This is a genomic window from Sphingomonas quercus (assembly GCF_018863195.1).
Lineage (GTDB): Bacteria > Pseudomonadota > Alphaproteobacteria > Sphingomonadales > Sphingomonadaceae > Solisphingomonas > Solisphingomonas quercus.
The window spans coordinates 445278-501199 of record NZ_JAHKRT010000001.1; the positions used below are offsets into that span (position 1 = coordinate 445278).

At 68.4% G+C, this 55922-nt stretch carries 51 protein-coding genes, 1 tRNA gene and 1 other RNA gene (1 of these 53 only partly in view); 27 read left to right on the top strand and 26 right to left on the bottom strand.

Features of this window, described 5'->3' with window-relative positions; all coding sequences use genetic code 11:
* A protein-coding gene (cysQ, locus tag KOF26_RS02230) for a 3'(2'),5'-bisphosphate nucleotidase CysQ (protein ID WP_216319251.1) crosses the window boundary here: on the bottom strand, positions 1-438 show its 5' portion. The gene continues 396 nt to the left of window position 1, outside the view; the window shows 438 of its 834 coding nt (coding positions 1-438); the start codon lies at positions 436-438; its stop codon lies off the left edge, out of view.
* A gap of 111 nt (positions 439-549) precedes the next feature.
* Between cysQ and KOF26_RS02235 the strand changes: the two genes are divergently transcribed.
* Together KOF26_RS02235 and KOF26_RS02240 are read left to right on the top strand one after the other, a co-directional pair.
* On the top strand, positions 550-1209 hold the full coding sequence (locus KOF26_RS02235; RefSeq protein ID WP_216319254.1) for a peptidylprolyl isomerase: 660 nt from the start codon (positions 550-552) through the stop codon (positions 1207-1209).
* Positions 1210-1265: 56 nt separating this feature from the next.
* Positions 1266-1805 carry a hypothetical protein gene (locus KOF26_RS02240; RefSeq protein WP_216319256.1) on the top strand — a complete coding sequence of 180 codons (540 nt, stop codon included), beginning with the start codon at positions 1266-1268 and terminating at the stop codon, positions 1803-1805.
* On the opposite strand, the gene KOF26_RS02245 is transcribed toward KOF26_RS02240, so the two are convergent.
* The 3 genes from KOF26_RS02245 to KOF26_RS02255 are packed head-to-tail and all read right to left on the bottom strand — an operon-like array spanning position 1709 to position 7443.
* The gene (locus KOF26_RS02245) at positions 1709-3151 is read right to left on the bottom strand and encodes an efflux transporter outer membrane subunit (protein ID WP_216319260.1); all 1443 of its coding nucleotides are present in this window, start codon (positions 3149-3151) and stop codon (positions 1709-1711) included. The two genes, KOF26_RS02240 and KOF26_RS02245, sit on opposite strands and share 97 nt — an antisense overlap.
* Entirely contained in the window at positions 3105-4256 is a 1152-nt protein-coding gene (locus tag KOF26_RS02250; protein WP_216319263.1) for an efflux RND transporter periplasmic adaptor subunit, read from the bottom strand. The genes KOF26_RS02245 and KOF26_RS02250 overlap by 47 nt, the downstream gene beginning before the upstream one ends.
* Complete coding sequence (locus KOF26_RS02255) at positions 4249-7443, bottom strand: efflux RND transporter permease subunit (protein ID WP_216319265.1); 3195 nt, start codon at positions 7441-7443, stop codon at positions 4249-4251. Before KOF26_RS02255 ends, KOF26_RS02250 begins: the two co-directional genes overlap by 8 nt.
* 165 nt (positions 7444-7608) lie before the next feature.
* On the opposite strand from KOF26_RS02255, the gene KOF26_RS02260 reads away from it, so the two are divergent.
* From KOF26_RS02260 to KOF26_RS02270, 3 genes are all read left to right on the top strand, one after another.
* A complete protein-coding gene (locus KOF26_RS02260) occupies positions 7609-8496 on the top strand; it encodes a LysR family transcriptional regulator (RefSeq protein WP_216319267.1) in 888 nt (295 codons plus the stop codon).
* A 156-nt stretch (positions 8497-8652) separates the two neighbouring features.
* The gene (locus KOF26_RS02265) at positions 8653-9684 is read left to right on the top strand and encodes an aldo/keto reductase (protein ID WP_216319269.1); all 1032 of its coding nucleotides are present in this window, start codon (positions 8653-8655) and stop codon (positions 9682-9684) included.
* Positions 9684-10562, top strand: coding sequence for a kinase (locus KOF26_RS02270; protein ID WP_253200957.1), 879 nt, complete (start codon positions 9684-9686; stop codon positions 10560-10562). The genes KOF26_RS02265 and KOF26_RS02270 overlap by 1 nt, the downstream gene beginning before the upstream one ends.
* A 25-nt stretch (positions 10563-10587) precedes the next feature.
* Here KOF26_RS02270 and KOF26_RS02275 read toward each other — a convergent pair whose 3' ends face one another.
* Positions 10588-11664: a YncE family protein gene (locus KOF26_RS02275; protein ID WP_216319271.1), complete on the bottom strand. Its 1077-nt coding sequence runs from the start codon at positions 11662-11664 to the stop codon at positions 10588-10590.
* 141 nt (positions 11665-11805) lie between these two features.
* Here KOF26_RS02275 and KOF26_RS02280 point away from each other — a divergent pair, with 141 nt between their 5' ends.
* Together KOF26_RS02280 and KOF26_RS02285 are read left to right on the top strand one after the other, a co-directional pair.
* Complete coding sequence (locus KOF26_RS02280) at positions 11806-12591, top strand: ThuA domain-containing protein (RefSeq protein WP_216319273.1); 786 nt, start codon at positions 11806-11808, stop codon at positions 12589-12591.
* Between the two features lie 217 nt (positions 12592-12808).
* The gene (locus tag KOF26_RS02285; RefSeq protein ID WP_216319275.1) at positions 12809-14233 is read left to right on the top strand and encodes an MFS transporter; all 1425 of its coding nucleotides are present in this window, start codon (positions 12809-12811) and stop codon (positions 14231-14233) included.
* A gap of 3 nt (positions 14234-14236) precedes the next feature.
* Here the strand turns inward: KOF26_RS02285 and pqqE are convergent, their stop codons facing one another.
* Genes pqqE through pqqA form a run of 5 tightly spaced genes read right to left on the bottom strand, consistent with a single transcriptional unit; the run spans position 14237 to position 17348 of the window.
* Positions 14237-15346, bottom strand: a complete 1110-nt coding sequence (pqqE, locus tag KOF26_RS02290) for a pyrroloquinoline quinone biosynthesis protein PqqE (protein WP_253200959.1) — start codon at positions 15344-15346, stop codon at positions 14237-14239.
* A complete protein-coding gene (gene pqqD / locus KOF26_RS17265; RefSeq protein WP_363181628.1) occupies positions 15340-15612 on the bottom strand; it encodes a pyrroloquinoline quinone biosynthesis peptide chaperone PqqD in 273 nt (90 codons plus the stop codon). Before pqqD ends, pqqE begins: the two co-directional genes overlap by 7 nt.
* Positions 15609-16340, bottom strand: a complete 732-nt coding sequence (pqqC, locus tag KOF26_RS02300) for a pyrroloquinoline-quinone synthase PqqC (protein WP_253201056.1) — start codon at positions 16338-16340, stop codon at positions 15609-15611. The genes pqqD and pqqC overlap by 4 nt, the downstream gene beginning before the upstream one ends.
* 2 nt (positions 16341-16342) lie before the next feature.
* Entirely contained in the window at positions 16343-17248 is a 906-nt protein-coding gene (gene pqqB, locus KOF26_RS02305; protein WP_216319283.1) for a pyrroloquinoline quinone biosynthesis protein PqqB, read from the bottom strand.
* A 16-nt stretch (positions 17249-17264) separates the two neighbouring features.
* Complete coding sequence (gene pqqA / locus KOF26_RS17370) at positions 17265-17348, bottom strand: pyrroloquinoline quinone precursor peptide PqqA (RefSeq protein WP_216319944.1); 84 nt, start codon at positions 17346-17348, stop codon at positions 17265-17267.
* 207 nt (positions 17349-17555) lie between these two features.
* On the opposite strand from pqqA, the gene KOF26_RS02315 reads away from it, so the two are divergent.
* Together KOF26_RS02315 and KOF26_RS02320 are read left to right on the top strand one after the other, a co-directional pair.
* The gene (locus KOF26_RS02315) at positions 17556-18659 is read left to right on the top strand and encodes an NHL repeat-containing protein (RefSeq protein WP_216319286.1); all 1104 of its coding nucleotides are present in this window, start codon (positions 17556-17558) and stop codon (positions 18657-18659) included.
* 28 nt (positions 18660-18687) lie between these two features.
* The gene (locus KOF26_RS02320; protein ID WP_216319288.1) at positions 18688-20367 is read left to right on the top strand and encodes an L-lactate permease; all 1680 of its coding nucleotides are present in this window, start codon (positions 18688-18690) and stop codon (positions 20365-20367) included.
* 133 nt (positions 20368-20500) lie between these two features.
* On the opposite strand, the gene KOF26_RS02325 is transcribed toward KOF26_RS02320, so the two are convergent.
* On the bottom strand, positions 20501-22615 hold the full coding sequence (locus KOF26_RS02325) for a malate synthase G (RefSeq protein WP_216319291.1): 2115 nt from the start codon (positions 22613-22615) through the stop codon (positions 20501-20503).
* Positions 22616-22729: 114 nt separating this feature from the next.
* On the opposite strand from KOF26_RS02325, the gene KOF26_RS02330 reads away from it, so the two are divergent.
* The 12 genes from KOF26_RS02330 to rpoC all read left to right on the top strand — a co-directional run bounded on the left by KOF26_RS02330 (position 22730) and on the right by rpoC (position 38916).
* Positions 22730-22805, top strand: a tRNA-Trp gene (locus KOF26_RS02330).
* A 134-nt stretch (positions 22806-22939) separates the two neighbouring features.
* Entirely contained in the window at positions 22940-23137 is a 198-nt protein-coding gene (secE, locus tag KOF26_RS02335) for a preprotein translocase subunit SecE (protein WP_216319294.1), read from the top strand.
* A gap of 10 nt (positions 23138-23147) precedes the next feature.
* Positions 23148-23687: a transcription termination/antitermination protein NusG gene (gene nusG / locus KOF26_RS02340; RefSeq protein ID WP_216319297.1), complete on the top strand. Its 540-nt coding sequence runs from the start codon at positions 23148-23150 to the stop codon at positions 23685-23687.
* An 80-nt stretch (positions 23688-23767) separates the two neighbouring features.
* The gene (rplK, locus tag KOF26_RS02345; RefSeq protein WP_216319300.1) at positions 23768-24199 is read left to right on the top strand and encodes a 50S ribosomal protein L11; all 432 of its coding nucleotides are present in this window, start codon (positions 23768-23770) and stop codon (positions 24197-24199) included.
* 4 nt (positions 24200-24203) lie between these two features.
* A complete protein-coding gene (gene rplA / locus KOF26_RS02350; protein ID WP_216319303.1) occupies positions 24204-24908 on the top strand; it encodes a 50S ribosomal protein L1 in 705 nt (234 codons plus the stop codon).
* 122 nt (positions 24909-25030) lie between these two features.
* Positions 25031-25879, top strand: a complete 849-nt coding sequence (locus tag KOF26_RS02355; RefSeq protein WP_216319306.1) for a class I SAM-dependent methyltransferase — start codon at positions 25031-25033, stop codon at positions 25877-25879.
* Positions 25876-27405: a hypothetical protein gene (locus tag KOF26_RS02360; protein ID WP_216319309.1), complete on the top strand. Its 1530-nt coding sequence runs from the start codon at positions 25876-25878 to the stop codon at positions 27403-27405. The genes KOF26_RS02355 and KOF26_RS02360 overlap by 4 nt, the downstream gene beginning before the upstream one ends.
* A 250-nt stretch (positions 27406-27655) precedes the next feature.
* Positions 27656-28177: a 50S ribosomal protein L10 gene (gene rplJ, locus KOF26_RS02365; protein ID WP_216319312.1), complete on the top strand. Its 522-nt coding sequence runs from the start codon at positions 27656-27658 to the stop codon at positions 28175-28177.
* A gap of 44 nt (positions 28178-28221) precedes the next feature.
* On the top strand, positions 28222-28602 hold the full coding sequence (gene rplL / locus KOF26_RS02370) for a 50S ribosomal protein L7/L12 (RefSeq protein ID WP_216319315.1): 381 nt from the start codon (positions 28222-28224) through the stop codon (positions 28600-28602).
* A 173-nt stretch (positions 28603-28775) separates the two neighbouring features.
* Positions 28776-30098 carry a methyl-accepting chemotaxis protein gene (locus KOF26_RS02375; protein WP_216319318.1) on the top strand — a complete coding sequence of 441 codons (1323 nt, stop codon included), beginning with the start codon at positions 28776-28778 and terminating at the stop codon, positions 30096-30098.
* A 306-nt stretch (positions 30099-30404) separates the two neighbouring features.
* Positions 30405-34568 carry a DNA-directed RNA polymerase subunit beta gene (gene rpoB, locus KOF26_RS02380; protein ID WP_216319321.1) on the top strand — a complete coding sequence of 1388 codons (4164 nt, stop codon included), beginning with the start codon at positions 30405-30407 and terminating at the stop codon, positions 34566-34568.
* A 70-nt stretch (positions 34569-34638) separates the two neighbouring features.
* Positions 34639-38916 carry a DNA-directed RNA polymerase subunit beta' gene (gene rpoC / locus KOF26_RS02385; protein WP_216319324.1) on the top strand — a complete coding sequence of 1426 codons (4278 nt, stop codon included), beginning with the start codon at positions 34639-34641 and terminating at the stop codon, positions 38914-38916.
* 174 nt (positions 38917-39090) lie between these two features.
* On the opposite strand, the gene KOF26_RS02390 is transcribed toward rpoC, so the two are convergent.
* A complete protein-coding gene (locus KOF26_RS02390; protein ID WP_216319327.1) occupies positions 39091-39411 on the bottom strand; it encodes a hypothetical protein in 321 nt (106 codons plus the stop codon).
* Positions 39412-39507: 96 nt separating this feature from the next.
* On the opposite strand from KOF26_RS02390, the gene KOF26_RS02395 reads away from it, so the two are divergent.
* Positions 39508-40698, top strand: a complete 1191-nt coding sequence (locus KOF26_RS02395) for a glycosyltransferase family 4 protein (RefSeq protein ID WP_216319331.1) — start codon at positions 39508-39510, stop codon at positions 40696-40698.
* Between the two features lie 98 nt (positions 40699-40796).
* Here KOF26_RS02395 and KOF26_RS02400 read toward each other — a convergent pair whose 3' ends face one another.
* Both KOF26_RS02400 and KOF26_RS02405 read right to left on the bottom strand, forming a co-directional pair.
* Positions 40797-41099 carry a DUF2218 domain-containing protein gene (locus KOF26_RS02400; RefSeq protein ID WP_216319334.1) on the bottom strand — a complete coding sequence of 101 codons (303 nt, stop codon included), beginning with the start codon at positions 41097-41099 and terminating at the stop codon, positions 40797-40799.
* The gene (locus tag KOF26_RS02405) at positions 41096-41695 is read right to left on the bottom strand and encodes a PadR family transcriptional regulator (RefSeq protein WP_216319337.1); all 600 of its coding nucleotides are present in this window, start codon (positions 41693-41695) and stop codon (positions 41096-41098) included. The genes KOF26_RS02400 and KOF26_RS02405 overlap by 4 nt, the downstream gene beginning before the upstream one ends.
* A gap of 111 nt (positions 41696-41806) precedes the next feature.
* Here KOF26_RS02405 and KOF26_RS02410 point away from each other — a divergent pair, with 111 nt between their 5' ends.
* Positions 41807-43120, top strand: a complete 1314-nt coding sequence (locus KOF26_RS02410; RefSeq protein WP_216319339.1) for a replication-associated recombination protein A — start codon at positions 41807-41809, stop codon at positions 43118-43120.
* On the top strand, positions 43117-43458 hold the full coding sequence (locus tag KOF26_RS02415; protein WP_216319342.1) for a hypothetical protein: 342 nt from the start codon (positions 43117-43119) through the stop codon (positions 43456-43458). The genes KOF26_RS02410 and KOF26_RS02415 overlap by 4 nt, the downstream gene beginning before the upstream one ends.
* A gap of 25 nt (positions 43459-43483) precedes the next feature.
* Here KOF26_RS02415 and KOF26_RS02420 read toward each other — a convergent pair whose 3' ends face one another.
* The 4 genes from KOF26_RS02420 to KOF26_RS02435 are packed head-to-tail and all read right to left on the bottom strand — an operon-like array spanning position 43484 to position 47875.
* On the bottom strand, positions 43484-44068 hold the full coding sequence (locus KOF26_RS02420; RefSeq protein ID WP_216319345.1) for a class I SAM-dependent methyltransferase: 585 nt from the start codon (positions 44066-44068) through the stop codon (positions 43484-43486).
* A gap of 35 nt (positions 44069-44103) precedes the next feature.
* On the bottom strand, positions 44104-45570 hold the full coding sequence (glpK, locus tag KOF26_RS02425) for a glycerol kinase GlpK (protein WP_216319347.1): 1467 nt from the start codon (positions 45568-45570) through the stop codon (positions 44104-44106).
* Complete coding sequence (locus KOF26_RS02430; protein ID WP_216319350.1) at positions 45571-47046, bottom strand: glycerol-3-phosphate dehydrogenase; 1476 nt, start codon at positions 47044-47046, stop codon at positions 45571-45573.
* A gap of 28 nt (positions 47047-47074) precedes the next feature.
* A complete protein-coding gene (locus KOF26_RS02435; protein ID WP_253200961.1) occupies positions 47075-47875 on the bottom strand; it encodes a transporter in 801 nt (266 codons plus the stop codon).
* 79 nt (positions 47876-47954) lie between these two features.
* Between KOF26_RS02435 and mtgA the strand changes: the two genes are divergently transcribed.
* Positions 47955-48680: a monofunctional biosynthetic peptidoglycan transglycosylase gene (gene mtgA, locus KOF26_RS02440; protein ID WP_216319352.1), complete on the top strand. Its 726-nt coding sequence runs from the start codon at positions 47955-47957 to the stop codon at positions 48678-48680.
* A gap of 101 nt (positions 48681-48781) precedes the next feature.
* Positions 48782-48988, top strand: a complete 207-nt coding sequence (locus KOF26_RS02445) for a hypothetical protein (RefSeq protein ID WP_253200963.1) — start codon at positions 48782-48784, stop codon at positions 48986-48988.
* Positions 48989-49111: 123 nt separating this feature from the next.
* Here KOF26_RS02445 and KOF26_RS02450 read toward each other — a convergent pair whose 3' ends face one another.
* The 6 genes from KOF26_RS02450 to KOF26_RS02475 form a co-directional block, all read right to left on the bottom strand.
* Positions 49112-49432, bottom strand: coding sequence for a YbaB/EbfC family nucleoid-associated protein (locus KOF26_RS02450; RefSeq protein WP_216319955.1), 321 nt, complete (start codon positions 49430-49432; stop codon positions 49112-49114).
* 2 nt (positions 49433-49434) lie between these two features.
* Positions 49435-51015 carry a DNA polymerase III subunit gamma/tau gene (locus KOF26_RS02455; protein WP_216319367.1) on the bottom strand — a complete coding sequence of 527 codons (1581 nt, stop codon included), beginning with the start codon at positions 51013-51015 and terminating at the stop codon, positions 49435-49437.
* A 27-nt stretch (positions 51016-51042) separates the two neighbouring features.
* Positions 51043-51140: signal recognition particle sRNA small type (ffs, locus tag KOF26_RS02460), an RNA gene on the bottom strand.
* Between the two features lie 29 nt (positions 51141-51169).
* Complete coding sequence (locus KOF26_RS02465) at positions 51170-51505, bottom strand: 2Fe-2S iron-sulfur cluster-binding protein (protein WP_216319371.1); 336 nt, start codon at positions 51503-51505, stop codon at positions 51170-51172.
* Positions 51502-52578, bottom strand: a complete 1077-nt coding sequence (locus tag KOF26_RS02470) for a cysteine desulfurase family protein (protein WP_216319374.1) — start codon at positions 52576-52578, stop codon at positions 51502-51504. Before KOF26_RS02470 ends, KOF26_RS02465 begins: the two co-directional genes overlap by 4 nt.
* On the bottom strand, positions 52575-53609 hold the full coding sequence (locus KOF26_RS02475; RefSeq protein WP_216319957.1) for a cysteine desulfurase family protein: 1035 nt from the start codon (positions 53607-53609) through the stop codon (positions 52575-52577). Before KOF26_RS02475 ends, KOF26_RS02470 begins: the two co-directional genes overlap by 4 nt.
* 105 nt (positions 53610-53714) lie before the next feature.
* Between KOF26_RS02475 and KOF26_RS02480 the strand changes: the two genes are divergently transcribed.
* Positions 53715-54356, top strand: coding sequence for an alpha/beta hydrolase (locus KOF26_RS02480; RefSeq protein WP_216319960.1), 642 nt, complete (start codon positions 53715-53717; stop codon positions 54354-54356).
* Positions 54357-54404: 48 nt separating this feature from the next.
* Here KOF26_RS02480 and KOF26_RS02485 read toward each other — a convergent pair whose 3' ends face one another.
* Together KOF26_RS02485 and KOF26_RS02490 are read right to left on the bottom strand one after the other, a co-directional pair.
* A complete protein-coding gene (locus tag KOF26_RS02485; protein WP_216319377.1) occupies positions 54405-55568 on the bottom strand; it encodes an aldose 1-epimerase in 1164 nt (387 codons plus the stop codon).
* A gap of 121 nt (positions 55569-55689) precedes the next feature.
* Entirely contained in the window at positions 55690-55848 is a 159-nt protein-coding gene (locus tag KOF26_RS02490; protein ID WP_216319380.1) for a hypothetical protein, read from the bottom strand.
* Positions 55849-55922 lie beyond the last annotated feature (74 nt).

The window sequence follows — 55922 nt, forward strand, 5'->3', positions numbered from 1 at the left end:
CAGCGCCGCCGAGCGCGCCAGCCGGCTCGCCACGTCCGCCCAGTAGATGCGGCCGCGCGCCGGCGCATAGACCACGCCGATGACCGGCGCGCCCTTCTCGATCAGCGCGATGTTGACGGTGAAGTCGTCGCCGCCGCGTACATATTCCTTCGTCCCGTCCAGCGGGTCGACGAGGAAGAAACTGGCGCAGGGCTCGGGTACGAAACCGGCCGCCGCCGCCTCTTCCGCGACCACCGGCACGCCCGGCGCGGCCGTGGCGAGATGGCGCAGGATCACCGCCTCGGCCTCACGATCGGCGGCGGTGACCGGGGACAGATCGGCCTTGTGCTCGGCGGTGATGCCGGCGTCGCGATGCCGCATCACCACCGCGCCGGCCTCGGCGGCGGCGGCGATCAGCGCATCGATCAGGGCGGTGGAGGTCATCACGGTTCCGGTCATATTGGGCCGCATCTACACATCTGGAGGGGCGGCAGGGACATGAAAAACTTGGGGGTGGCGAAGCCGAGGCTTCACGATAGCTTGGCTGGAGAATTCAATCGGACGGCCATCATGATTCGACGCATCCTCGCCATTGCTGCCTCGCTCTGCCTCGCCACAACCGCCATCGCGCAGGAGCCGGCGCCCGCCCCGGCGCCGGCGCCCGCCGCCGCTCCCAGGCCGGCGACTGTGAAGGTGACGCTGCAGACCAGCGAGGGCCCGATCCTGCTCGAGCTGGAGAGCGAGCGGGCGCCGAAGACGACCGCCAACTTCCTGCGCTATGTCGACCAGAAGCGCCTCGATGGGACCAGCTTCTACCGCGCCGTGCGCACCACGCCCGACCCGCTGCCGGAGGGGATGAAGGAAAGCGGGCTGGTGCAGGGCGGCGTGCGCTTCGACCCCAAGCGCGTGCTGCCGTCCATCCCGCACGAGCCGACCACCCAGACCGGCCTCTCCCATGTCGACGGCACCATCTCGATGGCACGCAACGCGCCGGGCTCGGCCAATGGCGATTTCTTCATTGTCGTCGGCGACACGCCCTCCATGGACGCCGATCCCAGGCTGCCCGGAGACAATCTCGGCTTTGCCGCATTCGGCCATGTCGCCGAGGGCATGGACGTCATCCGCAAGATCCTGCTCGCGCCGACCTCGCCGACCGAGGGCGAAGGCGTGATGAAGGGCCAGATGCTGAGCCCGGTGGTGAAGATCATCACCGCGCGGCGCACGCAATAAGGCGCGCCCTTATCGAGGCGAAAAAGCGGTCGCCGGGGGGGAGGCATGGTGATGAAATGGCAAGGGATGAAAGGGATGAAGTCGCCGTCACCTTCGGCGTGACGCCGCTCATCAGGCTCAAACGCTACACGACGGTCGTTCATGTCCGCAAAAGCCGACTGGCCTTCGCGATAACCCTGCCGCTCCACGTCACCGGCTACGCGCTGCCCCTCATTGCTTTCGGGCGGATGCGCGGCTTCCCCTTTCCGGGGCTGGCCAATCACACCGGCGTCGTCCTGCTCGGGTCGTTCTGCACGGTGGCGATAATGTTCGGGCTCTTCATCATCGGCAGGCGCGAGGTCATCCCGACCGCCGACCTCGACCGCGCGGGCGTGAGGTCCCTGCCGACCTACACCTATACACTGCTGTTCTGGGCGCTGGTGATGCTCGCCGCGGCGTTCTGGCCGGCAGGCATTAGCGGCCCGCCCGGCCAGCCCGCCAATGCCGCCGCCGCCGAGGCTCAATTCGCGCCATACCCCCCGCCCAGCGCCCGGATCAGCGCCACCGCCGCGCGCATCCGGCTGGTCTGCACGGTGAGCAGGTCCTGCGCGGACTGAAGGGCAGCGGTCTGCGCCGTCACCACGTCGAGATAATCGGATGCGCCGTCGCGGTAGCGGGTGATGGCAAGGTCGCGAGTGCGCTCCGCGGCGAGCACCGCGTCGCGCTGGTCGCTGGACTGGGCGGCGAGGTAGCGGCTGGCCGCGAGGCCGTCCTCCACGTCGCGAAAGGCGGTGAGCACGGCCTGGCGATATTGTGCGGCCGCCTCGTCATATTCGCCGCGGCTGATACCGAGGCGCGCGCGCCGCGCGCCCCCGTCGAACACCGCCAGCGCCGCCTGCAGCGGGCCGAGCGCCCAATAGGTCGCCGGCGTCGAAAACAGGGCGCCGGATACCGCCTCGAACCCGCCCGATCCGCCCAGCGTCACATTGGGGAAGAAGGCAGCGCGCGCCGCGCCGATGCGGGCATTGGCGGCGAACACCCGGCGCTCGGCGGCGGCGACGTCCGGCCGGCGCTGCAACAGCTCGGACGGCGCACCGGCAGGCACCGGCGGCGGATCGAGCCGCTGGTCGACCGGCGCCAGCGCGAACACCGACGGGTTGGCGCCGATCAAGGCGGCGATCTCATGCTCGACCGCGGCACGGCTGGCAGCGACGGCGGAGAGCTGGGAGCGGGCATCGGCCAGCACCGTGTCGGCGCGGCTGACATCGAGTCCGGACGCAACCCCGCCCTCGTGCCGCGCCCGGGTCAGCTCCTGCGCGCGGCCGAACGCCTCGACCGTCTGGTTGAGCAGGGTCGCCTGGGCGTCGAGGCCGCGCAGCCGGTAATAGGCATCGGCCAGCGCGGTGTGCAGGCTGAGCCGTGCCGAGGCGAGGTCGGCGGCGCTCGCCTCCGCATCGGCGCGGTCGGCGCGCACCGAATCCCGGATGCGGCCCCACAGGTCGACCTCGTAGCTGAGCGACCCGCCGACGGTGACGTCGGTGAAGGTGCTGGCCGCGCTGGCATTGGGCCGCCGCGCCGACTGGCGCTCCCGCGACACGCCGCTGCCCACCGACAGGCTCGGATAGAGATCGGCGGCGGTCAGCCGCGCATTGGCGCGCGCCTGTTCGAAACGGGCGAGCGCGGCGGCCAGCGTCGGGCTGCCCGCCTCGACCCGGGATTCGAGATCGTTGAGCACCGGGTCGTTGAAGATCGTCCACCAGTCGCCGCGTGGCGCGGCATCCTGCGGGGCGGCGGCGGACCAGCCGCTTGCCTCCTTGAAGGCGGCCGGCGCGGTGGCGGCGACGGTTGCCGGCGGCACATAGGTCGGCGCCATCGAGCATCCGGCAAGCAGGCCCGCAACGAGGCCGGCAATCGCCTTACTTGGCCGCCGCACTGCCGCCCCCCACGCGCACCTGGTCGCCATTGTCGAGCGCGTCCGGCGGAGAGTTGATGACCCGCTCATTGCCGGCAAGCCCCGAGGTCACCTCGATCTCCGCGCCCTCGTCGCGACCGACCGTCACGGTACGGAGCTGGACGCGGCCATTGGCGTCGACCACCGCCACCTGCGGCCCCTCGTCCTTGAAGATCAGCGCCGTCGACGGCAGCTTCATCGTGCCCGCGGCGCTCGAGAAGGGGAACTGGACCTGGGCATAGGCGCCCGGCTTCAAGGCGCCGTCGCGGTTGTCGGATTGCAGCTCGACGAGCACCGTGCCGGACTGCTGGTCGACGGCGCGGGCGGTGCGCGTCACCTCGGCGGCGAATTTGCGACCCGGATATTCGGGGAGCGTCAACGTCGCCTGCAAGCCGGTATGCACCTCCGCCGAGAAGCCCTGCGGCACGCGGACATAGGTGCGCATGCGATGCACGTCCGAGACGGTGAACAAGGGCTGGGCGGCGGCGCTGCCCGCGGTGACCAGCGCGCCGATCTGCGCCGAGCGGCTGGTGACGACGCCGGCGAACGGGGCCTCCAGCCGGGTGAAGCCGGTCAGCGCCGTCAGCCGGCGCACATTGGCGGCCTGGGCGTTGGCGACGGCGGTCTTGGCGGCATAGTCGCCGGCCTTCTCGTCGGCTTCCTGCTGCGACACTGCATCCTTGGCGCGCAGCGTCTTCCAGCGTTCCGCCGTCGTCTGCGCGAGCCGCTGCTCGGCGAGCGCGGTCTGGTAATCGGCATGGGCCTGCTGGAGCTGCTGCTCGATCTCCGGCGCGTCGAGAATGGCAAGCGTCTGGCCGGCCTTCACATTGTCGCCGATATCGGCCAGCCAGCGGCGCACATAGCCGTTGGAGCGCGCGTAGATCGGGGCGGTGTTGAACGCCTGGACGTTGCCCGGCAGCGTCAGCCCCTCGCCGGTCTTGCTGCGGCTCGGCGTGATGATGTCGACGGTCGGCACTGCCGCATCCGCGGCGGTGGCGATCAGCGCGTGATCATTGCTGTTGCGCGCCGTGATACCGGCGGCGACCACCGCGATCGCCAAGACCGCCGCGCCGATGCCGGCGAATTTCAGGTTCCGGGATTGCCGCTCGTCAGACATGGGTGGGGGCAAGCTCCTGAGCAGGGGTTTTCGCTACGCGGCCATGGCGGTGGACGAAGCTGAACACGGCGGGCACGAAGAACAAGGTCGCGACGGTCGCCACCAGCAGGCCGCCGATCACGGCGCGGCCGAGCGGCGCATTCTGCTCGCCCCCCTCGCCGAGGCCGAGGGCCATGGGCAGCATGCCGATCATCATCGCCAGCGCCGTCATCAGCACCGGGCGAAAGCGCACTGTCCCGGCCTCGAGCGCCGCCTGGAAGGAGTCGCCGAGTTCGGCGAGCCTTTCGCGCGCGAAGCTGACGACGAGGATCGAATTGGCGGTGGCCACACCCATGCACATGATCGCGCCGGTCAAGGCCGGCACCGACAGGGTGGTACCGGTGATGAACAGCATCCACACGATGCCGGCGAGCGCGCCCGGCAGCGCAGTGATGATCACGAACGGATCGAGCCAGCTCTGGAAGTTGACGACGATCAGCAGGTAGATCAGCACGATCGCCGCCGCGATGCCGAAGCCCAGGCCGGAGAAAGCGGTGGTCATCGTCTGGTACTGGCCGCGCAGCGTCACCGTGACGCCCTGCGGCTTGTCCTTCTCCATCGACTTGATGATCCGGCGCACGTCATTGGCGACGGCGCCGAGGTCGCGGCCCTGGGGCGTGGCGTAGATATCGACCAGCGGCTGGATGTCGTAATGGCTCACCACCGGGTTGGTGTTCGTGCGGCGCACCGTGGCGAGGCCCCCGAGCACCTGCGACACCTTCGCGTTCGCACCCGATACCGGCACGTTCTGCAGCTCGCTGATCGAGCCGATGCGGTATTCCGGCGTCTGCGCGACGAGCGCGTAGGAGACGTTGTTCTCCGGGTTCAGATAGAAGACCGGCGCGGTCTGCGAGGTGCCCGCAAGCGAGCTGGCGAGGCTGTTCGTCACGTCGCGCTGGGTCAGGCCATATTGGCCGATGCGGCTGCGGTCGACATCGATGTTGAGCTGCGGATAGCGCGCCGATTGCTGGATGCGCGCATCGGCAAGCCCCGGCACGGCGCGGATGCGGCGCAGCAGCTTCTGGGCATAAGCGAGGTTGGCCGAGCCCTTGCGGCCGGCGATCTGCACGTCGATCGGGGCCGGCGCGCCGAAGTTGAGGATCTGGCTGACGATGTCCGCCGGCAGGAAGGCGAAGGTCGAGCCTGGAAAGCTCTTCGGCAGCTCGCGGCGGAGCGTCGCGACATAGTCGGCGGTCGGCGCGTGCTCCTTGTTGAGCGTGATGAGGATGTCGCCGTCCTGCGGGCCGATCGTGCCGGTGTTGTTGTAGGCAGTGTTGAGGCCGCTGTTCGGCAGGCCGACATTGTCGACGATCGTCGACAGTTCGGCGCCCGGGATGATCTGGCGGATGCGGCGGTCGATGCGGTCGAACTGCGCCGCCGTCTCCTCCACGCGCGAGCCGATCGGCCCGCGCACATGGATGGCGATCTGGCCGGCATCGACGTTGGGGAAGAAGTTGCTGCCGAGGAACGGCACGAGCAGGAACGACAGCAGCACCACCGCCATGAAGCCGGCCATGAACGGCTTGCGGCTCCTCAGCGCGCGGGTGAGGAGATCGCCATAGCCGGCGCGCACCTTCTCGAACCGTGCCTCGAAGCCGCGCTGGAAGCGGACCAGAGGATTGCGCGACGTGGTGCTGCCGGCGGCATGGGCGTCCTCGCCGGGCTTGTGCGGCTTCAGAAGATACATCGCCATCGTCGGCACCAGCGTGCGCGACAGGATGAACGACGCGATCATCGCGAACACCACCGACAGCGCCATCGGCACGAACAGGAAACCCGCCACGCCCGGCAGGAAGAACATCGGCACGAACACGATGCAGATGCACAGCAGCGAGACGAACGCCGGCACCACGATCTGCGCGGCACCGTCCATGATCGCCTCCAGCACGCCCTTGCCATGCTCCAGGTGCCAGTTGATGTTCTCGATCGTCACCGTCGCATCATCGACGAGGATGCCGACGGCGAGCGCGAGGCCGCCCAGCGTCATCACGTTCATCGTCTGGCCGAATACCGACAGCGCGGTGATCGCCGCGAGAATGGCGAGCGGGATCGAGATGGCGATGATCACCGTCGAGCGCCACGACCCGAGGAACAGCAGGATCATCAGCGAGGTGAGCGCGGCCGCGATCGCGCCTTCCTTCACCACGCCTTCTACCGCCGCCTTCACGAACAGCGACTGATCGCCGATGAACGCCACCTGCAGCCCGTTGGCGAGGCCCTCGACGATGTCCGGCACTTTGTCCTTGACGCCCTGGACGATGGCGAGGGTCGAGGCGCTGCCGTTCTTGAGGATCGACATCAGCGCGGCGCGCTGGCCGTTGACGTGGACGACATTGGTCTGCGGCGCGCTGCCGTCGCGGACATTGGCGACGTCGCGCATGTAGATGGTGGCGCCGTTCACCACCTTCACCGGCAGGTTGTTCAATTCGGCGATCGAGCCGGGCGCGTTGTTCAGCTTGACGCTGTACTGGTAGCTGCCAATCTTCACGAAGCCGACCGGATTGATCTGGTTCTGCGCGGCGAGCGCGGCGCCGACATCCTGGGCGGACAGGCCCTTGGACTGCAACGCCTCGGGATCGATGTCGATCTGGATCTGGCGCTGCCGCCCGCCATAGGGGAACGGCATCGCCGCGCCCGGGACCGTGACCAGCGCCGGGCGGATCTGGTTGTTGCCGAGATCGAACAGGGCCGACTCGCTCAAGCCCTTGCCGGACAAGGCCAGCTGGATGATCGGCACGGTGGCGGCGCTGTAGTTGAGGATCAGCGGCGGGTTCACGCCCGGCGGCATCTGGCGCAGCACGCTCTGCGACACCGCCGTCACCTGGGCGTTGGCGGTGCGGATGTCGGCGCCCGGCTGGAAATAGATCTTCACCACGCCGATGCCCTGCATCGACTGGCTCTCGACATGCTCGATGTCGTTGACCGTGGTGGTCAGCGTGCGCTCATATTGGGTGATGATGCGGCCGGCCATCTCGTCCGGCGCCAGGCCCGAATATTGCCACACCGCCGCGACCACCGGCACCCGGATGTCCGGAAAGATGTCCACCGGCATGCGCGCCGCCGACAGGATGCCCGCGATGGCGATGAAGATCGCCATGACGATGAACGTCAAGGGTCGCTGGAGCGCTATACGGACAAGGGCAATCATCGGAATAAACTCCCGCGTACCGCTCCGATGCGTTGGGCTGCACTATGGCGACGGCCCCGATGCGGGGCCGCCCATATCATGGAGTGTTGATGTTGCAATGCAACTCACCTAATCGCACGTCCAATACATGATTCGGCTTGATTAATAGCATCGGCGAATGGATCGATGGAACTGCGCCACATCCGCTATTTCGTGACTTTGGCGGAAACGCTGCATTTCGGTCGCGCTGCGGATCTGCTCGGCATGTCCCAGCCGCCGCTCAGCCAGCAAATTCGTGCGCTGGAAGAAGAGCTTGGCGCGCGCCTGTTCGAGCGAACCAGTCGCCGCGTGCGGCTGACCGAGGCTGGCCAGCTGTTCCTCGCCGAGGCCGAACGGCTGCTCAACCAGGCCGATCGCGCCGCCGCAGTGGTACGCCGCGCCGCCCATGGCGAGCGCGGCCAGCTCAAGCTGAGCTTCACCGCATCGGTGCCGCTGGTGCCCAAAGTGGTCAACGCGGTGTTCGCATTCCGCAACGCTTATCCGGAAGTGCGACTCGATCTTACCGAGATGACGCGCAACGCGCAGCTCGCCGGGCTCGAGGCGGGCGAGCTGTGCGTCGGCTTCGTGCGCGGCTTCGATCCCCCGCCGATCGCCGACCATCTGACGATGGTCACCGTGCTGGAGGAGGGGCTGGTCGTGGCGATGCATCGCGACGATCCGCTGGCCCAGCGCAACGGCGCCATCTCGATCGCCGATCTCGCCCATTCCGCCTTCGTCCTTTACGAGCGAGATCTCGGCGCCGGCTTCAACGAGCATATCGATCTGCTCTGCCAGGCGGCCGGGTTCCGCCCGCGCGTGGTGCAGGAGACGCGGGGCCTGTCGATGCTGCTCGGCCTCGTCGGCGCGGGGCTTGGCGTCACGGTGATCTCGCGGTCGCTCAGCGCGCTCGGGCTCGAGAACGTCGTCTATCGCCCGCTGGAGGGAGGAGGCACGATCAGCCGGCTGTGGATGGTGCACCGCACCAGCCCGGGCTCGACGAGCAGCAACTTCATCCGCCTCGTCGGCCAGAGCTAGGCGGGTCGCAAAGCCCGCTTTTTTGCCCGGCGCATCTTGCATCGGGCAGGCCGCATGCCATCCTTACGACATGGCTCACCCCTCGGATCGTTGCGATGTCACGAACATCGCGCTCGACGCGGTGATCCATGTGCCGCCCCAGCATAGGAGATCTTCATGGACTATCGGCAGTTCGGCCGCTCCGGCCTCCGCGTGCCGGTGCTCAGCTTCGGCACGGGCACGTTCGGCGGCAGCAACGAGTTCTTCCAGAGGTGGGGCCAGGTCGATGTCGCCGAGGCGACCCGGCTGATCGACCTCTGCCTGGATGCGGGTGTCAACCTGTTCGACACCGCCGATATCTACTCGCGCGGCGCGTCCGAGGAGATTCTCGGCCAGGCTTTGAAGGGCAAGCGGGACCGCGCGCTCATTTCCACCAAGTCCACGTTCCGCTTTGGCGACGATCCCAATGATGTCGGCTCGTCGCGCTACCATATCGTGCGTTCGGTCGAAGCCAGCCTGAAGCGGCTCGGCACCGATCATATCGACATTTATTTCATGCACGGCTTCGACGCCCTGACCCCGGTGGAGGAGACGCTGCGCGCGCTGGACGATCTGATCAGCGCCGGCAAGATCAGCTATATCGGCGCTTCCAACTTCTCCGGCTGGCAGCTTATGAAATCGTTGGCAACGTCCGAGCGCTACGGCCTCGGCCGCTATGTCGCCTACCAGGGCTATTATTCACTGGTCGGCCGCGACTACGAATGGGAGCTGATGCCTCTCGGCCTCGATCAGGGCGTGGGGCTGATGGTGTGGAGCCCGCTCGGCTGGGGGCGGCTGACCGGCAAGATCCGGCGCGGCCAGCCCAACACCAGCGGCCGCATCGCCTCCGGGGGCGAGGTCGGCGGCCCGGCGGTGGACGAGGAGCATCTCTACACCGTCGTCGATGCGCTGGACGAAATCGCCCAGGAGACCGGCAAGACGATCCCGCAGGTCGCGCTCAACTGGCTGCTTACCCGCCCGACCGTCGTCAACGTGGTGGTCGGCGCCCGCAACGAGGAGCAGCTCACCCAGAATCTCGGGGCGATCGGATGGACGCTGACGCCCGACCAGGTGGCCAGGCTCGACGCCGCCAGCCGCCGCGATCCCGCTTATCCCTATTGGCACCAGATGGGCTTTGACGAGCGCAATCCCAAGCCGACCGCCTGGTGATGCGCGCACCCGAGCTCGACACGCTGCTGGTCAAGGAAGGATTGCCGCCCGCCTATGCCCGCGCCATCGACAATGCCTGGGCGCCGCTCGCCGAGGCCATTGCCCGGCGGCAGGCAGCGGCGGGGCGCGGCATCCTGGTCGGCATCAACGGGCCGCAAGGCAGCGGCAAGTCGACCGCCTGCCTGTTCCTGGAGGCGCTGCTGCATGGACAGCATGGGCTGCGCGTCGCCACACTCGGCCTCGACGATCTCTACCTGACCCGGGCCGAGCGGCACGAGCTGGCGCGCGGCGTTCACCCGCTGCTCGCCACGCGTGGCGTGCCCGGGACGCATGACGTCGCACTCGGCGAGGCGGTAATCACGGCATTGCTGTCGGGCCATGGCGCCGTTTCCGTGCCCCGCTTCGACAAGGCGATCGACGATCGCGCGCCGGAGGCTGAGTGGCCGGCGGTGGAAGCGCCGCTCGACGTGCTGCTGTTCGAGGGCTGGTGCATCGGCGCCGGCCCTGAGGACGAGGCGGCGCTGACCGGCCCGATCAACGCGCTGGAAGGCGAGGAGGATGGCGATGGACGTTGGCGCCGGGGCGTCAGCGCCGCGCTTGCCGGCCCCTATGCGGCGCTGTTCGCCCGCCTCGACTATCTCGCCATGCTGCGCCCGCCGGGGTTCGAGCAGGTGCTGGAATGGCGGCTGGTCCAGGAGGCGAAGCTGCGCGCCGCGCGCGGCCCGGACGCCGGCATGAGCGACGCTGCGATCGCGCGCTTCGTCATGCATTATGAGCGGCTGACCCGCCACATGCTCGCCGCCCTGCCCGCGCGCGCCGACGCGGTGGTGCCGATCGACGCCGATCATCGCGTCGGTACGGTGGCGTTCCGCGGCTGAACGCGGTCGCGCGGGCGGAGCGGCCTTACCGCTCGGTGGCCGTCAACGTCTTGCCGTCGATCACCGTGACGCGATCGGTCAGGCGATTGGCGACATAGGCCCTGTCGCGCTCGGCATCGACGGCGATCGCCCAGGGTCCGCGTGAGGTGGGCAGCGTCGCCTTCACCCGGTTGGTGCGCCCGTCGATCACCGACACGCTGTCGGCATGGGTGTTGACGACATAGACGGTGTTGGTGCGCGCATTGACGGCGAGCTGCTGCGGCCACAGGCCGACCGGCACGGTGGCGATCGGGCGGTTGGTGTTGCCGTCGATCACGGTCACGTCGCTGCTGCCGTAATTGACGACATAGACGCGGTTGGTGACGACGTCGACCGCCGCCGCCATCGGCGCATCGCCGACGCCGATCGTCGAGACGGTGTTGGTCCGCGTGTCGATCGCGGTTACCATGTTGTCATTCGGCGAAGGCAGGTACAGCATGTCCGTCTTCTCGTTGAAGGCGGATTCCCACTGGTGCCAGCCCGGGACCTCGAGCCGTGTCGACTGATTGGTGGCGCCGTCGACGATGGTCAGGAAATTATCCTCGTAGCCGACGAAATAGACCTTGTTCTGCCTGACGTTGACCGACAGCGAATTGCCCTCCGTCCCCGCCTTGATGACCGTTACCTGCTTCGTCGCGAGATCGATCACGGATGGATCGGTGCCCGTGCTGGCCGAGACATAGAGCTTGTTGGTTGCCGGGTTGAGCGCGGTCAGGCTGCCGCGACTGGCAGGCAAGGTCTCGACCACGGCGTCGCTGTCCGGATCGATCACCGAGACGGTGCCCGGCCCCCGGTTCATCGCATAGACGCGGCCGTTGCGGGGATCGAAGCTCAGCGACTTCACATTGGCGCCGGTGGCGAGCGTTTTCGCCTTGCCTGCGGCATCGATGATCCGGACCACGCCGAGATCGGGGAAGACGGCGTAGGCCTTGCCGCTCCGGGGATTGACGACGACGCCCTTGGGCGCATCAGTCACCCCGACTTCGGCCCGCAGCCCGGTGCAGCCGAGCAGCGCGGCCAGCGTCGCGGCCAGCACGCGGCGGCGGCGGTGGACAATCGACATGGTAGCTCCTCCCCCGTTCGGCAAACCACAATATACAGTTTATCCGCCGCGTCACCCACGTAGCAGCGCGATTTCGAGGTGACTTTCCGGGGTTACACCGCATAAACTGAATACAAAGCCAGCCCTGATGGAGGTCTCCGGATGCCCGCCCCTTTTTCGCGCATCGCGCTGCTGCCTGCGGCCGCGATGCTGGCGCTGTCCGGCGGTGCCGCCGCCCAGGCGCCGGCGCGGCCCAGGGTGCTGGCCTTCTTCTATCCGAGCGGCGAGATCGACCATTACATGTTCGCCCGCGAGGCGATCCGCAAGTTCGACGCCCGCGCCGAGGCGCAGGGCTACAGTTTCGTCGCCACCAGCGACTGGGACGAGCTGAACGACGCCAGGCTGAAGAACGTGAAGCTGGTCGTCTGGCTGAACGGCCTGCCGCGCACCGCCGAACAGCAGGCTGCGTTCCAGCGCTACATGGACAGGGGTGGCGCGTGGCTCGGCTTCCATATCTCCGCGCTCGGCGCCAATGACTGGAGCTGGTACCACAAGGCATTCCTCGGCGGCGCGATGATGTCGAGCGGCGCCCTGGCGGGCAGCAACTGGCCGTCGCTGCCGGGCCGCGTCAATGTCGACGATGCCGCCCATCCGGTGATGCGCGGGGTGCCGCAAAGCTTCATCACGCCGATCACCGAATGGTACGGCTGGACGCCCAGCCCGCGCGCCAACCCGGACATCAAGGTGCTGCTGACGCTCGACAAGTCCAACTTTCCGATGGGCGCCAAGAACATGCTCAACGGCGGCGACATACCCGTCGCATGGAGTAACCGGCGTTACCACATGCTTTACCTGAACTACGGCCACGGCGACCGCATCTATACCAGCCCGGCGCTTGTCTCGATGATCGACAATGGCGTGCGCTGGCTCCTCTCTGGTGCCAATTGAGGCGGTGCACGAAAGACACCACATCTGTCGATAACGCAACTTGCGGCTCATGCCCCCCTCGCTGATTGTTCGCGCGGGGGCTGGCGGTGAAGGTCATAAGGCCACCGCAAAGCCGCAGGCCAAAAGAGGCCATCCGCCCGTACGCAGCCGAGAGAAGCGCGGGGGACGGATGGTCATCTTTCCTTGTCATGTCGCCGGCTGCTAATCGCTGGGCCAGATGAGCGCTCCGATCCACCCGGCCGCCGCCGCGGCGGGCCTGCCGCGGCGGGCACAGGCGGTGTCACTGATCGTCGCCACCGCCTTCTTCATGGAGATGCTGGACGGCACCGTGATCACCACGGCGCTGCCGCAGATGGCGGCGGATTTCGGCACGAGCCCCGTGGCGCTCAACCTCGGCATCACCGCCTATCTGCTGGCGCTGGCGGTGTTCCTGCCGGTGAGCGGCTGGATCGCGGATCGCTTCGGCGGACGCGCGGTGTTCGTGACGGCGCTGGCCGGGTTCGTCCTCGCTTCGCTGGCCTGCGCGGCAAGCGGCTCCCTCCCCGCCTTCATCGTCGCCCGCGTGGCGCAGGGCATGGCCGGCGCGGCAATGGTGCCGGTCGGGCGGCTGATCGTGCTGCGCACCACCGACAAGCGCCATCTGATGCAGGCGATGGCGCTGATCGTCTGGCCGGGACTGGTGGCACCGGTGCTGGGCCCCCCGGTCGGCGGCTGGATCGTCACCCGGTGGAGCTGGCCGTGGATCTTCCTGCTCAACCTGCCGATCGGCCTCGCCGCGATCGTGGCGACCCTGGCGCTGGTGCCGGATCACCGCCCGGCGCAGGCACGGCCGCTGGACTGGACGGGGGTGGTGCTGAGCGGGCTCGCGCTGGCGCTGCTCGTCTACGGCATCGACGCGCTTGGCCATGGCCGGCATCCGCCCCTGCTGGCGGCCGCCCTGATCGCGGCGGGCTTCGCGCTGGGCTGGCTCGCCGTGCGGCATTTCCGGCGGCATCCGACGCCGCTCCTCGATCTCGCCCCCTTCCGCATTCCCACCTTCGCGGTGGGCATGCATGGTGGGTCGGTGGCGCGCGTCGCGATCGGGGCGACGCCGTTCCTGCTGCCGCTGATGTTCCAGATCGGCTTCGGCTGGGATGCGCTGCGGGCGGGATCGCTGCTCCTCTGGATGTTCGCCGGCGATCTGGCGATGAAGCCGATCAACAACCGGGTGCTGCGCCGCTTCGGCTTCCGGCGGGTGATGCTGGTCAATGGCGTGCTGCTCGCCGCCTCCATCGCCGCCTGTGCGCTGCTGACGAAGGCCACGCCGCTACCGCTGGTGGCGCTGCTGCTGTTCGCTTGCGGAGGGTTCCGCTCGATGCAGTTCACCGCGATCACCGCCATCCAGTTCGCCGACGTGGCGCAGGACAAGATGGCCGGCGCGAACACGCTCGCCAACATGGTCACCAAGCTGAGCCTCGGCCTGGGCGTGGTCGCGGGTGCGGCCGCGCTCAACCTCGGCGCGGCATTGCGCGGCGATGCCGGCGGGGCGCCGCAGCCGGCCGACTTCCGCCTCGCCCTGCTCGGCCTTGCGCTGGTGGCCCTGCTGGCGCTGCGCGACACTGCCCGGCTGGACCGCGACGCCGGCCGCGCACTCAGGGTCTGAACCCTATCGGCGGGCGGAGCCCATGCGCCGCGGAACGAGCGGCACATCCACCGCCGCCGCCGCCTCCGCGACCGCATCGGCGAGCAGATGATGGGCCGGAGACATGGCGCAGGCCGGGTCGACCGCGGCTGCGTCGCCGGCGATCGCCAGCGCCTGGCAGCGGCAGCCGCCCCAGTCGAGCTCGCGCCGGTCGCAGCTGCGGCAGGGATCGGGCATCCAGTCCGTGCCGCGATAACGGACGAAGGCGTCCGAATGCTGCCAGATATCGCCCAGCGTTTCGTCGCGGACATTGGGGAAGGTGAAGCCCGGCAGCGTCTCGGCGGCGTGGCAGGGCAAGGCCTTGCCGGCGGGCGACACGTTGATGAAGCGATTGCCCCAGCCGCCCATGCAGGCCTTGGGCCGCCTGGCGTAATAATCGGGCACGACATAGTCGATGATGATGCGGCCCTTCAGCCGGACACGCGCCGCCTCGACGACGGCCGTGCAATGTTCGAGCTGGGCCAGAGACGGCAGCAGCGCGTTGCGATTGACGAGGCCCCAGCCATAATATTGGACGTGCGCGATCTCGATCCGCTCCGCCTGCAATGCCTCGCCCAGCGCGATCATCGCCTCGACGCGTTCGGCATTCTGCTTGTGGACGACGAAATTGGCGGTCAGCGGCAGCCCGGCCTCGCGAATACGGCGCGCGGCGGCGAGCTTCTTGTCATGACCGCCGCGATAGCCACCGATGAAATCGGCGCCTTCCACCTCGGCATCCTGGAAGCTGAGCTGGATATGATCAATGCCGGCATCGAGCAGTTGCGCCAGCGCCGCGTCGGTGAGCTGGACGCCGGAGGTGATGATGTTGGTGTAGAGCCCCCGAGCGCTCGCATGGGCGACGAGATCGACGAGGTCGGCCCGCGCCATCGGCTCGCCGCCCGAGAAATGCACCTGTAGCACGCCGAGCGCGGCGGCCTGATCGAGCACGGCGCGCCATTCGTCGGTGGAAAGCTCCGCGCTCGCCCGCTCCAGCTCCAGCGGGTTGGAACAGTAGAAGCATTGCAGCGGGCAGCGATGCGTCAATTCCGCGATCAGCCCCATCGGCGGGGCGGCCACAGGCCCCGGGTTCAGCATTGCACCGCTCCGCGCGCCTTGAGATCGTCGAAGGTGGCGATGACGTCAGGCGCGATCACCTCGCGCGGGGCATCGAAGCGGGCGACGAGATCGTCGATGATCGCCGCGATCGACCGCTTTCCATCGACCAGCTTGAGGATTTCCACCGCCGTCTCATCCGGCATGAACAGCCGCTCGGGGGCGAGCAGCACCCAGGCGTCGCGTACTTCGTCGCGGCGGAACTTCACGCCGCGGCGGAAGCTGGGGATGGCGGCCTCCTCGGTCACGCCGCCTCCGGCACGAATGCGCCCGGCGGCACGAAGCCGGGCGCGACATAGGCATAATAAAGCCCGTCGAGCTGGCTCCACAGCACGTCGCATTTGAAGCGAAGCGCGGCGAGCACCGCCTGCTGCTTCTCCACCGCGTCGGCATGCGCCTTCACATAAGCGAGCGCGAAGTCGCTGTCGCGCGGCGCCTGGGTGAGACGCGGCGTGAAGTAAGCCAGCGTATCCTCATGGATCCATTCGTAATTGCGCAGCATGCCGGACACCCGCTCGGCGATGATCGTCGGGGAGAACAGCTCGGTGAGCGACGAGGCGACCGCTTCCAGCAGCGACCGGTCGCGCACGAAATGGACATAGGCGTCCACAGCGAAGCGCGTTTCCGGCAAGATCTCGGCGGTGGAGACGGCGCGCGCCGGGTCAAGGCCGACGCCTTCGACCAGCTTCAGCCAGCGCTCAATGCCGCCGGGCCGGGTGCCGTCGCCATCATGATCCTCGATGCGGCGGCGCCATTCGCGGCGCAGCTCGGCGGTCGGCAGGCGGGCGAGCAGGCTCGCGTCCTTCACCGGGATCTGCGCCTGGTAATAATAGCGGTTGAGCGCCCAAGCCTGCACCTGCCCGCGCGTCAGCTTGCCGTCGTGCAGCAACCGATGGAACGGGTGATTGCTGTGATAGCGCTCGGCGCCGATGCGGCGCAGCGCCTCCTCCAGCTCCTCCGGCGACAGCAGCTCCATGCTCACAACGACAGCTCCAGTCCATCATGGCCGACGATCCAGCCCGCGGCCTCGGCCTCCGCGCGCTCGGGCGAGTCGGCGAGCAGCACCGGGTTGCTGTTGTTCATGTGGATGATCACCTTGCGACCGACCGGCGTGCCGGCCAGCGTCGCGATCGTGCCCTCAGGCCCGCCGAGACTGAGATGACCCATGCGCCGCCCGGTCTTGTGGCTGAGGCCGGCCCGGACCATCTCGTCGTCGCGCCACAAGGTGCCGTCGAAGAACAGCAGGTCCGCGCCTTCGATCCGCGCCAGCAGCTCGGACGTGAACGCCGCGCAGCCGGGAATGAACAGCATGCGCTTGCCCGCGGCGTCGGCGATCTCCAGCCCGACCGTCGTGCCGTCGACCTGGATGACGGGCATGCCGTCACCTTCCTCAAGATAGAGCGGCACCTTGCCGGCCACGGCGAACAGGGTCGCGGTGAGCGCATCGTCGAGGGCGAAGGGCCGGTCGAGCGCTTGGGCGCGCCGCTCGACCACGTCGCGGGCGAGCACCTCGAAGATCGGGTTGTCGTCGAGCACGCCGAGGATGCGCTGCGTCGCGTGGAGCAAGAAGGGCTGGCGCTCGCGCATCGTCAGCAGGCCGGCGACGACATCGACATCCCCGCCGGTCAGCACCACGCCGGCGATCGGCGTTGAGCGCAGTCCGTCGCGCGGATGAAGGGCAGGCGTGCGCTGGATCTGCTGGCGCAGGTCAGGCGAAGCGTTGAGGAGGAACCAGCGCTCGCCCTCGGCGCTGACGGCGATGCTGGCCTGGGTGCGCGATTCGGCGGCCGGATCGCCTGCGCGTGCGCGGCGGCAACCCGGCCCGTTCGAGTTCCACTGGGGGAAGCCGCCGCCGGCGGCCGCCCCCAGAACCACGATTTTCATCGGTGTTGTGAATGGCTTAGGCGGTCAGCTCGGCGCAGGCGTAGCAATTGATCTCGGCGCCGAGCGCGACTTCGACGATCTTCGGGGTCTTCCAAGACATATTATACTCCTCACCTCGGTGTGCGGTGGTTCATTCCGCACTGGAAATAAGGGGGATGTAGCGCGCCTCTGCAAGGGAAATCCGTGCGGGCGTGCGCCGAGTTGAGGCCACGGCACGGCCGGCGCTGGCGGATCGACGCCTGCCGCTATCGGCTTTATCCGTTCTCATCGTATACAGTTGCGAAACAAAAGAGCGTGAGGGGATGGCATGAAGACGTTTTCGAAGGCGGCGCCGTGGCGTCGACGCGCAGTGGAGTTCGCGCTTGCCACCGCGGCCTGCGCGCTCGCCACGCCGGTATACGCCGCGGCGCCGATGCCGCGCTTCACCCCGGACACCAACTGGCTGAAATTGCCCAATGGCTGGATCCTCGGCGAGACCAGCGCCGTTGCCGTCGACCGCAAGGATCATCTCTGGGTGCTGCAGCGCCCACGCACGCTCGCCGACGCCGACAAGGGCCATGCCGCCCCCCCGGTGATGGAATTCGACGCCAATGGCCGGTTCGTGCAGGGCTTCGGCGGGGCGGGCGCCGGCTATGACTGGCCGCTGACCGAGCACAGCCTCGCCGTCGACGCCGCCGGCCATGTGTGGATCAGCGGCAACAACCGCGCCAAGGCCGAGGCCGCCGACGACATGGTCCTCGAATTTTCCGGTGACGGCCGGTTCATCCGCCAGATCGGCAAGGCCGGCGCCAGCAAGGGCGACACCGACACCGACAATTTCAACGCGCCGGCCGACATCTTCGCCGACGATCGGGGTGGCGAGGTCTATATCGCCGACGGCTATGGCAACCATCGGGTGATCGTCCTCGACGGCAGCACCGGCGCCTATCGCCGCATGTGGGGCGCCTATGGCGTGACACCGCCGCCCGCCGCCGCCGATGCCGCCCCGCCGGCAGGCCAGCCCGCCCCGGGCAGCTTCGAGGCGGTGCACGGCGTCGAACTGGCGCGCGACGGCAAGCTCTATGTTTCCGATCGCAACCACCAGCGAATCCAGGTCTTCACCCGCGACGGCCACTATCTCGCCCAGTTCGCCGTCAATCCCGGCATGGCATCGCCACAGACTGCCTCCGGCATCGCGCTCTCCGCCGATCCGGCCCAGACGTACCTCTATGTCGCCGACTGGGGGAATAACGAGCTGCTCGTCTATGATCGCGCCGCGATGGCGCTCGTCGGGAAGTTCGGCAGCAAGGGCGCCGCGCCCGGCCAGTTCACCGGGCCGCACCTGCTGGCCACGGACAGCAAAGGCGTGCTCTATGTCGCCGAGGCGCAGGGTCGCCGCGTGCAGCGGCTGGTGCCGCAGCGCGCGCGCTGATCGCCGTCAACAGGGGGGGAAGACACGAATGATCTGGTCGCAGGATTATGATCCGTTTCACTGGCAGGCGGCGTCGACCCTGGTGGCGGCGCTGCCGATCGTGGTCCTGCTGAGCGGCATCGGCATCTTCCATATGCGCGCGCACATCGCGGCCCTGGCCGGGCTGGCGACGGCGCTGGCGGTGGCGATCATCGGCTTCGGCATGCCTGTCCAGCTCGCCGGCTGGGCGGCGGCATTCGGCGCCGCCTACGGCCTGTTTCCGATCGGCTGGATCATCCTCAACATCATCTTCCTCTACAAGCTCACCAACGAGCGCGGCCAGTTCGACATATTGCGCGATTCCATCGCGCGGGTGACCGAAGACAGCCGCATCCAGCTGCTGCTCATCGCCTTCTGCTTCGGCGCCTTCTTCGAGGGCGCGGCGGGCTTCGGCGCGCCGGTCGCGGTGACGGGCGCGATGCTGATCGGGCTCGGCTTCACGCGGCTGCAGGCGTCCGGCCTGTCGCTGATCGCCAACACCGCGCCGGTGGCGTTCGGCGCGCTCGGCACGCCGATCGTCACCCTGGCCGCCGTCACCGCGCTGCCGGTGGAGGACCTGTCGGCGCTGATCGGGCGTCAGATGACGCCGTTCGCGCTGGTCGTGCCGTTCTGGCTGCTCGTCGCCTATTGCGGGTTGCGGCGGACGATGGAGGTGTGGCCGGCGGCACTGGTGGCGGGTGTGGCCTTCTCCGTCACCCAGCTCGCCATCTCCAACCTGCACGGGCCGTGGCTGGCGGCGGTGGGCTCGGCGATCGTCTCGATCGGCGCGGTCACCTTGCTGCTGCGCTTCTGGCAGCCGGCGACGATCATGCACGTCAACGAAGCGCCGCTCAGCAAGGGCGACGAGCGCGCACCGCCGGTCGAGCAGATCGAGCATGTCGAGGGGCCGGCGGCGGCCGCCGTTGGACGCAGCCAGCTCGCCATGGCGTGGGCGCCGTGGCTGATCCTGACCGTGCTGATCTTCCTGTGGGGGCTGCCCTTCACCAAGGCGGCGCTGGACGGCATCTTCCGCCCGCAGATCGTCTTCTCCGGGCTGGATCAGCTCGTGCAGCGGGTGCCGCCGGTGGTGACGGCGCCCGCCGCCGAGCCCGCCATCTACAATTTCAACATCCTCACCGGCACCGGCACGGCGATCCTGCTCGCCGGGCTGCTGTCCAGCGCGCTGCTGCGCGTGCCGCCGGCGCAGGTGGCGCGCACCTATGCCGGCGCGTTCCGGACGGTGATGCCGTCGCTGCTGACGATCGCGGCGATGCTCGCGCTCGGCTACCTCACCCGCTATGCCGGCGTTGACGCGACGATGGGCCTCGCCTTCGCGACGACAGGCTTCTTCTACCCCTTCTTCGGGACGTTGCTCGGCTGGCTGGGGGTGGCGGTGACCGGATCGGACACCGCCTCCAACGTGCTGTTCGGCGGCCTCCAGAAGGTGACGGCGGAACAGCTCTATCTGTCGCCGACGCTGATGACGGCGGCGAACAGCTCTGGTGGCGTGATGGGCAAGATGATCGACGCCCAGAGCATCGTCGTCGCCTCGACCGCCACCCAATGGTTCGGCCAGGAAAGCCGCATCCTGCGCTACGTGTTCGTGCACAGCCTCGTGCTGGGCGCGCTGGTCGGCTGCGTGGTGATGCTGATGGCCTATGTGTGGCCCTTCACGCTGGCCGCGGGATGAGGCGTCCCGGCTCCCCGACGAGTTCAGGGACCGGCTTGTCGGGCATCCACCCAGCCACCGGTTCCGGAGTCGGCGGCTGGAGCCTGGAGAGAATACACAGTGACGATGTGAAGGGGTCAGGGGCTCGCCGCCCCTAGCCCTGCGCCTTCACCCTTGCCCGGAAGCGGTGGAGCAGCGGCTCGGTATAGCCGTTCGGCTGCTCCAGCCCCTCGAACACCAGCGCCCGCGCCGCCTGGAAGGCGAGGCTGTCCGCCTCATGCCCGGCCATCGGCCGGTAGAGCGGATCGCCGGCATTCTGGGCATCGACCTTGGCGGCCATGCGGCGCAGCGCCGCCTCCACCTCGTCCGCCGTCGTCACGCCATGCAGAAGCCAGTTGGCCATGTGCTGGGAAGAGATGCGCAGCGTCGCGCGATCCTCCATCAGGCCGACATCGTGGATGTCCGGCACCTTGGAGCAGCCGACACCCTGATCCACCCAGCGCACGACATAACCCAATATGCCCTGTGCATTGTTGTCCAGCTCGTCACGCACCTCGTCCGGCGACCAGTTGCGGCCCTCGGCGAGGGGCACGGTGAGCAGCCGGTCGAGCGACGCGACCGGCTCGGCGGCGCGCTCCGCCTGGCGGGCGAAGACGTCGACATCGTGATAATGGGTGGCATGCAATGTCGCGGCCGTCGGTGACGGGACCCAGGCAGTGTTCGCCCCGGAGCGAGGGTGGCCGATCTTCTGGTCGAGCATGTCGGCCATGCGACCGGGCGCCGCCCACATGCCCTTGCCGATCTGGGCGCGGCCGGACAGGCCGCAGGCGAGGCCGATCTGGACGTTGCGGTCCTCATAGGCCGCGATCCACTCCGATGCCTTCATGGCACCCTTGCGGACCATGGCGCCGGCGCGCATCGACGTGTGCATCTCGTCGCCGGTGCGATCGAGGAAGCCGGTGTTGATGAACATCAGTCGCCCCTTCACGGCCGCGATGCAGGCGGCGAGATTGGCCGACGTGCGCCGTTCCTCGTCCATCACCCCGATCTTGATGGTGTGGCGGGCGAGGCCGAGCATGTCCTCGACGGCATCGAACAGGCGATTGGAGAAGGCCGCCTCGTCCGGCCCATGCATCTTCGGCTTGACGATGTAGATCGAGCCTGTGCGGCTGTTGGCGAAGCGGCCGGTGCGGTTGAGATCGTGCAGCGCGATCAGGCTGGTGACGATCGCATCGAGGATGCCCTCCGGCGCCTCCTCGCCATCGGGCAGGCGGACGGCCGGGGTGGTCATCAGGTGGCCGACATTGCGCACGAACAGCAGGCTTCGGCCCGGCAGCATCAGCGTGCCGCCGTCGGGAGTGGTGTAGCTGCGATCGGCGTGAAGGGTGCGCGTCAGCTCGCGGCCGCCCTTGCTGAAGCGCGCTTCCAGGTCGCCCTTCATCAGCCCCAGCCAATTGGCATAGGCCGCCACCTTGTCCTCGGCATCAACGGCGGCGACCGAATCCTCGAGGTCGACGATGGTGGTCAGCGCCGCTTCCAGCACGACATCGGCGATGCCGGCCGGGTCGGTGGCGCCGATCGGATGGGCGCGATCAATAACCAGCTCGATATGCAGGCCGTTGTGGCGGAACAGCAGATTGTCGCCGTTGCGGCCGACGAAGCCGGCCGGGTCGGCGAGCACCGGCACGTCGCTGCCGGCGAACTCCCGCCATGATCCCTCGGCGAGCGGTATGGCGCGATCGAGGAAGGCCTTGGCCCAGCCGATCACCGCGGCGCCGCGGGCGGGATCATAGCCCCCGCCCGCCGCCGCGCCGGGAATCGCATCCGTGCCGTAGAGCGCGTCGTAAAGGCTGCCCCAGCGGGCATTGGCGGCGTTGAGCAGGAAGCGTGCGTTGAGCACCGGCACGACCAGCTGCGGCCCGGCGGTGCGCGCCACCTCGTCGTCGATATCTTCGGAGGTGATCGCGAATGGCGCGGGCGGATCGACCAGATAGCCGATCTCGCGCAGGAACGCCTGGTAGGCGGTCATGTCGATCGGCTGGCCGGCCCGGGCCTCGTGCCAGGCGTCGATCCTGGCCTGGATGGCATCGCGCGTGGCGAGCAGGGCGCGATTCTCGGGCACGAAGCGGGCATAGATGGCGGCCATGCCGGACCAGAAGGCGTCAGGCGCGATCCCGGTGCCGGGCAGCGCCTTCGCCTCGATGAAATCGGCCAGCGCCTCGGCCAGCTTCAGCCCCGCCCGCTCCGTCATTCCCGTCGAATCCGCCATTTTCCACCTCCGCGCCGCATCTGTGCGGCTGCACATAGGGGGTGGACGCCGTCGTGCCCACCCGCTTGCCATCCGGCGCGGCGCTCGCTATGTGCGCCCCTCTCCGGACCCCGGAGGAGTGTAGCTCAGCTGGTAGAGCATCGGTCTCCAAAACCGAGGGCCGGGGGTTCGAATCCCTCCACTCCTGCCACTCCCTGCCAAGGGGGTGGCCTGCCAGGGACAAGGATAGTGGGCGACCAGGCCGGAGCGGCGCCGGGATGGACCGGATGCCGCTCGCGGCCTATTGCCTGTTTGAGGCTGATGCCTCGTTGAGGAAGGTGCTACGTGGCGAAGACTTCACCCGGCGAGTTTGTCTTGCAGGTCAAGGCCGAGACCAAGAAGGTCGCCTGGCCGACGCGCAAGGAGACGATGATGACGGCCGTGATGGTGCTCATCATGACGACCATGCTCGGCGTGTTCTTCTTCGGTATCGACCTTCTGTTCAGCAAGGTGCGCGAGGCCATCTTCGCGCTCCTCGTCTAAGGGTTCCCCCATGTCGCGCTGGTACATCATCCACGCCTATTCCGGCTTCGAGAACAAGGTGCGCGAGCAGATCCTCGCCGACGCCCAGCGCCTCGGCCTCGAACAGCTCGTCGAAGCCGTCGAGGTGCCGACCGAGAAGGTCACCGAGGTCCGTCGCGGCAAGAAGGTGACGTCGGATCGCAAATTCTTCCCCGGCTATGTGCTGGCGAAGCTGGCGATGAACGACGACGTCTACCACCTGGTGAAGAACACCCCCAAGGTGACCGGCTTCCTCGGCTCCTCCGGCAAGCCGCAGCCGATCAGCGAGGCCGAAGCCGCCCGCATCCTCAACACCAAGGATGAGGCCGCGGCCGCCGCGCCCAAGCAGAAGGTCAAGGTCGATTACGAGATCGGCGACAATGTCCGCGTGCTCGAAGGCCCCTTCGCCAGCTTCTCCGGGCTGGTCGAGGAGCTGGACTTCGATCGCAGCCGCGTGAAGGTCGCCGTCTCGATCTTCGGCCGCGCCACCCCTGTCGAACTGGAGTTCGAGCAGGTCGAGCGCGTCAAGTAATTCCGGCCCCAGGCCGGGATATCCGCGGGAGGCAGGGCCTCGGCCCCGCCGCCAGCACCGCTAAGCCAATGGAGTAGACAATGGCGAAGAAGATTACGGGTTACATCAAGTTGCAGGTGAAGGCTGGCTCCGCCACGCCGTCCCCGCCGATCGGCCCCGCGCTCGGTCAGCGTGGCGTCAACATCATGGAGTTCTGCAAGGCGTTCAACGCCCAGACGCAGGAACTCGAGAAGGGCATGCCGATCCCGACGGTGATCACCGTCTATGCCGATCGCAGCTTCTCGTTCATCACCAAGACGCCGCCCGCCTCTTTCCTGCTGAAGAAGGCCGCCGGCCTCAAGTCCGGCTCCAAGGCGCCGGGCAAGGATTCGGCCGGCAAGATCACCCGCTCGCAGCTCGCCGAGATCGCCCAGGCGAAGATGGCCGACCTGAACGCGGCGGATATCGACGCGGCGACGAAGACGATCGAAGGCTCCGCCCGCGCGATGGGCCTCGAAGTGGTGGAGGGCTGATCCAATGCTGAAGCCGAGGACTCTCACGAAGAAGCAGAAGGCCCAGGCCTCCGTCGACACCCAGAAGCTTTATGCGGTGGATGAGGCGATCGCGCTGGCCAAGCAGAACGCCACCTCCAAGTTCGACGAGACGATCGAGGTCGCCGTCAACCTGGGCGTCGATCCGCGCCACGCCGACCAGATGGTCCGCGGCGTCGTGACGCTGCCCAAGGGCACTGGCAAGGACGTCCGCGTCGGCGTGTTCGCCCGTGGCGCCAAGGCCGACGAGGCCCGCGCGGCCGGCGCCGAGGTGGTTGGCGCCGAGGATCTGCTGGAAGCCGTGCAGGGCGGCACCATCGACTTCGATCGCTGCATCGCCACGCCCGACATGATGGGCCTGGTCGGCCGCCTCGGCAAGGTGCTGGGCCCCAAGGGCCTGATGCCGAACCCGAAGCTCGGCACGGTGACGATGAACGTCGGCGAGGCCGTGAAGGCGGCCAAGGGCGGTCAGGTCGAGTATCGCGTCGAGAAGGCCGGCATCATCCATTCCGGCATCGGCAAGGCGAGCTTCCCGGCCGAGGACCTGCGCGCCAATTTCGACGCGCTGCTCGATGCGCTGGTCAAGGCCAAGCCGTCGGGCGCCAAGGGCAAGTACGTCAAGAAGGTGGCGGTTTCCTCCACCATGGGCCCGGGTCTGAAGATCGACACGACGACGGTGGCGGGCGCGTAAGCGCGCGCTTCCATCGCCACGGAAACGGGGGCGGCGGGCCGATGGCCTGCCGCCCCTTTTCGTTTCGGCGCTTGTCCGGCACAAGAGGGCGGCTCGGCCGGGGAGAAAGGAATTGGCCGCGCATGCAAGCCCCTCCCAATCTCGCCGAACGCCAGGCCGAACTGGACGCGCTCCATTGGTGGCACAGCTTCGATTTCGGCGGCGGCCTCGCGGCGAAGGGGGTCAAGACCCCAGCGGTCGTGACCGCCGAGGCGGACGCCTATTTCGCGCCCTTGTCGCTCGCCGGGCGCGACGTGCTCGATATCGGCACGTGGAACGGCTATATGGCGTTCGACGCCGAACGGCGCGGCGCGGCGCGGGTCGTGGCCACGGATCATCATGTCTGGAGCCTGGACTGGACACATGGCCGCCGCCCGTTCGATCTCGCCCATCGCCTGCTCGGCTCGCGGGTTGAGGGGCGGCAGATCGACGTGCCGCTCATCACGCCGGATAGCGTCGGCCGCTTCGACGTGGTGCTGTTCCTCGGCGTCTTCTATCACCTGTTCGATGCGCCGACGCTCACCCGCCAGATTGCGGGCTGCGCGCGCGACCTGATGATCGTCGAGACCCACCATGACGCGCTCGACGTGACGCGCCCGGCGATGATCTTCTACCCGGCAGACACGCTCAATCAGGACGCCACCAACTGGTGGGGCCCGAACCCGCATTGCATGTGGTGGCTGCTGCGGGAATGCGGCTTCGGCCGGGTCTTCTACCGCGATCATCCGCACAATGGCGATCCCGCCGGCGCGAACTTCAGACAGCGCGGCATCTATTTCGCGTTTCGCGACGATGCCGCCGTCGCCCGTCTCGCCACGCGGACGGATGACTGGCACGATCTGGGCGAAGCCTCAGCGCGCGCGGCGATCTTCTCGCAGCCCGGGCAGCCGCCGGCCTCCCCTCCCTCCCCCCGGCGGCGATGGTGGCGTTGAGCGATTTTCCGCGCGCCCTGCTCGCGATCGGCGCGGCATGGCGCACGCTGGCCGAGGCAGAGCGCGGCGGGCCAGCAACACGCGCGCGCATCGCTGAGGCCATCCGTGACGCGCATGGCAACCCGCATCTGCTGGTCCGCGCCGGCGAGTTGCTCGCCAGCTGGGGCATGGAGGCCGAGGCGCGCGATCTGCTCGCCGGTGGGCTGGCCCCCGACGCGCCGATCGCGCCGCTTCAGTTCGCCTATGCGCGGCGGCTGCGGGCGCTGGGCGACCGCGACGGCGCGCGCCGCTGGTATCGCGGCGGGCTGCTCCGCGTCATGCCGGACGGGGCGCAGGCGATGCTGCTGGAGCTCGCCGAGATGGAGGCCGATGCCGGCGACCAGCCGGCGGCGATGGCGTTGCTCCGCGCGGCGATCGCCCTGCCCTGTCGCGACGCGGGCGCGATGATCGCCGCCGGCCGGCGCCTGTCGGCGGCGGGGCGACCGGATTTCGCCTATGCGGCCTTCGCCGCCGCTTATGAGCGCGGCGCGCGCGACACCCTGTTCCTCGGCGAGTTCGCCGCGCTGGCCGCGGGCGGCGGCATTGCGCTGGCCGATGCCGAGCGGGACGCGGCGGTCGCAAGCCTCGCCGCCCACGCCAGGCTCGCCGCCGCCTTCGATCCCGAAACGCTGCTCGCCGTGCCGCGCGCCCGCGAGGCGTCCGGCCGCTGGGTGCCCCTCGCCGACCTGTCCGATCTGCTGGCGGAGCGGATCGCGGCGCGGAGGCCTTTCTCGTGGATACGCCTCGGCGACGGCGAGGCGCGCTTCCTGCTCTACGTGCACGGCCATCTCCGCGCCGGGCTCGGCGAGGACGAGGCCCGCACGCTGGTCCGGCGCATCTGGTCGATGTGGTTCGGGCAGGACATCGCCGCCGTCGACGCGGATCGGCTGGCCGGGCTCGCGCGGCAGCTCGATACGGCGATCGGCCATGCGGACCTGCTCGGGCTGGCGTCAGTTGCGCGATTCCTCAATGATCCCAATCACTTCGGATATTGCGCGGTGCTGGAAACGCACGTCGCCAACCTGCTGGGGAAGAACGGCGCCACGCATTTCACCGAGGCCCTGTTCACCTATCCGCTGAACGAGGCCGATCCCTTCCTGCGCCGCCTGCTCGGCGGGCTCGACTTTCTCGGCGTGATCAGCCCTCATCCGGAGCTGGCCGCACGGCTGGCGAAGGAATTGGGCATCGCCGTCACCGCCAGCTACGACATTCCCGGCGAAAGTCGCCTGGGCCGCGCGCGGGAGGCGGCGGACCGTGGCCGGCATTTCCCCGAAGTCTATGACCGCATCCTCGCCACGCTGCACGTGCCCTTTCCCGGCGCGGTGTTCATCGTCGCCGGCGGGTTGCTCGGCAAAATCTACTGCGACCGCATCCGCACGCTGAGCGGCGTGGCACTCGACATCGGCGCGGTCGTCGACGCATGGATGGGCATCAACACCCGCGGCAGCTCGCTGGACAAGGCGATGGGCGCCGTGCTGCCGGATTGACCTCCCGCCCCGCTTCCGCTATGCGCGCCACCGTCTACCGTCCGAGACAGCGGGTGTGGGGAATATGCCCCACTTAATTCCCCGCCTAGGCGGGGAAGTGTTTCCGGCGTCGCGCCTGCCTGGCAGGGACGACGCCTTCGGGTCCGCCGCTCCGATTTCGATATCGGGCATTCCGGGCCGTTGACCCTCCCCTTCGGAACGTGGCCGCGCGCGCGGATGGTCCGTGCGCGCGAATGAAGTGGAGTAGGGCATGGATCGCGCTCAGAAGTCCGAGCTGGTCGCAGAGCTCAACCGCACCTTCACCGAGGCCGCCGTCGTCGTCGTGACGCGGAACCTCGGGCTCACCGTCGCGCAGTCCACTGCGCTGCGCGTGAAGATGCGTGAGGCCGGCGCCAGCTACAAGGTGGCCAAGAACCGCCTCGCCCGCATTGCCGCCGAAGGCACGGATTACGCCTCGATCAGCGATCTGCTGACCGGGCCGACCGCGCTTTCGACCTCTCTCGATCCGGTCGCCGCCGCCAAGGTGGCGGTGGAGTTCGCCAAGACGAACGACAAGCTGGAGATCGTGGGCGGCGCGATGGGGACCACCGTCCTCGACGCGAACGGCGTGAAGGCGCTCGCAACCATGCCGTCGCTCGACGAGCTGCGCGCCAAGATCGTGGGCCTCATCCAGGCGCCCGCGACCAAGGTGGTGCAGATCGTCCAGGCGCCGGCTGGCCAGCTCGCCCGTGTCTTTGCGGCTTATGCCGACAAGGACCAGGAAGCCGCCTGATTATCTTTTCGACCCAAATTCAATATTTTATCGGAGTGATTTAAATGGCTGACCTGCAGAAGATCGTCGACGACCTGTCCGCGCTCACCGTCCTCGAGGCCGCCGAGCTCTCGAAGCTGCTCGAAGAGAAGTGGGGCGTGTCCGCCGCTGCCGCCGTGGCCGTTGCCGCGCCGGCCGCCGGCGGCGGCGCCGGTGCCCCGGCCGCCGAAGAGAAGACCGAGTTCGACGTCGTGCTGACCGGCGACGGCGGCAAGAAGATCAACGTGATCAAGGAAGTCCGCGCCATCACCGGCCTGGGCCTGACCGAGGCGAAGGCCCTGGTCGAGGGCGCGCCGAAGGCCGTCAAGGAAGGCGTGAACAAGGACGAGGCCGAGAAGATCAAGAAGCAGCTCGAAGAGGCTGGCGCCACCGTCGAGCTGAAGTAATCGATCTTTCTTCGATCACGACAGCGCCCGTGAGGGCAAGGAAGGGGCGGTCCGGCGACGGGCCGCCCCTTTCCGTTCGGGATCGGCCGAAATCCGCCCTGGTCATCACTGCGTCATGCCAATGTCACGAGAAATTGAACTGGCGTTTACCGTCCGCCTCCTAGGGCGGGGCCATGGCCAGCGCCCCCTCCCTCTCGCCGCCTCCCGCGTCGGAGCCGGAGATCGTCACGCTCTGTGAACCGGGCGGGGAGCGATGCGCGGTCAGGGCCGACGCGCCGCTCGCCGAGGCGCTGGACATGTTCCGCGATCATCCGGACCTCAGGCTGCTGCCGGTGGTGGATGCAGCCGGCCGGCCGATCGGGGCGGTGATGGAGCGAAATATCCGCTCGATCCTGTTCAATCCCTTCGGCCATGCCCTGTTGTGCAATCCCGGGTTCGGCCGTTCGCTCGCGCCGCTGATCCGCCCCTGTCCGATCGGCGACAGCCGCCTCGCGCTTGCCGAGCTGCTCGACGCCTATGCCCGCGCCAACGGCACCGAAGGCATGATCCTCACCGCCAATGGCCGGTTGCGCGGCGTGCTCTCCAACCGCACCCTGATCCGGCTTGCCGCCGAGCGCGAGACGGAGCTGGTCCGCCAGCGCGCCGCCCGGCTGGAGCGCATGGAGCAGGCCAGCGCCCGCTTCGAGGCCGAGGCGGACGCGCTGGCCGAGGCGCTCTCCGCGATCGCCGACACGGTGGCGCGCACGGCGTCGGCCACCGCCGAGCGGGCGCGCGCCAATAGCGGCCATGCCGGCGCCGTCGCCGCTGCCAGCCGCCAGACCAGCGACGGCATGGACGGTCTCGCTGCGACCAGCCGGGCGCTCGCTCACGCGGTCGATCATATTTGCGAGGAGACGCACGCGGCCAAGCTCGCCGCCAGCGAAGCGATGGAGCTGGTCGAGGCGGGCAACCGCAGTTCCGCCGAACTCGGCGCCGCCACCGGCGCGATCGCCGAGACGCTGGCGCTGATGCGGACCATCGCCTCGCGCGCCCGGCTGCTCGCCGTCAACGCCGCGATCGAGGCCGCGCGGGTCGGCGGCGACGGCAATGGCTTCGCGGTGATCTCCCGCGAGATCCGCAGCTTCGCCGGCCAGACCCGCGAGGCCACCGACCGCATCACTGCCCGCATCGCCGAGATCGGCACCGCCGCCGATCGCGTGCGCGGCGGCCACCAGGCGATCGAGCGGGTAATCGGGACGGTCGACGCGGTCGCCCGTTCGGTCGATACCGCGATCGGCGCCCAGGCGACGACGATGCGCCTCCTCTCCGATCACGTCGCGCAGGCGGCTCAGGCCAATGCCGAGGTGCGGCAGAATCTCGTCCACATCGGGCAGGTCGCGGTGGCCGCTGCCGAAAGTTCGGGCGAGATGCATGGCCTGGCCGGCCGGCTGGCGGAGGATGCCGGCCGGCTGGGGCAGCGCGTGCGCGCCTTCGTCCGGGACATCCGCGCCGCCTGACGACGGCCCCCGCCACAGGGGGTCTTTCCATTTCGTGAATCGGGTCTATATAGCCCACATCCAATCATTCCCGGTCGAGCTGCGCCCCTGAGTCCTTCACGCGCGTTCGGCCACCCCGGCCCGCCTCCGGGACACGATCCGCCCTGCGCCACGGATCGCGACGAATTGGAGGCGGATCAGGGCTCAGCGTGCAGCAGTGCGTGTCCGATGGCCCGGACCCGCACTTTTTTGCGTCCCGTCGAGGGGCGCACCGGCCGCGAAGGCGCTGCGAGGCGCCGCTGGTTTGACGGTTCGCGAGGATAATCAATGGCGACCAAGGCAGTTCCGACGGTGACGACCGCAGCGGCGAAGAAGCCGCGCATCCGCAAGGTTTTCGGCAACATCCACGAAGTGGTGCAGATGCCGAACCTGATCGAGGTTCAGCGGGAGAGCTACGAGCAGTTCCTGCGCTCGAACGCGGCGATCGGCTATGTCTCCGGCCTGGAGAAGACGCTGCGCTCCGTCTTCCCGATCCGCGACTTCGCCGGCACCGCCGAGCTCGACTTCGTGAACTACGAGCTGGAAGACCCGAAGTACGACATCGACGAATGCCGCCAGCGCGGCATCACCTTCGCCGCGCCGATGCGCGTGACGCTGCGCCTGATCGTGTTCGAGGTGGACCCGGATACCGAGACCCGCTCCGTGCTCGATATCAAGGAGCAGGACGTCTACATGGGCGACATGCCGCTGATGACGGAGAACGGCACGTTCATCGTCAACGGCACCGAGCGCGTGATCGTCTCCCAGATGCACCGTTCGCCGGGCGTCCTCTTCGATCATGACCGCGGCAAGACGCACGCGTCCGGCAAGTATCTCTTCGCCGCCCGCGTCATCCCCTATCGTGGCTCGTGGCTCGATTTCGAGTTCGACGCCAAGGACATCGTCAACGTCCGTATCGACCGCAAGCGCAAGCTGCCGGTGACGACGCTGCTCTATGCCCTCGGCCTGAACGGCGAGGACATCCTCAACTATTTCTACAAGACGCAGACCTATGTCCGCGGCGAGGGCGGCTGGAAGGTCCCCTATGTCGCCGAGAATTGGCGCGGCCAGAAGCCGGCGTTCGACGTGGTCAACGCCGAGAATGGCGAGGTCGTGTTCCCGGCCGGCACCAAAATCTCCCCGCGCGCGGCGAACAAGGCCGGCAAGGACGGGCTGGCCACGCTGCTGATCCCGACCGAGGAGATTTTCGGCCGCTATTCCGCGTTCGACCTGATCAACGAGTCGACCGGCGAAATCTATATCGAGGCGGGCGACGAGGTTTCCCCGGACAATCTGGAGAAGCTGGACAAGGCCGGCATCGAGAATCTCGAGCTGCTGGACATCGACCACGTCTCCACCGGCCCGTGGATCCGCAACACGCTGAAGGCCGACAAGGTCGAGGAGCGCGATCACGCGCTGTCCGAGATCTATCGCGTCATGCGCCCTGGCGAGCCGCCGACGAAGGAGACGGCCGAGGCGCTGTTCGGCGGCCTGTTCTTCGATCCGGAGCGCTACGACCTCTCGGCGGTGGGCCGCGTGAAGCTCAACATGCGTCTCGACCTCGATGCCGAGGACACCGTGACGACGCTGCGCGCCGAGGACATCCTCGCCGTGGTCAAGACGCTGGTCGACCTGAAGGACGGCAAGGGCGAGATCGACGACATCGACAATCTCGGCAACCGCCGCGTCCGTTCGGTGGGCGAGCTGCTCGAGAACCAGTATCGCGTCGGCCTGCTCCGCATGGAGCGCGCCGTGAAGGAGCGCATGTCGTCGGTCGACGTGTCGACGGTGATGCCGAACGACCTGATCAACGCCAAGCCGGCGGTCGCCGCGGTGCGCGAGTTCTTCGGCTCGTCGCAGCTGTCGCAATTCATGGACCAGACCAACCCGCTGTCGGAAGTGACGCACAAGCGTCGCGTCTCGGCGCTCGGGCCGGGCGGCCTCACCCGCGAGCGCGCGGGCTTCGAGGTGCGCGACGTCCATCCGACCCACTATGGCCGCATCTGCCCGATCGAGACGCCGGAAGGCCCGAACATCGGCCTGATCAACTCGCTCGCCTCGTTCAGCCGCGTCAACAAATATGGCTTCATCGAGACGCCGTACCGCAAGGTCGTCGACGGCAAGGTGACCAATGAGGTCGTCTATCTCTCGGCGATGGAAGAGGCGAAGCACACCATCGCCCAGGCCAATGCCGAGCTGACCGCAGACGGCAGCTTCGTCGAGGAGGTCGTCTCCTCCCGCGAGGCCGGCGAGTTCCTGATCGCGCCGCGCGAGCATATCACGCTGATGGACGTGTCGCCGAAGCAGCTCGTCTCGGTGGCGGCTTCGCTCATTCCCTTCCTGGAGAATGACGACGCCAACCGCGCGCTGATGGGCTCGAACATGCAGCGTCAGGCGGTGCCGCTGGTCCGCGCCGAGGCGCCGTTCGTCGGCACCGGCATGGAAGAGACGGTAGCCCGCGATTCCGGCGCCGCCATCGCCGCCCGCCGGACTGGCGTCGTCGACCAGGTCGACGCCGCCCGCATCGTCGTGCGCGCGACCGAGGAGGTCGAGGCCGGCAAGTCGGGCGTGGACATCTACACGCTGATGAAGTTCCAGCGCTCCAACCAGTCGACCTGCATCAACCAGCGCCCGCTGGTGAAGGTGGGTGACCGGGTGGAGAAGGGCCAGATCATCGCCGACGGTCCCTCGACCGAGTTCGGCGAGCTGGCGCTCGGCCGCAACGTGCTCGTCGCGTTCATGCCGTGGAACGGCTACAATTACGAGGACTCCATCCTCATCTCCGAGCGCATCGTGAAGGACGACGTGTTCACGTCGATCCACATCGACGAGTTCGAGGTGATGGCCCGCGACACCAAGCTCGGGCCGGAGGACATCACCCGCGACATCCCGAACGTCGGCGAGGAGGCGCTGCGCAACCTCGACGAGGCCGGCATCGTCTATATCGGCGCCGAGGTGGAGCCGGGCGACATCCTGGTCGGCAAGATCACGCCCAAGGGCGAAAGCCCGATGACGCCGGAGGAGAAGCTCCTCCGCGCCATCTTCGGCGAGAAGGCCAGCGACGTGCGCGACACCTCGCTCCGCCTGCCGCCGGGCGTCGCCGGCACGATCGTCGACGTGCGCGTGTTCAACCGTCACGGCATCGACAAGGACGAGCGCGCGATGGCGATCGAGCGCGAGGAGATCGACCGTCTCACCAAGGATCGCGAGGACGAGCGCGGCATCCTCAACCGCGCCACCTATACGCGGCTCAAGGAGATGCTGCTCGGCCAGGTCGCCACGGCCGCCCCGAAGGGCATCCGCAAGGGCGCGGAGATCAACGCCGAGCTGCTCGACGAGGTCGAGAAGCGCGAATGGTGGAAGTTCGCCGTCGCCGACGATGCCGTGCAGGCCGATCTGGAAGCGGTGAAGGCGCAGTATGACGACGCCGTCGGCGTCATCACCCGGCGCTTCGAGGACCGTGTCGAGAAGCTGCAGCGCGGCGACGAGCTGCCGCCGGGCGTGCTGAAGATGGTCAAGGTGTTCGTCGCGGTGAAGCGCAAGCTGCAGCCGGGCGACAAGATGGCCGGCCGCCACGGCAACAAGGGCGTGATCAGCCGCATCCTGCCGAACGAGGACATGCCGTTCCTCGCCGACGGGACGCCGGTGGACATCGTGCTCAACCCGCTGGGCGTGCCGTCGCGCATGAATGTCGGCCAGATCTTCGAGACCCATCTCGGCTGGGCCGCACGCGGCCTGGGCCGGCAGGTGACCGAGGCGCTGGAAGCGTGGCGCGAGGCCAATCCGGACGGCGCCGCCGGCGCCCCGCCGGAAGCGGTCAAGGAGCGGCTGAAGATCGTCTATGGCGATCATTATGTCGCCGACATCGACGCGCGCTCCGATGACGAGATCGTGGAGATGGCGGGCCTGCTGAAGAACGGCGTGCCGATGGCGACGCCGGTGTTCGACGGCGCCCGCGAGGCGGACGTGTCGGAGATGCTGGCGCTGGCCGGGCTCGATACCTCGGGCCAGGTGGAGCTGTTCGACGGCCGTACCGGCGAGCAGTTCGACCGCAAGGTGACCGTCGGCTACATCTACATGCTGAAGCTGCACCACCTCGTGGACGACAAGATCCACGCGCGCTCGATCGGGCCGTACAGCCTCGTCACCCAGCAGCCGCTGGGCGGCAAGGCCCAGTTCGGCGGCCAGCGCTTCGGCGAGATGGAGGTGTGGGCGCTCCAGGCCTATGGCGCCGCCTACACGCTGCAGGAGATGCTGACGGTGAAGTCCGACGACGTGGTCGGCCGCACCAAGGTCTACGAGGCGATCGTCAAGGGTGACGACACGTTCGAGGCCGGCATCCCGGAGAGCTTCAACGTGCTCGTCAAGGAGATGCGCTCGCTCGGCCTCAACGTGGAGCTGCACTCCGCGCCTGAGACGGATGACGACGGTCTCGCCGCGGCCGCGGAATAAGGGTCGCGGGGAGGGCAGCCCCCTCCCCCACCCCCGCGCCAGAGGATTTGCCCTCTAGAGGGATGAAGAGATGAACGAACTGACCAACTTCGCCAATCCGGTCGCCAAGCCGGAGACCTTCGACCAGATCCAGATCGGCATTGCCTCCCCGGAGCGCATCCGTTCCTGGTCGTTCGGCGAGATCAAGAAGCCCGAGACGATCAACTATCGCACGTTCAAGCCTGAGCGTGACGGCCTGTTCTGCGCGCGCATCTTCGGTCCGATCAAGGACTATGAGTGCCTGTGCGGCAAGTACAAGCGCATGAAGTACAAGGGCATCGTCTGCGAAAAGTGCGGCGTGGAGGTGACCGTCTCCAAGGTCCGCCGCGAGCGCATGGGCCATATCGAGCTGGCCGCGCCGGTCGCGCACATCTGGTTCCTGAAGTCGCTGCCGAGCCGCATCGGCCTGCTGCTCGACATGCAGCTCAAGCAGCTGGAGCGGATCCTTTATTTCGAATCCTATGTCGTCATCGAGCCGGGCCTGACCCCGCTGGAGAAGTATCAGCTCCTCACCGAGGATGAGCTGATCGACGCGCAGGACGAATATGGCGAGGACGCCTTCTCCGCCGGCATCGGCGCCGAGGCCGTGCGCCGCATGCTCGAGGATCTCGATCTCGAGGGCGAGCGCGAGGAGCTTCTCAAGGAGCTGGCCGAGACCAAGTCGGAGCTGAAGCCCAAGAAGATCATCAAGCGCCTCAAGGTCGTCGAGAGCTTCCTCGAATCCGGCAATCGCCCGGAGTGGATGATCCTGGAAGTCGTGCCGGTCATCCCGCCGGAGCTGCGTCCGCTGGTGCCGCTGGACGGCGGCCGCTTCGCGACGTCGGACCTCAATGACCTGTATCGCCGCGTCATCAACCGCAACAACCGCCTCAAGCGCCTCATGGAGCTGCGCGCGCCGGACATCATCGTCCGCAACGAAAAGCGCATGCTGCAGGAGTCGGTTGACGCGCTGTTCGATAACGGCCGCCGCGGCCGCACGATCACCGGCGCCAACAAGCGTCCGCTGAAGTCGCTGTCCGACATGCTGAAGGGCAAGCAGGGCCGCTTCCGCCAGAACCTGCTCGGCAAGCGCGTCGACTATTCGGGCCGTTCCGTGATCGTCACCGGTCCGGAGCTGAAGCTGCACCAGTGCGGCCTGCCGAAGAAGATGGCGCTCGAGTTGTTCAAGCCGTTCATCTACGCCCGCCTCGACGCCAAGGGTCTGTCCATGACCCTGAAGCAGGCCAAGAAGTGGGTCGAGAAGGAGCGCAAGGAAGTCTGGGACATCCTGGACGAGGTGATCCGCGAGCATCCCGTGCTGCTGAACCGTGCGCCTACGCTCCACCGCCTCGGCATCCAGGCGTTCGAGCCGGTGCTGATCGAGGGCAAGGCGATCCAGCTTCACCCGCTGGTCTGCTCGGCGTTCAACGCCGACTTCGACGGCGACCAGATGGCGGTCCACGTCCCCCTCTCGCTGGAAGCCCAGCTCGAGGCGCGCGTGCTGATGATGTCGACCAACAACATCCTCAGCCCCGCCAACGGCAAGCCGATCATCGTGCCGTCGCAGGACATGGTGCTCGGCCTCTACTATCTGTCGATGGAGAAGCAGGGCGAGCCCGGCGAGAACATGCTGCTCGCTGACATGATCGAGGTGCACCAGGCGCTCAACGCCGGCGCGGTGACGCTGCACACCAAGATCACCAGCCGCGTCCCCCAGACGGACGAGCAGGGCAACACCTATATGAAGCGGGTGGAGACCACGCCGGGCCGCATGCTGCTCGGCGAGACGCTGCCCAAATCGCACAAGGTGCCGTTCGAGACGATCAACCGCCTGCTGACCAAGAAGGAGATCGGCGACGTCATCGACGTGGTCTATCGCCACACCGGCCAGAAGGAGACGGTGCTGTTCGCCGACGCGATCATGGCGCTGGGCTTCCGCCACGCCTTCCAGGCCGGCATTTCCTTCGGCAAGGACGACATGGTCATCCCCGCCGCCAAGGATCCGCTGGTCGAGGAGACCCGCGTGCTCGTGAAGGATTACGAGCAGCAGTACCAGGACGGCCTGATCACCCAGCAGGAAAAGTACAACAAGGTGATCGACGCCTGGTCGCGCTGCGGTGATCGCGTGGCGGCCGAGATGATGAAGGAAATCCAGGCCGTTAAGCGTGACGAGGAAACCGGTCGCGAGAAGCCGATCAACGCCATCTACATGATGGCGCATTCGGGTGCCCGCGGTTCGGCCGCCCAGATCAAGCAGCTCGCCGGTATGCGCGGCCTGATGGCCAAGCCTAGCGGCGAGATCATCGAGACGCCGATCATCTCGAACTTCAAGGAAGGCCTGACCGTCCTTGAATATTTCAACTCCACCCACGGCGCCCGCAAGGGCCTCGCGGACACGGCGTTGAAGACGGCGAACTCGGGCTATCTCACCCGTCGTCTCGTCGACGTGTCGCAGGATTGCGTCATCGTCGAGGTGGATTGCGGGACCGAGCGCTCGCTGGAGATGAAGGCGATCGTGCAGGGCGGCGCCACCATCGCCTCGCTGGGCGAGCGCGTGCTGGGCCGCACCGTCGCCGAGGACATCGTCGACACCAAGACCAACGAGGTGCTTTTCGCCCGCGGCGTGCTGCTGGACGAAGCGGCGATCTCGGCGATCGAGGCGATCGGCGTCCAGTCCGTCCAGATCCGCAGCCCGCTGGTCTGCGAGAGCAAGGGCGGCGTCTGCGGCACCTGCTACGGGCGCGATCTCGCCCGCGGTACGCCGGTGAACATCGGCGAGGCGGTCGGCGTCATCGCGGCGCAGTCGATCGGCGAGCCGGGCACGCAGCTGACGATGCGCACCTTCCACATCGGCGGCGCCGCCCAGCTCAACGAGCAGTCGAACCTCGAGGCCGTGTCCGACGGCAAGATCGAGTATCGCGAGCTTCGCACGATCCGGGATTCACGCGGCCGCCGCGTGTCCCTGTCGCGCAACGGCGAGCTGGCGATCGTCGACATGGATGGCCGCGAGCGGGCAACGCATCGCATCCCCTATGGCGCGCATCTGCTGTTCGACGACGGCCATGTCGTGTCCAAGGGCGATCGCATCGCCGAGTGGGATCCCTTCACCATGCCGGTCATCACCGAGACGGGCGGCACCGTGAAGTTCCAGGACCTGATCGACAACCAGACCCTCACCGAGCAGGTGGACGAGGCGACCGGCATCGCGCAGCGCGTGGTGACGGAGTATCGCGCCAGCCGCTCCAAGGAGGATCTGCGTCCGCGCATCACGCTCCTGGACGAGACTTCGGGCGAGGCCGCGCGCTACATGCTGGCGCCGGGCGCGATGCTCTCCGTCGAGGACGGGCAGGTGGTGCAGGCCGGTGAAGTGCTGGCCCGCGTCAGCCGCGAGTCCGCCAAGACCCGCGACATCACCGGCGGTCTGCCGCGCGTCGCCGAACTGTTCGAGGCGCGCAAGCCGAAGGAGAACGCGATCATCGCCAAGGTCTCCGGCCGCGTCGAGTTCGGCAAGGACTACAAGGCCAAGCGGAAGATCAGCATCCGTCCGGACGACGGCTCGGATCCGATCGACTATCTGGTGCCCAAGTCCAAGGTGATCGACGTCCAGGAAGGCGACTATGTGAAGCGCGGCGACAACCTCATCGGTGGTTCGCCCGATCCGCATGACATCCTGGAAGTGCTCGGCATCGAGGCGCTTGCCGAGTATCTCGTCTCGGAGATCCAGGAGGTCTATCGTCTCCAGGGCGTGAAGATCAACGACAAGCACATCGAGACGATCGTCCGCCAGATGCTGCTCAAGGTCGAGATCACCGTCGCCGGCGACAGCACCTTCCTTCCCGGCGAGCAGGTCGAGAAGGAGGACATGGAGGAGGTCAACGTCAAGTTGGTCGAGGAAGGCCGTCAGCCCGCGGAAGGCAAGCCCGTGCTGCTCGGCATCACCAAGGCGTCGCTGCAGACCCGCAGCTTCATCTCGGCCGCCTCCTTCCAGGAGACGACCCGGGTGCTGACCGAGGCCTCGGTGCAGGGCAAGATCGACACGCTGACCGGCCTCAAGGAGAATGTCATCGTCGGCCGCCTGATTCCGGCGGGCACCGGCGCCGGCATGAACCGCCTGCGCGTCACCGCATCGTCGCGCGACGCGGCGCTGCGCGCCTCGCAGCGGTCCTTCGCCGCGGCCATCGCCGCGCCGAACTCCGCCGCCGAGGAGCATGCCGCCGAACTCGCCCGCAGCCCGCGGGACTCGGCCGGCACCGGCAATGATCCGCTCGGCGAGGTCGCGCCCTCCGGCCACGGCACCGACGAGGACGCCGGCGAGTATCTGAACAGCTGATCGCCGTCAGGCATCGGCACAGCAAAGGCCCCGCCGGTTTACGCCGGCGGGGCTTTTTGTTGCGCTGTCATGCGAAGGACGGTCGTCACGCTGAACCTGGCCCACCGGCCCCCGCGCGTTCGCGCACGGCCGCGCTGTCGGCGAGGTGGGCGCCGCCATCCGTTCAGCCCGCCACTACTCCCCCTCGTTGATCCTCGCCCGCTTGGCCGTGGCCCAGGCCTGGCCCTCGTCCCCGCCCCACAGCAGCCAGGCGATATAGCCGGCGGAGGGATGGATCGGATTGCCCCAATTATCCGCGCGCTTGTCGACGGTGTGGCGGGCGAAATAGCTGTACATGGATTTGACGTCCGCCTCCGACACGTCGCGCCGTTCGGCGAGCTGGCGGGCGCGGGCGACGCCGACCTCGGTGCCGCCGCGACCGAATTCGGCGCGCAGCTCCAGACCGCGCCGGGCATTGTCGGCCATCTTCTGCGTCGGCTTGAAGGTCTGCGCCATCTGCTCCTCCGATGCCGGCCCAACCCGTCATCGGGCCGGCCGTTCCCGCGCGCGCATCCGTTGCGATCCGGCCGCCGGCCCCCTAAAGCCCCGGCGATGGATGTCTCTGACCTTCGCGTCGCGCTTTTCACCGGCAACTATAATTATGTGCGCGACGGCGCCAATCAGGCGTTGAACCGTCTCGTCGCGCGGCTGTTGTCGCGAGGCGCGGCGGTGCGCATCTATTCGCCGACCGTTGCCAAGCCGGCCTTCCCGGCGACCGGCGACCTCATCGGCGTGCCGGCGGTGCCGATCCCCGGCCGCGCCGAATACCGCTTCCCGCTCGGCATCGGCCCACGCAAGCGCGCCGACATGCGCCGCTTCGCGCCGAACATCGTCCATGTCGCCAGCCCCGACATATTGGGCCATGCCGCGCTGTCGGTGGCGCGAAGGCGCAACCTGCCGGTGGTCGCCTCGGTCCACACCCGCTTCGAGACCTATCCCCGCTATTACGGCCTCGCCTTCCTCGAGCCGGTGGTCGAGGCGCTGCTGCGCCGTTTCTACCGGCGCTGCGACGCGATCTTCGCGCCCTCCGAATCCATGGCGCAGGTGTTGCGCGAGCAGCGGATGAGCTTCGATGTCGGCATCTGGTCGCGCGGGGTGGAGCGCGACATCTTCACCCCCGACCGGCGCGACCCGGCATGGCGCCAGTCGCTCGGCCTCAGGGACGATGTGCCGGTGATCGGCTTTGTGGGCCGGCTGGTGATGGAGAAGGGGCTCGACGTGTTTTCCGACGCGATCGACCATGTCACCGCGCGCGGCGTGCCGCATCAGGTGCTGATTGTCGGCGAAGGCCCGGCCCGCGAATGGTTCGCGCAGCGCCTGCCGGAGGCGGTCTTCGCCGGTTTCCAGATGGGCGCCGACCTCGGCCGGGCGGTCGCCTCGATGGACATGTTGTTCAACCCGTCCGTTACCGAGACGTTCGGCAACGTCACGCTGGAGGCGATGGCCGCCGGCGTGCCGGTGGTCGCGGCACGGGCGACGGGATCGGAGAATCTGGTGCAGGACGGGGTCACCGGCAGGCTCGTCCGCCCCGGCGCCATAGATCGCTTCGCCGACGCGCTCACCGCCTATTGCACGGACGAGGCGGCGCGCGCCGCCGCCGGCGCGGCCGGCCGGCGGGTCAGCGAGCGCTATGGCTGGGATCAGGTCAACGACGCGCTGATCGCCGCCTATCTGCGTGTGGTCCGTGCCCGCGCCGCCGGCGGCCGCCCGCCAGTGCGATCGCGCCGGCCCGACCGGCTCTGACCGGCTGCAACACCCGACATCGCCGGTTCGGCCGCCGTGGCGGAGAGCGGCCGCCGGCTCGGCGATGCCGCCCGGCCGATCGACCTGCCGCCCCCGCCTCAGCCCTGACGCTGCCAGTCGAACGGTAGCGGCGCCTCGCGAAAGGCGAAGCGGTCGAGATGCTCGGCGACCACGCCGGTCATCCGCTCGATCAGCGCCTCGTCTTCGGTTTCCAGCCGGACGGTGAGCGCGTCCGCCGCCGCCGCCATCGTCACCACCGCCGGCGCGCGCGGATTGAAGTCGATCCGCGCCTCGTGCGGGGTGAACGTCACCGCCAGCTTGTGCGACCAGTGCTTGCTGAGCTGCTGGAGGTAGCGGCTGGCATGGGCTGTGGGCACACGCGCCGTGGTCACCGCGCTCACAGCCGTTCGACCTTGCGAGCGAGCTCGTCGATCAGCCCGGCGATCTCATGGGCCGTTTCGGTCGAGATGTCGTCGCGGGCCATACGATGTTGCAGCACGTTGCGCAGATTGTGCAGCGCGCGCCGCACCGGGGAGGCGTCACTGCGCCGCTGGTGGCCGCCGATCGTGTCGAGCCGGGCGAACAGGTCGGCGACCTCCTCGCTCCGCTCGGCGAGATGGGCGCGGCCGTCGGCGGTGATCGCGTAGAGCTTGCGCGCGCCCTCCGCCTTCTGCTCCTCGATCAGGCCCATATCCTCGAGTAGGGTGAGCGTAGGATAGATCACGCCCGGGCTGGGCGCATAGGCGCCGCCGGTGCGCTCCTCGATGGCGCGGATCAGGTCATAGCCGTGGCGCGGCTGATCCTCGGTGAGCTTGAGGAGGACGAGACGCAGTTCGCCGCCGTCGAACATCCGCCGCCGGCCACCGCCGCCGCCGCGCCCTCCCATCGCCTCGCGCGCCAGATCCATCGCGATATCCTCCAGCCCGCGGCCAAAGCCACGGCCGAAGCCGCGTCCGCCACCTGCCGTCCAGGCGCCATATCCGTGTCCGAATCGCATTCGTCATATCTCCGATATATCTTGAGTCGATATCTGAGATATATCTTGAGCCTTCCAAGATGCAACCCCCGATAGTTTCCGAATGGTCGCGGAACGCCTATATGTCGGGCGATGGCCGATCTTTTCGCTCCCGAACCTTCACCCGACGCCGCCGCCCCACCGGGGCCGCTCGCCGATCGCCTGCGCCCGACTCGGCTGGACGAGGTGGTCGGCCAGGATCATCTCACCGGGCCGGAGGGCGCGATCGGGCGGATGGTCGCCGCGGGCCGGCTGTCGTCGATGATCCTGTGGGGGCCGCCGGGTACCGGCAAGACGACCATCGCGCGGCTGCTGGCCGACGCGGTGGGGCTGCGCTTCGCCGCCATCTCGGCAGTGTTCTCCGGCGTCGCCGACCTCAAAAAAGCGTTCGCCGAGGCACGCGATCATGCCCGACTCGGCACGCGCACCCTGCTGTTCGTGGACGAGATCCACCGCTTCAACCGCGCCCAGCAGGATGGCTTCCTGCCCTATGTCGAGGACGGCACCGTCACGCTGATCGGCGCGACCACGGAAAATCCGTCGTTCGAGCTCAATGCCGCCTTGCTGTCGCGCGCGCAGGTGCTGATCCTGCACCGGCTGGACGCGGCCGCGCTCGGCCAGTTGCTGACCCGCGGCGAGGCGATGGAGGGGCGGCCCCTGCCGCTGCTGCCGGCGGCGCGCGATGCGCTGATCGCCTCGGCTGACGGCGACGGGCGTTTCCTGCTCAACCAGGCGGAGACGCTGTTCTCGATCGAGGTGCCGGAGCCGCTCGATCCCGCCGGCCTCTCCGCCCTTCTCCACCGCCGGGTGGCCGTCTACGACAAGGACCGGGAGGGGCATTACAACCTCATCTCGGCGCTGCATAAGTCGCTGCGCGGCTCCGATCCGCAGGCGGCGCTCTACTATCTCGCGCGCATGCTGACGGCCGGGGAGGAACCGCTCTACGTGCTGCGCCGGCTGACCCGCTTTGCCTCGGAGGATATCGGGCTCGCCGATCCGCAGGCGCTGGTTCAGTGCATCATGGCCAAGGAAAGCTATGATTTCCTCGGCTCACCCGAGGGGGAGCTGGCGATCGTGCAGGCCTGCCTCTACCTCGCCACCGCGCCCAAATCGAACGCCGCCTATGCCGCGCAGAAGGCGGCGTGGCGCAGCGCCAGGGAGACGGGATCGCTGATGCCGCCCAAGACGATCCTCAACGCGCCCACCCGGCTGATGAAGGATATCGGCTACGGCAAGGGCTATGCCTATGATCATGATGCGCCCGACGCCTTTTCGGGCGATGATTATTGGCCGGAGGACGTGATTCCGGTCGATTTCTATACGCCCACCGGCCGCGGCTTCGAGGCGAAGATCGCCGAACGGCTGGCTTATTGGGACAAGCTCCGCAAGGAGCGGCGCGACGGATGAGCTTTGATTGGGACGCCGTGGTCGCCGAGGCGCTGTCGCTTCCCGAGATCCGCATGGAAAGCCATTATGGCAGCCTCGTCCCCAAACTTGGCGGAAAGGCGCTGGCAGCCCCGGGGCGGCACCCGGACGAGGCGTTCGTGCTGATGCTGCCGCTCGACACGGTGGCGATGCTGGTCGAGGCGGACCCGGCGCATTTCTACCAGACGCCCCATTATGTCGGCTGGCCGGGCGTACTGGTGCGCTGGACGACGCCGTTCGAGACGGTCGCCTTCTGGCTGCAACAGGCATGGGATTATCGCGCGTCGAAGAAGCTTCGGAGCGCACACGGACGGAGGTGAGGAATTTACCTCTGCGCGACAGGAATTATCCTGTAAAGGCAAACACGCATGAATGGGCCGGTTCGCCGCGCTCTTCAACTGTATGACTGGACAGTTGATTGATCCTCCCCCGCGGCAGGAACGCCCGCCCGGGATCCCCGACCAGCACTGTCATCCCTGCCTCGACACAGCGACCGAGGTACGCCGCCACCCGCTCCGCCAGCCGATGCTCGTAGAACAGATCGCCGACCAGCACGGTGTCCACTCCGGCCGGGGGATCGCCGCCGGTGAGGTCGCCGAGGTGCACGCCCAGCGCCACGCCGTTCGCCTCGGCATTGAGCGGAAGCACGGCGGCGGCATAGGGATCGGTATCGGCGGCAAGCACCCGGCGCGCGCCTGCCAGCATGGCGGCGATGCCGACCAGGCCGGAGCCCGCGCCGAGATCGAGCACGGCCCGGCCGCGCACCGCCTCGGGCCGATCCAGCACATGCCGCGCCAGCGCCAGCCCACCACCCCAATAATAGGCCCAATAGGGCGAGCCGAACGCCTCGTCCGCCGCCGCCAGCCGGGCAAGCCCGCTCGACGGTGCGGCCTTGTGCAGACGCACCTCCGGCACGCCGGGCACCGACATGATCGGCAGGTTGGCCCGGATGAAATCGGCGAGGTTCAGATCAGCGTCCGCGCCAGCGCGCCGCGCCAGCCGGCGATCAGCGCGGCGCGCTCCGCCCCGGCAATGTCCGGCGTGAACTGCTCGACACGGCGATCGACCGCCGCCACGCCGGCGATGCCGTCCCACACCCCGGTCGCCATGCCGGCGAGGAACGCCGCGCCGAGCGCCGTCGTCTCCGGCATCGCCGGTCGCTCGACCGGTGTCTCGAGGATATCGGCGAGGAACTGGCACAGCCAGCTGTTGGCGGACATGCCGCCATCGATGCGCAACGCCTCCGGCCGGCCGGCACCGTCGGCGGCCATCGCCTCGGCGAGATCGCGGGTCTGATAGGCCACCGCCTCCAGCGCGGCACGCGCGACATGGGCGGCAGTGGTGCCGAGCGTGAGGCCGGAGATCAATCCGCGCGCCTCCGGCCGCCAGTGCGGGGCGCCGAGCCCGACAAAGGCCGGCACCATGTACACGCCGCCATTGTCGGCGACGCGCGTCGCCATGTCGTCGGTCTGCGAGGCGTGGGTGATGAGGCCGAGCCCGTCGCGCAGCCATTTCACGCCGGCGCCGGCGACGAAGATCGAGCCCTCGACGGCGTAGCTCGCCTCCCCGTCGAGGCGATAGGCGGTGGTGGTGAGCAGCCGGTTGTTCGAGGTGACCGCCGCCCGCCCGGTGTTCATCAGCATGAAGCAGCCGGTGCCATAGGTCGCCTTGGCCGCGCCCGGCTCGAAGCAGGTCTGTCCGAACAGGGCCGCCTGCTGGTCCCCGGCGATGCCGGCGATGGGAATGGCGCCGCCGTCGAATAGGCTCGTCTCCCCGAATTGCCCGCTGCTGTCACGCACTTCGGGCAACAGCGGCTCCGGCACCCCGAACAGCGCGCACAGTTCCGCATCCCAGCATTGGCGATGAATGTCGAACAACAGCGTGCGGCTGGCATTGGTGGCGTCGGTGGCGTGAACGCGCCCGCCGGTAAGGTGCCAGAGCAGGAAGGCGTCGATGGTGCCGAAAGCGAGGTCGCCACGCTCCGCCCGGCGGCGCGCGCCCGGCACGGCATCGAGGATCCAGCCGATCTTGGTCGCCGAGAAATAGGGATCGAGCAGCAGGCCGGTGCGGGCGCTGACCAGCGGCTCATGGCCGGCATCCCTCAGCGTCTGGCAGACGGTGGCGGTGCGCCGATCCTGCCAGACGATGGCGCGGTGGATCGGCTCGCCGGTATTGCGGTCCCACACCACCACCGTTTCGCGCTGGTTGGTGATGCCGATCGCCGCCACCGGCCCCGCCTCGGCCAGCACGGCGCGCGCCGTCGCCAGCGTATCGCACCAGATGTCGGCGGGATCATGCTCGACCCAGCCATGATGAGGATAATGCTGGCGAAATTCCCGCTGGGCGGTGGCCAGCACGCGCGCGCCGGCGTCGAAGACGATGCAGCGCGTCGAGGTCGTGCCCTGATCGATTGCCAGCACCCGTCCGGCCATTCACCCCTCCTCCCGGCGAAGATGGCGCTCCAGCCGCGCCACCCCGGCGGGGTCGACGGCGAGGCCGAGCTTGGTGCGCCGCCACAGGATATCCTCGGCGGTGCGCGCCCATTCATGGGCGACGAGCCAGTCGACCTCGCGCGCTGTCAGCCCGCCGCCGAACTCCGCGCCCATCGCCGCCATGTCCTGCCGCTCGCCGATCAGATCGGCGAGGCGGGTGCCATAGGCGCCCGCCAGCCGGGCGGCGAGCGGCGCGCCCAGCCACGGCCATCGGCCGAGTACCTCCGCCTCGAAGGCCGCGATATCGGCGATGTCGCCGCCGGGAAGCGGCGCCTCGTCCGTCCAGGGGCGGCCCATCGCCGGCAGATGCGGCGCCAGCTTCTCGAGCGCATGCTCGGCGAGCCGGCGATAGGTGGTGATCTTGCCGCCGAACACCGAGAGCATGCGCGCGCCCGGCCCCTCGTCCAGCGCCAGCACATAGTCGCGCGTCACCGCCGCGGCGTTGCTGGCGCCGTCGTCATGCAGCGGGCGAATGCCGGAATAGCTCCACGCCACGTCCTCGGGCTGCAGCGGGCGGGCGAAATAGCGGTTCACGCTGTCGCACAGATAGGCGACCTCGTCATCGTCGATCGCCGGCCGGTCACGGTCGCCGCTAAAGGGGATGTCGGTAGTGCCGACCAGCGTGAAGCGATGCTGATAGGGGATGGCGAACACGATCCGCCCGTCAGGATTCTGCAGCAGATAGGCGTGATCCCCGTCGAACAGCCGGGGCACGACGATGTGGCTTCCCTTCACCAGCCGCGGCGCATCTGGCGCGTCCCCGACCGCGCCGAGCACGTCCGCCACCCACGGGCCGGCGGCGTTGACCAGCGTGCCCGCCTCCACCTGCCGCTGCCCGTGCGCATCGCGCAGCGTCGCCGTCCAGCGGTCGCCCTGCCGGGTCGCGGAGACGAGCGTGGTGCGAGTGGCGATGTCAGCGCCGCGCGCCTGCGCATCGAGCGCGTTCAGAACGACGAGGCGGGCGTCGTCGACCCGGCAATCGGCATAGCTGTAGCCGTAGCGCACCTCCGGGCGGAGCGGCGCGCCATAGGCGTTGCCCGCCAGCCTCACCGGCGCCGATCCCGGCAGCCTCTTCCGCCCGCCGAGATGATCGTAGAGGAACAGGCCGATGCGGATCAGCCAGCCCGGCCGCCCGCCCTCCGGCCGCGGCAGGATGAAGGTGAGCGGCCGGATGATATGCGGGGCGATGGCGAGCAGCCGCTCCCGCTCGATGAGCGCCTCGCGCACCAGCCGAAACTCGTAATATTCGAGGTAGCGCAGACCGCCGTGGATCAGCTTGGTGCTCGCTGACGAGGTATGCGCGGCGAGATCGTCCTTCTCGACGAGCAGCACGGACAGGCCGCGCCCCGCCGCGTCGCGGGCGATGCCGGCGCCGTTGATGCCGCCGCCGATGATCAGCAGGTCGTAGCAGGCCATGGCCTGCTATGGCACGTCCCGCCGCCGCTCAGAAGCGCCGTGCGACGCCGATATAGACTTGCCCGTCAGGCGAATGGCGGTTGAGACCGGCGACGGCGCCGATATCGAACTGCGTATTCTCACCGCGCTGCCACGCCAGCGACACCGCGGCGTTGGCGACGGTGCCGTGCCCGGAAGGATCGCGATCGCGCAACGCCTCCGCCTCGACGGTGAGGTTGAGCGCGTCGGTAAGGTCGATGCCGAGCCCGGCCATGCTGCCATAGGCGAGGTGGCGGCCATGGCCATCCTCATCCACCGCGGCATCCACTTCCGGGGTCAAGGCGAGATGCAGCGGCCCGCCGAGATCGAAGGCCATCGGCACGAGCAGGCCGGTACCCCAGTCCCCGGCGCCGATCGGCGCGCGGCCGACCGGCAGGGTGACGTAGGGCATCACCGCCAGCGAGGCGCCCGAACCGTCCGGGTTGCGCAGGTTGCGGCGCATCGCCAGGGTCACGTCGCCGACCCGGCTGGTGTTGGAGACGATGCCGGTCGCCGCATCGCGCATGCGGACATGGCCATAAGGCGTCCACGCCACCTGCCCTTCGACATGCTCGCCGAGGCCGATGCGCACCAGCGTGTCGCCGGCCAGCAGCGTGTCGGTGGTGCCGTCGGCATTGCGATCATGGGTGAAATCGAGCGCGCCCGTTTCGACCTGGATACGGCCCGGCGCGAGCGTGCAGGGCGGCGTATCGAGGCCCGGGCGATCGGCGCAGAATTCCCGTTGCGGCGCCTGCGCGCCCGCCATCGAGGCTGCGAACATCACTCCCGCCGCCGCCAACATCGTTCGCATCGTCCCAGCCCCCTTTTTTCGCGCCGCAAGCCCATCGTCGTGCTTGGCGAAGAGATTCCATCCGGTTAATCGGCCGCGCATGGCACGCAGCACGACCCGGCGAATTCCCGGCGCAGCGAAGGGTTCCCTGCCCCGCCGCGCGCTGCGCTGGCTGATGACGCTCGCCATCGCCTTTGTCGGCTTTTCGGCGGCCTGGGTGCTGCTCTATCGTTTCGTGCCGCCGCCAGTGACGATGACGATGCTCGCCAACGCCGCCGACGGGCGCGGCATCACCAAGAGCTGGATGAGCCTGTCGGACATGGACCCGGACATGGCACGCGCCGTGATCGGCGCCGAGGATGCCCGTTTCTGCCAGCATTTCGGGTTCGAGGCGGGGGCGATCTACAAGGCGGCGATGCACAATGCCGAGGGCGGGCGGCTGCGCGGCGGCTCGACCATCTCCCAGCAGACCGCCAAGAACGCCTTTCTGTGGCAGGGCCGCTCCTGGATCCGCAAGGGGCTGGAGGCGTGGTTCACGGTGCTGATCGAGGCGATCTGGGGCAAGCGCCGGATCATGGAAGTCTATCTCAACATCGCCGAGACCGGCATCGGCACCTATGGCGCCAATGCCGGGGCGATGCGCTATTTCCACCATGACGCCAGCCGCCTGTCGACGACCGAGGCCTCCCGCATCGCCGCCGTCCTCCCCCTGCCGAAGAAGCGCGGCGCCATCGCGCCGACCGGCGCCACCGCCCGCTATGGCCGCGCGATCGAGCGGCGCGCCGGAGTGGTCGCGCGGGGCCGGCTGGATTCGTGCCTGAGATAGGCGGCCTGGATCATTTCGCGCGCCGGATCATTTGCAGCCCACAAGGACGCCTTTTCGGGAATGGCACGCCGCCCTCCCTCGTCCGCAAGGAGCTGATCGTCATGAAGATGCTGATTCTCACGGCCGCAGCCCTCGGCCTTGCCACGCCGGCGCTGGCGCTGGCGCAGGATGCCCCGGCCACCCCGCCCGCCTCGGACCAGTCGGCCTCGGCCGGCCAGGGTGCGTCCGACGGCGGCAATTATCCGACCTGCTCGCGCTCCGTGAAGGACAAGTGCGTCCAGCGCGGCGCCAAGGGCAAGAAGCGCTGAGCGGACATCCCCCGCCCTATATGTGTTTCAGGCGCCCACCCAGCCACGCCCGCCGGGGGCTGTGGCCGGGTGGGCGCTGAACAAAGCCTGTCGTGAGCCTGTCGATGGCGGGCTGGTCGCCCGTCAGAACGGCAGCTTGAACCCCGGCGGCAGCGGCAGGCCCGCGGTCATCTTGCCCATCTCCTGGTTGGAGATCGCATCGGCCTTGGCGCGCGCGTCGTTGAAGGCGGCGGCGATCAGGTCTTCCAGCATCTGCTTTTCGGATGGCTGCATCAGGCTGTCGTCGATCGACACGCCGATGATCCGGCCTTTGGCGCTGGCCTTGACCTTCACCATGCCGCCGCCGGCGGCGCCCTCGACCTCGATCGTGTCGAGACTGGCCTGCGCCTTCTGCAGCTCGGCCTGCACATTTTGCGCGGCCTTCATGATCTCCTCGATATTCATCGTCACCCACTCCTGACTTCGGACAATTCGGCGTCCGGAAATTCTTCCAGCGCGGCTGCCACCACCGGCTCGGCGAGCACGCGCGCGCGATCCTCGGATTTGAGCGCCTCTTCCTGCCGCAGCAGGCTGGGCACCGCCTCCCCGCCCTCGTCGAACCGCACCTCCCAGGCAAGGCCGGTGGCCTCCCTGAGCGTCTTGGCGAGATCGGCCGGCAGCGCCGTGGACCGGAGCGACAGCACCGGCGGCGCATAGCGGACCAGCTCCGTCTTGTCGTGAAGCAGCAGGGCGAGCCGGTGTTGCCCGCACGCCTCGAGCAGATCGTGGAGCGCGCGGAAATCGACCGGATAGCTGGGTGTCTCGGCGGGCGTCGGCGCGACCGGGGTGGCCGGCGCGGCGGCGGGCGCCACCGGCTGTCCGGCGGCGAGACGGCGCAGCAACTCGCCCGGATCGGGCATGTCCGCGGCATGGATCAGGCGCAGCAGCGCCATCTCCGCCGCCTCGATGACGAGCGGGCTGGACTGGACCTCCTCCAGCCCCTTCAGCAGCAGCTGCCACAGCCGATGCAGCGTGGCATGGCCCATGCGGCTCGCCCAGTCGGCCAGCGCCTCGCGCTCCTCGACGGACTGGGCCGGATCATCCGCCCCGCCGGACTTGGCGCGGGTGACGCCGTGGACCACTTCGAGCAGGCCACGGAACAGCGCCGCCGGCTCGACACCGAGATCATATTGCTCACGCAGCCGCGCAAGTGCCGCGACCGCGTCACCCTCCAGCAACAGCGCGAACAGCCGCCGCACCGCGCCGCGATCGGACAGGCCCAGCATTTCGCGTACGGCCGGCGCGGTGACCCCCTCGGCCGCCCCGCCGTCCATCGCGCCATGGGCAATCGCCTGGTCGAGGATGGAGAGCCCGTCGCGTGCCGATCCTTCGGCGGCCCGCGCGATCAGCGCCAGTGCCTCAGCCTCCGCCGCCACGCCCTCGGCCGCCACGACATGGGCGAAATGCTCCGCGAGCAGATCGGCCGGAATGCGCCTGAGGTCAAAGCGCTGGCACCGCGACAGCACAGTCACCGGCACCTTGGCCAGCTCGGTGGTCGCGAGCAGGAACTTCACATGCGCCGGCGGCTCCTCGAGCGTCTTGAGCAGCGCGTTGAACGCGTTCTTCGACAGCATGTGGACTTCGTCGATGATGTAGATTTTGTAGCGCGCGCTGAACGCGGCGAGGCGTGAAGCCTCGATGATCTCGCGCATGTCGTCGACGCCGGTATGGCTGGCGGCGTCCATCTCGATGACGTCGATGTGGCGGCCCTCGGCGATGGCGACGCACGGCTCGCACACCCCGCACGGGTCGATGGTCGGACCGCCTTGCCCGTCGGGGCCGATGCAGTTCAGTGCCTTGGCGATGAGCCGCGCGGTCGACGTCTTGCCGACCCCGCGAACGCCGGTGAGCAGGAAGGCATGGGCCAGCCGGCCGCGGCGAATCGCGTTGCCGAGCGTCTGGACCATCGCATCCTGGCCGATCAGCTCGGAAAAACGCTGTGGCCGGTATTTGCGGGCGAGGACCCGATAGGGTGTGGATTCGGACATCAGGGATGTCTCTAGCCCGGATCGGGCAAAGGTGGGAGCCGGAACGACCCGATACGAAATCGTTGTGGCTGCTTCCTTCCGGACCTGACCAGGTTGGCGACGGCATCGCCCGCCCGACTCCCGGCCGGCCATATGGTCGATATGCCGCGCCTAATCAACGCCCCTGCATATCATGCGCGTCGCCGGGGATACGCACGGTGAGCGTTTCCCATCCCTCCTCCAGCCAGATCTGGCAGGCGAGCCGCGAATGGCGGGTGACGTGGGCGGCGAGATCGAGCAGGTCGTCCTCCATGTCCGTGGCCGGCGGCAGCCTGGCGAAATCCGCTTCCGTCAGGATGACATGGCAGGTGGAGCAGGCCATCTGCCCCTCGCATGTGCCCTCCAGCGGCTGGCCGGCGGCCTGCGCCACGTCGAGCAGGCGGGCGCCAGCCGGCGCCTCCACCGAGCCGGACGGCTCGCCATCGGGGGAAAGGAAATCGATGCGAATCATGCGAGTGCGTCCTGAAGGGCGATGATGTCGTGCAGCGTCGTATAGCGACCGAAGCCGATCCGCAGCGTCGAACGCGCTTCGCCGGCGGACAGGCCGATCGCCTCCAGCACATGGCTCGGCCGCCCGGAGCCGCTGGCGCAGGCAGAACCGGCGGAGACGGCGATGCGCCGATTTTCCGAAATGAAGCGGGCGGCATCGAAGCCGGGCCGGCGCAAGCTGAGATTGCCCGGCCAGCGCCGGTCGAGCGCGCCGTTGACGACCCACGCCGGCCCGATCCCGCCGAGCAGCGCGTCGCGCAAGCCCTCGCAATGAGCACGCTCGGCGGCCGCCACCATCAACGCAGCGGCGGCCCCGAAGCCGGCGCAGAGCGCGGGGCTGAGCGTGCCGGAGCGCGCCCCGCCCTCCTGCCCACCGCCATGCATCAGCGGTTCCAGCGCCACGCCGTCGGCCACGAACAGCGCGCCGATGCCCTTAGGCCCGTGGACCTTGTGCGCCGAGATGGCGATCATGTCGGCTTGGGGCAGCGCCACCCGGCCAAAGCCCTGCACCGCGTCGCAGAAGAACAGCGCGCCCGCCGCCCGCGCCAGCGCCGCCAGCCCGTCCAGCGGCTGGATCACCCCGATCTCGTTGTTGACGAGCATCGCCGCGACGATGGCGGTGCTGTCGTCGATGGCGCGGGCGGCGGCGGCAAGGTCGACCAGCCCGTCGCCGGTCACCGGCAGCACGACGAGGTCATGGCCCTGCTCACCCAGCCACCGCGCCGTATCGAGCACGCAGGCATGTTCGGTGGCCAGCGTGACGATGCGCCGCCGGCCGGCGGGCGCCGCGGCCATCGCTCCCTTCAGCGCCCAGTTCGCCGCCTCGGTGGCGCCCGAGGTGAAGTACAGCCTCCCCTGCCGCCCTTCGAAATGCGCGAGCACGCGCACACGCGCCGCCTCCACCGCCGCCGCCGCCGAGCGACCAAGGCGATGCGGCGAATGCGGATTGCCATAGTCCGCCTCGAGATAGGGCAGCATCGCGGCGCGCGCCTCCGGCGCCAGCGGCGTGGTCGCCTGATAATCGAGATAGATCATGCCGCGCTCCGCCGGGCGCTCCGCGCGATCTTGCCCCATTCGGCGGCGAAGCGGGCGACATCCGCCTCGCTCGTCGTCCAGCCGAAGCTGACGCGGACCACCTCGCCGGCGGCCTGTTCGTCATAGCCCATCGCGGCGAGGACCGGGCTCGCCCGCAGGCTGCCCGATGAGCAGGCGCTGCCCGCCGACACGGCGATGCCGGCAAGATCGAAGCGAATCAGCTGCGCCGCCGAGGTCATGCCCGGCATCCGGTAGGAGGCGATGGTGGCCAGCCGCGGGGCCGAGGCGGCGATCACCTCGCCGCCGGCATCGATGATCGCGGCGTCGAGCATCGGCCGCCAGCGGGCGGCGTCCTCCAGCCAGTCACGCGGGGCCTCCAGCGCCGCCGCGAAGCCGAGCGCCCCCGGCAGATTCTCGGTGCCGCCACGATAGCCCTGCTCCTGTCCGCCCGAGGCCTCCAGCAAAGCGAGGTCGCGGACCAGCAGTGCGCCGATCCCCGGCGGCCCGCCGAGCTTGTGCGCCGAGACGATGATCAGGTCTGCATCCGGCAGCGGCAGCTTGCCGGCGGACTGGGCGCAGTCGGCCAGCCACAAGCCCGGGGGCGAAGGCGACTGGATCACCCCCGTCTCGCTGTTCACCGACTGGATCGCGACCAGCGGCCGCTCCCCGGCCACGGCGGACATGTCCACCGCGCCCAGCCGCGACACCGGCAGCGATGCCGCCGCCCCGGCCGCCCGGCGAACCGCGTCATGCTCGGTCGCCCCGACGAAGCGCGGCCCCGCCTTCGTCCGGCCCAGCGCGAGCGCCGCCGCCTCGCTGGCGCCGCTGGTCAGGATCACCGCGCCGTCCCATTCCAGCGCCGCGGCGATGCGCGCGCGCGCCTCTTCAAGGCGGGCGCGGGCCGCCCGGCCCTGTGCATGTGGCGAGGAAGGATTCGCCCAGAATCGCATCGCGTCGGCCACCGCCGCCTGCGCCTCGGGCAGGATCGGCGTGGTCGCGGCATGGTCGAGATACAGACGATCGATCAGGATTGAACGCTCCGATTGCGCGGCAAGGGCGGCTTTCTATATAGAACGCCGCTCTCGCCGGTATCCACCGGCGGCCGTCATTCCCAAAATACTAGCAGGCAGGTGCCCGTGCCCGAAGTGATCTTTCCCGGACCCGAAGGACGACTGGAGGGCCGATTCCAGCCGGGGCCGCGCCCCCGCGCGCCCGTTGCCATGATCCTCCATCCCCATCCGCAGGCGGGGGGCACGATGAACAATCACATCGTGCAGGCGCTGTACCAGACGTTCGTGCGACGCGGCTTCGCGACGCTGCGCTTCAACTTCCGCGGCGTCGGCAAGAGCCAGGGCGTGTTCGACAACGGCATCGGCGAGCTGTCCGATGCGGCGTCGGCGCTGGATTGGGTGCAGTCGATCCATCCCGAGGCGCAGACGACGTGGATCGCCGGCGTCAGCTTCGGCGCGTGGATCGGCATGCAGCTGCTGATGCGGCGCCCGGAGATCAAGGGCTTCATCTCGATCGCCCCGCCCGCCAACCTCTACGACTTCACCTTCCTCGCCCCTTGTCCGTCCTCGGGGATCATCATCCAGGGCGAGGCGGACGAGGTGGTGACGCCGGGGGCGGTGCAGAAGCTCGTCGACAAGCTCCGCACCCAGCGCCACATCACCATCCACCACGACACCATCCCGGGTGCCAACCACTTCTTCGAGCATGAGATGCCGCAGCTCATGAAGTCGGTGGACGATTATCTGGACATGCGCCTGAAGGCGTGACGAAGGCCGGGGCGCGGCCGATCCGCGCCCCTCCCTTGCCCGCCGGGATCAGAAGCCCCTGGGCGTGATCCAGATGCTCTCGTTCCAAGAGCCGCCGGGCGCCACATATTGCAGCTCCTTGTAGCTGCCCTTGTGCGCCATGTTCATCGAGTTGGTGATGCCGGCCATCGGCTCGATGGCGATGAAGCCGCGCGTGCTGCGCGGCACGTCGTTCGGCGCAGTCAGCGGCACGACCGGCCCGTCATAGGGATAGTTGGGCGCGGGCGCGCGCGGCGGGCCGGCGGGACGCGGCGGCGTGCCCGGCGGCGGCAGGATTTCGGAATAAAGCAGGAAGGTCTTGATCTTCGGTCCGGCGGTGACCGTGATCGAGCTTTTCTCGCCCTTGATGACGACGCTGGCACGGCCCTGCGCATCACGGTCGAGATCGCTGAACACCTCGTCCAGCCTCTTGTCGGCAAGCCGGCTCAGCGGAACATTGTGGCGATCGCCGCCGAAGAATTGCTCGGCGGTCTGCGTCTCGCCGGTCGGCAGATGGGCGTCGGTCTCGATCCAGTGGGTGCGGGCGCCGAAGTCCAGCGACCAGTGATTGCGGTCGCCCTCGGGCAGCGCGAAATAGGGATGGTAGCCGATCGACACCGGCAGCGGATCCTTGCTGAGATTGTCGATCCGCGTGTTCACCTCCAGCACGCCGTCCTTCAGCCGGATGGTCATGGTGTAGGTCTGGGCGAAGGGGAATTGCTTCATCCAGTCCGGATTGCGGTAGAATTCCAGCTTGCTGACCACATAGGCGCCATTGGCGTCGGCCCTGGCGGTGACGAGCTTCCAGTCATGGGTGTTGCTGAGAAAGCCCTGTTGCGGGATCGGCGCACGGACATTGCCCAGCTCGGGGTCGAAATTATACTTTTTGCCGTTGGCGTAGAAGGCCATCTCGTCCAGCCGGTTGGCGAACGGGCCGAGGAAAGGCACGCCGTTCAGGCCCGGATTGTTGCGCAACGCCGTCGTCGACGGGATCGCCATGCTCAGCACGTTCTTGCCGTGGACGACGAACTCATAGGCGTTGCTGGTGCCGGTCAGCACCGAGACGGTCGAGTCGGTCTGATTGTCGCGCAGCTGCACGATGTCGCCGATGGTCTTCACCGAATAGCGCGCGGGTCTCGCCTTGGCGGCGGCAAGGGCCGCGCCGGGCAGGGCGATCGCCACCGCGGCGATCATTGCAAGCGCTGTTACTGACTTGAGATTCCTCGACATCGCCCCGCCTTCTGCTGTGTCCCGCCGTTGATCCCGGCCGATCGCATCTCAGCGGTATACAGGCCGCGCTGTCAATCGGGCGGCGTCACAGGGTCAGGATCAGCACATTGCCAAGCAGCACCGCGGCGGCGACCAGCATCAGGATTCCGCGTCTCCGATCACGGCCGTTGGCGATCAGCCAGCCGCCGCCGATCGTCAGCGCGATCACGCCGAGCATCGCCACGGAAAGGAAAATTCCAGCCATCAGAAGCCCTTCCGGACAACCGCCGTCGCGGCGGCCGCGAAGGTCGGGCAAGCCATTGTTCGGCCAAGCCTTTT

Coding starts and splice junctions, on each gene's coding strand:
- KOF26_RS02410 (WP_216319339.1), top strand. CDS start 41,807: ATGGCCGATCTTTTCGCTCCCGAACCTTCACCCGACGCCGCCGCCCCA.
- KOF26_RS02435 (WP_253200961.1), bottom strand. CDS start 47,875: ATGCGAACGATGTTGGCGGCGGCGGGAGTGATGTTCGCAGCCTCGATG.
- nusG (WP_216319297.1), top strand. CDS start 23,148: ATGTCGCGCTGGTACATCATCCACGCCTATTCCGGCTTCGAGAACAAG.
- KOF26_RS02445 (WP_253200963.1), top strand. CDS start 48,782: ATGAAGATGCTGATTCTCACGGCCGCAGCCCTCGGCCTTGCCACGCCG.
- KOF26_RS02375 (WP_216319318.1), top strand. CDS start 28,776: ATGGCCAGCGCCCCCTCCCTCTCGCCGCCTCCCGCGTCGGAGCCGGAG.
- KOF26_RS02315 (WP_216319286.1), top strand. CDS start 17,556: ATGAAGACGTTTTCGAAGGCGGCGCCGTGGCGTCGACGCGCAGTGGAG.
- KOF26_RS02405 (WP_216319337.1), bottom strand. CDS start 41,695: ATGCGATTCGGACACGGATATGGCGCCTGGACGGCAGGTGGCGGACGC.
- glpK (WP_216319347.1), bottom strand. CDS start 45,570: ATGGCCGGACGGGTGCTGGCAATCGATCAGGGCACGACCTCGACGCGC.
- pqqA (WP_216319944.1), bottom strand. CDS start 17,348: ATGTCTTGGAAGACCCCGAAGATCGTCGAAGTCGCGCTCGGCGCCGAG.
- KOF26_RS02260 (WP_216319267.1), top strand. CDS start 7,609: ATGGAACTGCGCCACATCCGCTATTTCGTGACTTTGGCGGAAACGCTG.
- pqqC (WP_253201056.1), bottom strand. CDS start 16,340: ATGGAGCTGCTGTCGCCGGAGGAGCTGGAGGAGGCGCTGCGCCGCATC.
- rpoB (WP_216319321.1), top strand. CDS start 30,405: ATGGCGACCAAGGCAGTTCCGACGGTGACGACCGCAGCGGCGAAGAAG.
- KOF26_RS02325 (WP_216319291.1), bottom strand. CDS start 22,615: ATGGCGGATTCGACGGGAATGACGGAGCGGGCGGGGCTGAAGCTGGCC.
- KOF26_RS02415 (WP_216319342.1), top strand. CDS start 43,117: ATGAGCTTTGATTGGGACGCCGTGGTCGCCGAGGCGCTGTCGCTTCCC.
- KOF26_RS02395 (WP_216319331.1), top strand. CDS start 39,508: ATGGATGTCTCTGACCTTCGCGTCGCGCTTTTCACCGGCAACTATAAT.
- KOF26_RS02470 (WP_216319374.1), bottom strand. CDS start 52,578: ATGATCTATCTCGATTATCAGGCGACCACGCCGCTGGCGCCGGAGGCG.
- KOF26_RS02250 (WP_216319263.1), bottom strand. CDS start 4,256: ATGTCTGACGAGCGGCAATCCCGGAACCTGAAATTCGCCGGCATCGGC.
- KOF26_RS02455 (WP_216319367.1), bottom strand. CDS start 51,015: ATGTCCGAATCCACACCCTATCGGGTCCTCGCCCGCAAATACCGGCCA.
- pqqB (WP_216319283.1), bottom strand. CDS start 17,248: ATGAAAATCGTGGTTCTGGGGGCGGCCGCCGGCGGCGGCTTCCCCCAG.
- rpoC (WP_216319324.1), top strand. CDS start 34,639: ATGAACGAACTGACCAACTTCGCCAATCCGGTCGCCAAGCCGGAGACC.
- KOF26_RS02355 (WP_216319306.1), top strand. CDS start 25,031: ATGCAAGCCCCTCCCAATCTCGCCGAACGCCAGGCCGAACTGGACGCG.
- KOF26_RS02320 (WP_216319288.1), top strand. CDS start 18,688: ATGATCTGGTCGCAGGATTATGATCCGTTTCACTGGCAGGCGGCGTCG.
- KOF26_RS02255 (WP_216319265.1), bottom strand. CDS start 7,443: ATGATTGCCCTTGTCCGTATAGCGCTCCAGCGACCCTTGACGTTCATC.
- KOF26_RS02235 (WP_216319254.1), top strand. CDS start 550: ATGATTCGACGCATCCTCGCCATTGCTGCCTCGCTCTGCCTCGCCACA.
- KOF26_RS02430 (WP_216319350.1), bottom strand. CDS start 47,046: ATGGCCTGCTACGACCTGCTGATCATCGGCGGCGGCATCAACGGCGCC.
- rplL (WP_216319315.1), top strand. CDS start 28,222: ATGGCTGACCTGCAGAAGATCGTCGACGACCTGTCCGCGCTCACCGTC.
- KOF26_RS02270 (WP_253200957.1), top strand. CDS start 9,684: ATGCGCGCACCCGAGCTCGACACGCTGCTGGTCAAGGAAGGATTGCCG.
- KOF26_RS02485 (WP_216319377.1), bottom strand. CDS start 55,568: ATGATCGCCGCGGTGGCGATCGCCCTGCCCGGCGCGGCCCTTGCCGCC.
- KOF26_RS02285 (WP_216319275.1), top strand. CDS start 12,809: ATGAGCGCTCCGATCCACCCGGCCGCCGCCGCGGCGGGCCTGCCGCGG.
- KOF26_RS02265 (WP_216319269.1), top strand. CDS start 8,653: ATGGACTATCGGCAGTTCGGCCGCTCCGGCCTCCGCGTGCCGGTGCTC.
- KOF26_RS02275 (WP_216319271.1), bottom strand. CDS start 11,664: ATGTCGATTGTCCACCGCCGCCGCCGCGTGCTGGCCGCGACGCTGGCC.
- pqqE (WP_253200959.1), bottom strand. CDS start 15,346: ATGCTGAACCCGGGGCCTGTGGCCGCCCCGCCGATGGGGCTGATCGCG.
- KOF26_RS02420 (WP_216319345.1), bottom strand. CDS start 44,068: ATGTCGGTGCCCGGCGTGCCGGAGGTGCGTCTGCACAAGGCCGCACCG.
- rplA (WP_216319303.1), top strand. CDS start 24,204: ATGCTGAAGCCGAGGACTCTCACGAAGAAGCAGAAGGCCCAGGCCTCC.
- KOF26_RS02280 (WP_216319273.1), top strand. CDS start 11,806: ATGCCCGCCCCTTTTTCGCGCATCGCGCTGCTGCCTGCGGCCGCGATG.
- KOF26_RS02245 (WP_216319260.1), bottom strand. CDS start 3,151: ATGGCGACCAGGTGCGCGTGGGGGGCGGCAGTGCGGCGGCCAAGTAAG.
- KOF26_RS02465 (WP_216319371.1), bottom strand. CDS start 51,505: ATGATTCGCATCGATTTCCTTTCCCCCGATGGCGAGCCGTCCGGCTCG.
- rplJ (WP_216319312.1), top strand. CDS start 27,656: ATGGATCGCGCTCAGAAGTCCGAGCTGGTCGCAGAGCTCAACCGCACC.
- KOF26_RS02240 (WP_216319256.1), top strand. CDS start 1,266: ATGGCAAGGGATGAAAGGGATGAAGTCGCCGTCACCTTCGGCGTGACG.
- rplK (WP_216319300.1), top strand. CDS start 23,768: ATGGCGAAGAAGATTACGGGTTACATCAAGTTGCAGGTGAAGGCTGGC.
- KOF26_RS02490 (WP_216319380.1), bottom strand. CDS start 55,848: ATGGCTGGAATTTTCCTTTCCGTGGCGATGCTCGGCGTGATCGCGCTG.
- mtgA (WP_216319352.1), top strand. CDS start 47,955: ATGGCACGCAGCACGACCCGGCGAATTCCCGGCGCAGCGAAGGGTTCC.
- KOF26_RS02450 (WP_216319955.1), bottom strand. CDS start 49,432: ATGAATATCGAGGAGATCATGAAGGCCGCGCAAAATGTGCAGGCCGAG.
- KOF26_RS02390 (WP_216319327.1), bottom strand. CDS start 39,411: ATGGCGCAGACCTTCAAGCCGACGCAGAAGATGGCCGACAATGCCCGG.